The organism is Streptomyces sp. NPDC020597 (genome assembly GCF_044335095.1).
Classification (GTDB): domain Bacteria; phylum Actinomycetota; class Actinomycetes; order Streptomycetales; family Streptomycetaceae; genus Streptomyces.
The window spans coordinates 56,043-110,429 of record NZ_JBIRUL010000014.1; the positions used below are offsets into that span (position 1 = coordinate 56,043).

General features: G+C 71.5%; 56 protein-coding genes and 1 pseudogene (1 of these 57 cut by a window edge). 27 read left to right on the forward strand and 30 right to left on the reverse strand.

Annotated elements, in window-relative coordinates:
• Positions 1-88: 88 nt before the first annotated feature.
• Positions 89-535 (reverse strand): spore-associated protein, encoded by a 447-nt coding sequence (locus tag ACH4ZA_RS23855; protein ID WP_398431490.1) that lies wholly within the window; start codon positions 533-535, stop codon positions 89-91.
• A gap of 256 nt (positions 536-791) precedes the next feature.
• Here ACH4ZA_RS23855 and ACH4ZA_RS23860 point away from each other — a divergent pair, with 256 nt between their 5' ends.
• Complete coding sequence (locus tag ACH4ZA_RS23860; protein ID WP_398431491.1) at positions 792-1,418, forward strand: class I SAM-dependent methyltransferase; 627 nt, start codon at positions 792-794, stop codon at positions 1,416-1,418.
• 48 nt (positions 1,419-1,466) lie between these two features.
• Complete coding sequence (locus ACH4ZA_RS23865) at positions 1,467-1,673, forward strand: hypothetical protein (protein ID WP_398431492.1); 207 nt, start codon at positions 1,467-1,469, stop codon at positions 1,671-1,673.
• A gap of 82 nt (positions 1,674-1,755) precedes the next feature.
• On the opposite strand, the gene ACH4ZA_RS23870 is transcribed toward ACH4ZA_RS23865, so the two are convergent.
• The 3 genes from ACH4ZA_RS23870 to ACH4ZA_RS23880 all read right to left on the reverse strand — a co-directional run bounded on the left by ACH4ZA_RS23870 (position 1,756) and on the right by ACH4ZA_RS23880 (position 3,895).
• Positions 1,756-2,196 (reverse strand): hypothetical protein, encoded by a 441-nt coding sequence (locus tag ACH4ZA_RS23870; protein WP_398431493.1) that lies wholly within the window; start codon positions 2,194-2,196, stop codon positions 1,756-1,758.
• A gap of 81 nt (positions 2,197-2,277) precedes the next feature.
• Positions 2,278-2,745, reverse strand: coding sequence for a hypothetical protein (locus ACH4ZA_RS23875; RefSeq protein ID WP_398431494.1), 468 nt, complete (start codon positions 2,743-2,745; stop codon positions 2,278-2,280).
• Between the two features lie 112 nt (positions 2,746-2,857).
• Positions 2,858-3,895: an Ig-like domain-containing protein gene (locus ACH4ZA_RS23880; RefSeq protein ID WP_398431495.1), complete on the reverse strand. Its 1,038-nt coding sequence runs from the start codon at positions 3,893-3,895 to the stop codon at positions 2,858-2,860.
• Positions 3,896-4,232: 337 nt separating this feature from the next.
• On the opposite strand from ACH4ZA_RS23880, the gene ACH4ZA_RS23885 reads away from it, so the two are divergent.
• From ACH4ZA_RS23885 to ACH4ZA_RS23895, 3 genes are all read left to right on the forward strand, one after another.
• Positions 4,233-5,024: a GNAT family N-acetyltransferase gene (locus ACH4ZA_RS23885; protein WP_398431496.1), complete on the forward strand. Its 792-nt coding sequence runs from the start codon at positions 4,233-4,235 to the stop codon at positions 5,022-5,024.
• A complete protein-coding gene (gene infA, locus ACH4ZA_RS23890) occupies positions 5,021-5,245 on the forward strand; it encodes a translation initiation factor IF-1 (RefSeq protein WP_398431497.1) in 225 nt (74 codons plus the stop codon). Before ACH4ZA_RS23885 ends, infA begins: the two co-directional genes overlap by 4 nt.
• Before the next feature lie 269 nt (positions 5,246-5,514).
• A complete protein-coding gene (locus ACH4ZA_RS23895) occupies positions 5,515-6,426 on the forward strand; it encodes an SGNH/GDSL hydrolase family protein (protein WP_398431498.1) in 912 nt (303 codons plus the stop codon).
• A gap of 206 nt (positions 6,427-6,632) precedes the next feature.
• Here the strand turns inward: ACH4ZA_RS23895 and ACH4ZA_RS23900 are convergent, their stop codons facing one another.
• On the reverse strand, positions 6,633-6,950 hold the full coding sequence (locus tag ACH4ZA_RS23900; protein ID WP_398431499.1) for a hypothetical protein: 318 nt from the start codon (positions 6,948-6,950) through the stop codon (positions 6,633-6,635).
• 450 nt (positions 6,951-7,400) lie between these two features.
• Between ACH4ZA_RS23900 and solA the strand changes: the two genes are divergently transcribed.
• Positions 7,401-8,555, forward strand: coding sequence for an N-methyl-L-tryptophan oxidase (solA, locus tag ACH4ZA_RS23905; RefSeq protein ID WP_398431500.1), 1,155 nt, complete (start codon positions 7,401-7,403; stop codon positions 8,553-8,555).
• Between the two features lie 41 nt (positions 8,556-8,596).
• On the opposite strand, the gene ACH4ZA_RS23910 is transcribed toward solA, so the two are convergent.
• Positions 8,597-9,001: a hypothetical protein gene (locus ACH4ZA_RS23910; protein WP_398431501.1), complete on the reverse strand. Its 405-nt coding sequence runs from the start codon at positions 8,999-9,001 to the stop codon at positions 8,597-8,599.
• A 118-nt stretch (positions 9,002-9,119) separates the two neighbouring features.
• A complete protein-coding gene (locus ACH4ZA_RS23915) occupies positions 9,120-10,424 on the reverse strand; it encodes an NlpC/P60 family protein (protein ID WP_398431502.1) in 1,305 nt (434 codons plus the stop codon).
• Between the two features lie 657 nt (positions 10,425-11,081).
• Here ACH4ZA_RS23915 and ACH4ZA_RS23920 point away from each other — a divergent pair.
• Positions 11,082-11,636 (forward strand): GtrA family protein, encoded by a 555-nt coding sequence (locus tag ACH4ZA_RS23920; protein WP_398431504.1) that lies wholly within the window; start codon positions 11,082-11,084, stop codon positions 11,634-11,636.
• Positions 11,637-11,640: 4 nt separating this feature from the next.
• On the opposite strand, the gene ACH4ZA_RS23925 is transcribed toward ACH4ZA_RS23920, so the two are convergent.
• A complete protein-coding gene (locus tag ACH4ZA_RS23925; RefSeq protein ID WP_398431505.1) occupies positions 11,641-12,597 on the reverse strand; it encodes a LysR family transcriptional regulator in 957 nt (318 codons plus the stop codon).
• Positions 12,598-12,692: 95 nt separating this feature from the next.
• Between ACH4ZA_RS23925 and ACH4ZA_RS23930 the strand changes: the two genes are divergently transcribed.
• Both ACH4ZA_RS23930 and ACH4ZA_RS23935 read left to right on the forward strand, forming a co-directional pair.
• On the forward strand, positions 12,693-13,850 hold the full coding sequence (locus ACH4ZA_RS23930; RefSeq protein WP_398431506.1) for a nuclear transport factor 2 family protein: 1,158 nt from the start codon (positions 12,693-12,695) through the stop codon (positions 13,848-13,850).
• 53 nt (positions 13,851-13,903) lie between these two features.
• Entirely contained in the window at positions 13,904-14,194 is a 291-nt protein-coding gene (locus ACH4ZA_RS23935) for a hypothetical protein (RefSeq protein WP_398431507.1), read from the forward strand.
• 143 nt (positions 14,195-14,337) lie between these two features.
• Here ACH4ZA_RS23935 and ACH4ZA_RS23940 read toward each other — a convergent pair whose 3' ends face one another.
• The 6 genes from ACH4ZA_RS23940 to ACH4ZA_RS23965 all read right to left on the reverse strand — a co-directional run bounded on the left by ACH4ZA_RS23940 (position 14,338) and on the right by ACH4ZA_RS23965 (position 19,218).
• Positions 14,338-14,574: a hypothetical protein gene (locus ACH4ZA_RS23940; protein ID WP_398431508.1), complete on the reverse strand. Its 237-nt coding sequence runs from the start codon at positions 14,572-14,574 to the stop codon at positions 14,338-14,340.
• A 56-nt stretch (positions 14,575-14,630) separates the two neighbouring features.
• Positions 14,631-15,116: an RICIN domain-containing protein gene (locus ACH4ZA_RS23945; RefSeq protein WP_398431509.1), complete on the reverse strand. Its 486-nt coding sequence runs from the start codon at positions 15,114-15,116 to the stop codon at positions 14,631-14,633.
• 237 nt (positions 15,117-15,353) lie between these two features.
• Positions 15,354-17,615 carry an ATP-binding protein gene (locus ACH4ZA_RS23950; protein WP_398431510.1) on the reverse strand — a complete coding sequence of 754 codons (2,262 nt, stop codon included), beginning with the start codon at positions 17,613-17,615 and terminating at the stop codon, positions 15,354-15,356.
• Between the two features lie 277 nt (positions 17,616-17,892).
• Positions 17,893-18,342 carry a spore-associated protein gene (locus ACH4ZA_RS23955; RefSeq protein WP_398431511.1) on the reverse strand — a complete coding sequence of 150 codons (450 nt, stop codon included), beginning with the start codon at positions 18,340-18,342 and terminating at the stop codon, positions 17,893-17,895.
• Positions 18,343-18,511: 169 nt separating this feature from the next.
• The gene (locus ACH4ZA_RS23960) at positions 18,512-18,733 is read right to left on the reverse strand and encodes a helix-turn-helix domain-containing protein (protein WP_398431512.1); all 222 of its coding nucleotides are present in this window, start codon (positions 18,731-18,733) and stop codon (positions 18,512-18,514) included.
• The gene (locus tag ACH4ZA_RS23965; protein WP_398431513.1) at positions 18,733-19,218 is read right to left on the reverse strand and encodes a DUF2975 domain-containing protein; all 486 of its coding nucleotides are present in this window, start codon (positions 19,216-19,218) and stop codon (positions 18,733-18,735) included. Before ACH4ZA_RS23965 ends, ACH4ZA_RS23960 begins: the two co-directional genes overlap by 1 nt.
• Before the next feature lie 320 nt (positions 19,219-19,538).
• Here ACH4ZA_RS23965 and ACH4ZA_RS23970 point away from each other — a divergent pair, with 320 nt between their 5' ends.
• On the forward strand, positions 19,539-20,528 hold the full coding sequence (locus ACH4ZA_RS23970) for an aldo/keto reductase (protein WP_398431514.1): 990 nt from the start codon (positions 19,539-19,541) through the stop codon (positions 20,526-20,528).
• A gap of 64 nt (positions 20,529-20,592) precedes the next feature.
• Here the strand turns inward: ACH4ZA_RS23970 and ACH4ZA_RS23975 are convergent, their stop codons facing one another.
• Positions 20,593-22,548 carry an amino acid transporter gene (locus tag ACH4ZA_RS23975; RefSeq protein ID WP_398431515.1) on the reverse strand — a complete coding sequence of 652 codons (1,956 nt, stop codon included), beginning with the start codon at positions 22,546-22,548 and terminating at the stop codon, positions 20,593-20,595.
• Positions 22,549-23,067: 519 nt separating this feature from the next.
• On the opposite strand from ACH4ZA_RS23975, the gene ACH4ZA_RS23980 reads away from it, so the two are divergent.
• The 4 genes from ACH4ZA_RS23980 to ACH4ZA_RS23995 all read left to right on the forward strand — a co-directional run bounded on the left by ACH4ZA_RS23980 (position 23,068) and on the right by ACH4ZA_RS23995 (position 26,473).
• Positions 23,068-23,586, forward strand: coding sequence for a hypothetical protein (locus ACH4ZA_RS23980; RefSeq protein ID WP_398431516.1), 519 nt, complete (start codon positions 23,068-23,070; stop codon positions 23,584-23,586).
• A gap of 140 nt (positions 23,587-23,726) precedes the next feature.
• Positions 23,727-24,569, forward strand: a complete 843-nt coding sequence (locus ACH4ZA_RS23985; protein ID WP_398431517.1) for a DUF4097 family beta strand repeat-containing protein — start codon at positions 23,727-23,729, stop codon at positions 24,567-24,569.
• A gap of 102 nt (positions 24,570-24,671) precedes the next feature.
• Complete coding sequence (locus ACH4ZA_RS23990) at positions 24,672-25,658, forward strand: ATP-binding cassette domain-containing protein (protein ID WP_398431637.1); 987 nt, start codon at positions 24,672-24,674, stop codon at positions 25,656-25,658.
• Positions 25,655-26,473 carry an ABC transporter permease gene (locus ACH4ZA_RS23995; RefSeq protein ID WP_398431518.1) on the forward strand — a complete coding sequence of 273 codons (819 nt, stop codon included), beginning with the start codon at positions 25,655-25,657 and terminating at the stop codon, positions 26,471-26,473. Before ACH4ZA_RS23990 ends, ACH4ZA_RS23995 begins: the two co-directional genes overlap by 4 nt.
• Positions 26,474-26,638: 165 nt before the next feature.
• Here the strand turns inward: ACH4ZA_RS23995 and ACH4ZA_RS24000 are convergent, their stop codons facing one another.
• Positions 26,639-27,076, reverse strand: a complete 438-nt coding sequence (locus tag ACH4ZA_RS24000) for a RidA family protein (protein WP_398431519.1) — start codon at positions 27,074-27,076, stop codon at positions 26,639-26,641.
• A 62-nt stretch (positions 27,077-27,138) separates the two neighbouring features.
• Between ACH4ZA_RS24000 and ACH4ZA_RS24005 the strand changes: the two genes are divergently transcribed.
• On the forward strand, positions 27,139-28,110 hold the full coding sequence (locus tag ACH4ZA_RS24005) for a helix-turn-helix transcriptional regulator (RefSeq protein ID WP_398431520.1): 972 nt from the start codon (positions 27,139-27,141) through the stop codon (positions 28,108-28,110).
• A gap of 225 nt (positions 28,111-28,335) precedes the next feature.
• Here ACH4ZA_RS24005 and ACH4ZA_RS24010 read toward each other — a convergent pair whose 3' ends face one another.
• Together ACH4ZA_RS24010 and ACH4ZA_RS24015 are read right to left on the reverse strand one after the other, a co-directional pair.
• Positions 28,336-28,506 (reverse strand): hydrophobic protein, encoded by a 171-nt coding sequence (locus ACH4ZA_RS24010; protein ID WP_307022079.1) that lies wholly within the window; start codon positions 28,504-28,506, stop codon positions 28,336-28,338.
• A gap of 137 nt (positions 28,507-28,643) precedes the next feature.
• Positions 28,644-29,555, reverse strand: a complete 912-nt coding sequence (locus tag ACH4ZA_RS24015; protein WP_398431521.1) for a DUF4436 family protein — start codon at positions 29,553-29,555, stop codon at positions 28,644-28,646.
• 246 nt (positions 29,556-29,801) lie between these two features.
• Between ACH4ZA_RS24015 and ACH4ZA_RS24020 the strand changes: the two genes are divergently transcribed.
• Positions 29,802-30,221 carry a hypothetical protein gene (locus ACH4ZA_RS24020; RefSeq protein WP_398431522.1) on the forward strand — a complete coding sequence of 140 codons (420 nt, stop codon included), beginning with the start codon at positions 29,802-29,804 and terminating at the stop codon, positions 30,219-30,221.
• Between the two features lie 228 nt (positions 30,222-30,449).
• Here ACH4ZA_RS24020 and ACH4ZA_RS24025 read toward each other — a convergent pair whose 3' ends face one another.
• Entirely contained in the window at positions 30,450-31,298 is an 849-nt protein-coding gene (locus tag ACH4ZA_RS24025; protein WP_398431523.1) for a helix-turn-helix transcriptional regulator, read from the reverse strand.
• Positions 31,299-31,434: 136 nt separating this feature from the next.
• Between ACH4ZA_RS24025 and ACH4ZA_RS24030 the strand changes: the two genes are divergently transcribed.
• A complete protein-coding gene (locus ACH4ZA_RS24030; RefSeq protein WP_398431524.1) occupies positions 31,435-32,289 on the forward strand; it encodes an NAD-dependent epimerase/dehydratase family protein in 855 nt (284 codons plus the stop codon).
• A gap of 142 nt (positions 32,290-32,431) precedes the next feature.
• Here ACH4ZA_RS24030 and ACH4ZA_RS24035 read toward each other — a convergent pair whose 3' ends face one another.
• The 5 genes from ACH4ZA_RS24035 to ACH4ZA_RS24055 all read right to left on the reverse strand — a co-directional run bounded on the left by ACH4ZA_RS24035 (position 32,432) and on the right by ACH4ZA_RS24055 (position 35,841).
• Entirely contained in the window at positions 32,432-32,914 is a 483-nt protein-coding gene (locus ACH4ZA_RS24035) for a VOC family protein (RefSeq protein WP_398431525.1), read from the reverse strand.
• Positions 32,915-33,029: 115 nt separating this feature from the next.
• Entirely contained in the window at positions 33,030-33,776 is a 747-nt protein-coding gene (locus tag ACH4ZA_RS24040) for a hypothetical protein (RefSeq protein ID WP_398431526.1), read from the reverse strand.
• 99 nt (positions 33,777-33,875) lie between these two features.
• On the reverse strand, positions 33,876-34,763 hold the full coding sequence (locus tag ACH4ZA_RS24045) for a hypothetical protein (RefSeq protein ID WP_398431527.1): 888 nt from the start codon (positions 34,761-34,763) through the stop codon (positions 33,876-33,878).
• Positions 34,756-35,376, reverse strand: a complete 621-nt coding sequence (locus ACH4ZA_RS24050) for an RNA polymerase sigma factor (RefSeq protein ID WP_398431528.1) — start codon at positions 35,374-35,376, stop codon at positions 34,756-34,758. Before ACH4ZA_RS24050 ends, ACH4ZA_RS24045 begins: the two co-directional genes overlap by 8 nt.
• A gap of 150 nt (positions 35,377-35,526) precedes the next feature.
• Complete coding sequence (locus tag ACH4ZA_RS24055; protein ID WP_398431529.1) at positions 35,527-35,841, reverse strand: hypothetical protein; 315 nt, start codon at positions 35,839-35,841, stop codon at positions 35,527-35,529.
• A gap of 358 nt (positions 35,842-36,199) precedes the next feature.
• Between ACH4ZA_RS24055 and gdhA the strand changes: the two genes are divergently transcribed.
• On the forward strand, positions 36,200-37,546 hold the full coding sequence (gdhA, locus tag ACH4ZA_RS24060; protein ID WP_398431530.1) for an NADP-specific glutamate dehydrogenase: 1,347 nt from the start codon (positions 36,200-36,202) through the stop codon (positions 37,544-37,546).
• A gap of 226 nt (positions 37,547-37,772) precedes the next feature.
• Here gdhA and ACH4ZA_RS24065 read toward each other — a convergent pair whose 3' ends face one another.
• A complete protein-coding gene (locus tag ACH4ZA_RS24065) occupies positions 37,773-38,453 on the reverse strand; it encodes a ScbR family autoregulator-binding transcription factor (RefSeq protein ID WP_398431531.1) in 681 nt (226 codons plus the stop codon).
• A gap of 124 nt (positions 38,454-38,577) precedes the next feature.
• On the opposite strand from ACH4ZA_RS24065, the gene ACH4ZA_RS24070 reads away from it, so the two are divergent.
• The 4 genes from ACH4ZA_RS24070 (at position 38,578) to ACH4ZA_RS24085 (ending at position 43,145) form a co-directional block, all read left to right on the forward strand.
• Positions 38,578-39,573, forward strand: coding sequence for a ScbA/BarX family gamma-butyrolactone biosynthesis protein (locus ACH4ZA_RS24070; RefSeq protein ID WP_398431532.1), 996 nt, complete (start codon positions 38,578-38,580; stop codon positions 39,571-39,573).
• Positions 39,567-40,682 carry an acyl-CoA dehydrogenase family protein gene (locus tag ACH4ZA_RS24075; protein WP_398431533.1) on the forward strand — a complete coding sequence of 372 codons (1,116 nt, stop codon included), beginning with the start codon at positions 39,567-39,569 and terminating at the stop codon, positions 40,680-40,682. The genes ACH4ZA_RS24070 and ACH4ZA_RS24075 overlap by 7 nt, the downstream gene beginning before the upstream one ends.
• A 324-nt stretch (positions 40,683-41,006) precedes the next feature.
• Positions 41,007-42,002 (forward strand): LuxR C-terminal-related transcriptional regulator, encoded by a 996-nt coding sequence (locus ACH4ZA_RS24080; protein WP_398431534.1) that lies wholly within the window; start codon positions 41,007-41,009, stop codon positions 42,000-42,002.
• Between the two features lie 117 nt (positions 42,003-42,119).
• Positions 42,120-43,145: an enolase C-terminal domain-like protein gene (locus ACH4ZA_RS24085; protein ID WP_398431535.1), complete on the forward strand. Its 1,026-nt coding sequence runs from the start codon at positions 42,120-42,122 to the stop codon at positions 43,143-43,145.
• Between the two features lie 71 nt (positions 43,146-43,216).
• Here the strand turns inward: ACH4ZA_RS24085 and ACH4ZA_RS24090 are convergent.
• Positions 43,217-43,840: pseudogene (locus ACH4ZA_RS24090) on the reverse strand (AAA family ATPase); the annotation flags it as partial.
• 642 nt (positions 43,841-44,482) lie between these two features.
• Here ACH4ZA_RS24090 and ACH4ZA_RS24095 point away from each other — a divergent pair.
• Both ACH4ZA_RS24095 and ACH4ZA_RS24100 read left to right on the forward strand, forming a co-directional pair.
• Positions 44,483-45,664: a LeuA family protein gene (locus ACH4ZA_RS24095; protein WP_398431638.1), complete on the forward strand. Its 1,182-nt coding sequence runs from the start codon at positions 44,483-44,485 to the stop codon at positions 45,662-45,664.
• 207 nt (positions 45,665-45,871) lie between these two features.
• Entirely contained in the window at positions 45,872-46,603 is a 732-nt protein-coding gene (locus ACH4ZA_RS24100; RefSeq protein ID WP_398431536.1) for a LuxR C-terminal-related transcriptional regulator, read from the forward strand.
• 32 nt (positions 46,604-46,635) lie between these two features.
• Here the strand turns inward: ACH4ZA_RS24100 and ACH4ZA_RS24105 are convergent, their stop codons facing one another.
• Positions 46,636-47,643, reverse strand: a complete 1,008-nt coding sequence (locus ACH4ZA_RS24105) for a TauD/TfdA family dioxygenase (RefSeq protein WP_398431537.1) — start codon at positions 47,641-47,643, stop codon at positions 46,636-46,638.
• Positions 47,644-47,772: 129 nt separating this feature from the next.
• Complete coding sequence (locus tag ACH4ZA_RS24110; protein WP_398431538.1) at positions 47,773-48,612, reverse strand: ArsR/SmtB family transcription factor; 840 nt, start codon at positions 48,610-48,612, stop codon at positions 47,773-47,775.
• Positions 48,613-48,676: 64 nt separating this feature from the next.
• Here ACH4ZA_RS24110 and ACH4ZA_RS24115 point away from each other — a divergent pair, with 64 nt between their 5' ends.
• Positions 48,677-50,155, forward strand: a complete 1,479-nt coding sequence (locus ACH4ZA_RS24115; RefSeq protein WP_398431540.1) for a DHA2 family efflux MFS transporter permease subunit — start codon at positions 48,677-48,679, stop codon at positions 50,153-50,155.
• A 22-nt stretch (positions 50,156-50,177) separates the two neighbouring features.
• On the opposite strand, the gene ACH4ZA_RS24120 is transcribed toward ACH4ZA_RS24115, so the two are convergent.
• Together ACH4ZA_RS24120 and ACH4ZA_RS24125 are read right to left on the reverse strand one after the other, a co-directional pair.
• The gene (locus tag ACH4ZA_RS24120; RefSeq protein WP_398431542.1) at positions 50,178-51,359 is read right to left on the reverse strand and encodes a pyridoxal phosphate-dependent aminotransferase; all 1,182 of its coding nucleotides are present in this window, start codon (positions 51,357-51,359) and stop codon (positions 50,178-50,180) included.
• Complete coding sequence (locus tag ACH4ZA_RS24125) at positions 51,356-52,027, reverse strand: cysteine hydrolase family protein (protein WP_398431543.1); 672 nt, start codon at positions 52,025-52,027, stop codon at positions 51,356-51,358. Before ACH4ZA_RS24125 ends, ACH4ZA_RS24120 begins: the two co-directional genes overlap by 4 nt.
• Before the next feature lie 140 nt (positions 52,028-52,167).
• Between ACH4ZA_RS24125 and ACH4ZA_RS24130 the strand changes: the two genes are divergently transcribed.
• The gene (locus ACH4ZA_RS24130; RefSeq protein ID WP_398431544.1) at positions 52,168-54,051 is read left to right on the forward strand and encodes an FAD/NAD(P)-binding protein; all 1,884 of its coding nucleotides are present in this window, start codon (positions 52,168-52,170) and stop codon (positions 54,049-54,051) included.
• A 63-nt stretch (positions 54,052-54,114) separates the two neighbouring features.
• On the forward strand, positions 54,115-54,387 hold the 5' portion of the coding sequence (locus ACH4ZA_RS24135) for a cupin domain-containing protein (protein ID WP_398431546.1). It continues 138 nt past the right edge of the window; only the first 273 of its 411 coding nucleotides appear in the window; its start codon is at positions 54,115-54,117; its stop codon lies beyond the right edge, outside the window.

Genomic DNA, 54,387 nt, shown 5'->3' on the forward strand with positions numbered 1-54,387 from the left:
CGTCGTCCCGTCGGCCGTCGACGGGCGGCGCCCGCAGGACGGGGCGGACGGCACACCGGATGTCGCGGCCGGGCAGGAGGAGCGGGTGTCAGCGGGTGGAGGTGACCCGGTGCTCCCGCAGCGAGCCGCAGTTGGAGTCGCCCACCGTGACGTACACGTTCTTGATGTTGCCGCCCCAGTCGACGCAGTGGCCCTTGCCGTAGGCGTACGTCGGACCCGCGTAGGACGTGTACTGCCCGTAGTCGTTGGAGTCCTGCTCGGTGGCGGGGATGTAGAGCCACGCGGACATCTCCACGGCGGAGCCCGGGTTGCTGCGGATGGTCGTGACGCAGTTCTTGCCGTTGGCGGCGTTGTACGTCAGGTAGATGGTGCCCAGTGAGCCGACGGCCGCGGAGTTCACGGTCTTGTAGCCGCTGCCGCAGACCTTCTGCGGCGTGGTGTTGGGTGCGGCGGAGGCGGGTGCCGCCAGAGCGGTCGTCGCCCCCAGCGACAGCGCCACGGCCGCGACGCCCAGCATGGTGTGAGTGAAGCGCATATTTCCCCCTTGTGATCTTACGAGTTGGTTACTCCTGCCTTATGTGACCAGCAGGCCATCTGGATGGTTGTGCCGGGTTGGCCGGAGTTTTCAGCCATAACTACCCGCGCAATAGGCTGAATTGGGACGCAACCGGAGGCGCTTGCGGAAGTGCGGGGCGGCCCGTCGCGCGTCGGGCGCCGAGCGTGGCGGCGAGGAGGAAAGAATGCGCGGCAGCACACCGTTCTCCCCGACTCCATCGGAAGGTACGCAGAACATGAGCAGCCAGGACGACCGTTGGGCGAAGCTGACAGGCGGGCAGGCCGGAGAGGAGTACGCCCGGCGGTTCGCGCGGCTGGCCGCATCGGGTCAGGACGTCCACGGCGAGGCCGCCTTCTGCGACGCGTTGCTGAACCCCGCGGCCCGCGTCCTCGACGCCGGCTGCGGCACCGGGCGGATCGCCGTCCGGCTGACCGAGCTGGGTCACCACTGCACCGGCGTGGACGTCGACCGTTCGATGCTCGCCGTGGCCCGCCGCGACGCCCCCGGCCAGGAATGGCTCCACGGCGACCTGGCGCACCTGGACGGCCTCGGTCTGGAACCGGGCTTCGACCTGGCGCTCGCGGCCGGCAACGTCATCCCCCTGCTGGCCCCCGGCACCGAACCGGCTGTCGTACGGCAGCTCGCCACGGTTCTGCGTCCGGGCGGACTCCTGGTCACCGGAATGGGGCTGGACGCGCAGCACCTGCCGCTGCCGGAACCGACGGTGACACTGGAGGAGTTCGACGACTGGTGCACACAGGCCGGACTGACGCTGCGGCAGCGCTACGCCACTTGGTCCGGCGACCCCTACCGGCCGGGCGGCGGATACGCCGTCAGCGTGCACGCCCGCCCCCTCGCCTGAACCCGCCTCCCCTGCGGGATCGACGTCCCGGCGCGGCTAACCTGCCGGGTGTGGATCGAATCCTTCACCCTCGGCGGCGAGACCGAGGACGAGGAGGAGTGGTTCCGCCACTACCGCGTGGACGCGCGCTCGGGCCAGGTTCGATCCGAGTTCGACGCGCGCACGGACGACCCCTACGACATCCGGCCCCTCGGAGACGGATCCTGGCTCACCACCGACGCCTCCGGCCACCCGATCCGCTGGACCGACGCGTAGCGGCTTCCGCGGCCGATCCGGACCGACGCCGTTCTCCTGAACCGTTCGATGGGTCGGCCGTCGGCGATTCCGGCGTGCCTCCTCACCAGTACCGGCCGCCGATCTGCCGCCAGAATGGCGCCCGGCCGTCCCTGGGGGGCACGATCTCGCCGTCCTCGCCCCCCATGTCGCCCCAGTAGAGGAGGCGTCCGCGGAATTCATGGGCTGTGCCCATACACGCAGACAGGCCCTTGAGCCGCTCGTCGACCTCGTGCCCCTCGATCCCCTGATCGTTCACACGGAGGAACCTGATGGCCTGCGGGCGGTCCTGGCCGTCGTCCGTGCCCGCGTCGGCGTCCGCGTCGGGAACGAGCACCCAGCGGGCGCGGCGGGCCAGTTCGGTGAGTCCCGACCCGTCCAGCCCGGGCGGCGCGATCCGGAACCCTCCCGGGAAAGTGCTCTGGTCGAGCAGTTCCCGCAGCCGTGCGAGCGGGACGGGCGGGCACAGCTCGACGGTTCCCTCGACGATCCAGGGGTAGCTCATGGTCGCTCCTTCGTCGGCGTGGCCGGGTGGCGCGGTCCAGCGATGCGGCAGTGCGGCCGGAGCAGTGCAGCGCGGAGCGGTTCAGGGGTGCGGTCGGGGAGTCGCCGCCTGCTCTGCCGGCTGGTCGTTTCGCCGGTTTCGGCCGATGAAGGAGCGCAGTTGTGCGCGCGGATCGGTGGTGGGGCTTTTGGACCTGCCGAGGCGTTCTGCCGAGGGGATGCCGGAGAGGAGCATGTCGCGCATCTGTGAGACGGCCTCGCTCCTCGCCGCGCGGACGCGGTCGCGCCCCTCTTCGGAGCCGTCCGCGGACTCGAGGGCCTCGGCCAGCTGCCGCTGCCAGGCGCCGAGGCGTGCGAAGGCGTGCATCTCGCCCTGCGCGGATCCGGTGTTCTGCAGGCCGACCAGTTCCCACTGCTGGTCCTGCGACAAGGGAGCGCCGGCGGAGACCCGGCTCGTGACCAACTCCGCGGCTTGCCGGGCCAGTTCCTCGCAGGTCTCCCCGGCTGTCGCGGCGGCTGCCGCCGTGGGGCGTGAAGACGTGTCGCTCATGGCTCCGAAGTTATCGTCACGGGGACGATAAAGCAAGGAGTCCTGAGTCCGGGGCCGGAAGCCAGCGGTCTCCCGCGCGAGCAGCTCGGCGGGAGACCCGGACGTTCGGTGTTCAGGCGCCGGTGGCGCTCGATTCGGAGGACGAAGCGGGGGCGGGTGCGGCGGCGCGCGCCACCGTCGTCCCCTCACCGGAGGCGCTGCCGGCGAGCCACTGGTCCCATCCCAGGTTGAAGTCGGCGTACCCGTTGTCGGCCGAGGCCTTGGCACGCGGAGATCCGGTGATGGTGACCGGGTCACCCTGCTTGACCTGGTCGTAGAACCACTTGGCGTCCGACAGGGACAGGTGGACGCAGCCGTGCGAGCCGCGGGCACTGCCGCTGCCCGGATTCGGGTCGCCGGTCGAGTAGTGCACGTAGGTGCCGGACTGGGTCAGGTGGACGTCCCAGGGGAGCGTCAGATCGTAGTAGTTGGGGCTTCCCTTGTCGCAGCTGATGCCGACGCTGCAGGAGGTCATGTGGACCTTCTCCTGCTTGTCGATGACGGCCATCGTGCCGTTCCACGTCGGATACTGGGCGCTGCCCGCGTTGATCGACAGGTTGCGCAGTGTGCTGCCGTTCCGGGTCACCTTCATGGTGTGGCCGGTCACCGAGACGTCCGCGCGCACGTCGTCGCCGATCTTGAAGCTGTGCGTGTAACTGCGCACGCCGAAGCGGCCGTTGCCGTTGCTGACGCCCTTCATGTCGGCGTCGATCTGTACGGTCGTACCGGAGGGCCAGTACGCCTTCGGACGCCAGTCGGCACGCTTGTCGCCGAACCAGTGCCAGGCGCCGACCACCGGTTGCGAGGTGCTCACCTTCATGTGCTTCTCGACCGCGGCCCTGGCCTTGGCCGCCACCGGATTGGTGAAGACGACCGAGATCGGCATGGCGACGCCGACCGTGGCCCCCGTCTGCGGGGTGATCGTCTCCAGCAGCATCGGCGGCCCGGCGGGCTTCGTCGGTGAGGGGGAGGCGCTCACGCTCGGCCCGCCCGAGGCCTTGGAGTCGTCTCCGCCCGCCTTGTCGCTGCCGCCCCCGCCGCAGGCACTCGCGCCCACCAGCACCACACCCGTGACCAGTGCGATCCCTATGCCGCCCTTGCGCCGTCCCACGACTTGCCCCGCTCTCTCGGTCCTCGGCCCTGACAGGCCCGACGCATGGTGAGACATACGCGGTGCGGTCCCCAGTTGCACGTGCCGCGTAAAACGTGTCCCAAGACTCGGCGGGCAGCGGGGCCGGAAGAAGGGGTCGCGATCGGCCGGGAAAAGGCTTTGAGAGAGGCGGAGACCCTCTGCTACTTTCGCGGTGGACCGTGAAATCGTCGTATGGAGGTGAGACCCGTGAACACAGTTACCCATGGGTGCTCCCTCAACCCGTCACGGTCCGGCGGCTGACGTTCGGTGTCGCCAGGAGCGCCTGAGATCGAGGCATTCCTGGAGGGAGACTCCGATGAACACAAAGCCTTTCACTCCTGCCCCGGGCGAGAGCGCGGTGACGATCACGCGTGTCGCGGAACGGCAGTGGCATGCGCTGGACGACGACCTGGTGGTCGGCCGCGGACACGCGGGGCACCGGCCCGACGGTCGCTTGTTCGTCAGCATCGACGCCTGGCACGACAGTGTCTTCGACCGGCTCGCCGAGGCGATGCTGGCGGAACTGCCGGCGCCTTTGTACACGGTGGTCGACGAGGCCGACGTCGAGCTGACGGCCGGCTGGCGGCGGGCCGGGTTCGCGATCCGCCGCCGCGAATGGGAGTACGCCGTGCCGACGGATCCGCGGGTCACAGGGCTCGAGGCGGTCCTCCCGCCGGCGGGCGTGACGATCGTGCCCGCCGGGCAGGCGGACGAGCGTCTGCTGCGGGCGGTGGACCGGGCGATCCGCGACGAGGTCGAGGCGGCCGTGGGCTGGCAGTCGATGCCCGCGGAGGTCGTCCCCCAACCCGGAGGCGACACCGTCGGCGATCCGGCGAAGTACGCCGTGGCCGCGGCGTCGGACCGCTATCTCGGTCTGATCCGGGTGGTGACGGCGATCCGGCCGCGCATCGGGCTGGTCGCGGTGCGGGCCGGCGAGCAGCGCCGCGGCATCGCGCGGGCGCTTGTGGCCCACGCGCTGGCGACGCAGCACCGCCTTGGCTTCGAAGCCGCCTGGACCGAGGTCCATGAGTCCAACCAGGCGGCCTCAGCGCTGTTCGAGGGCATCGGCGGCCGACCGGTGAGCAGCAACCTGGAGCTGGTCCGATGACGAAGAACAAGAACGTCATCGAAGTCGAGGGCAGGATCGTCGAGTGCCTTCGCAGCGCCATGTTCACCGTGGAGCTGGACAACGGCCACCAGGTGCTCGCGCACATCAGCGGGAAGATCCGCAAGAACTACATCAAGATCCTCCTGGAGGACCGGGTGCTGGTGGAGCTCCCGCCGTACGACCTGACTCGCGGCCGGATCGTGTTCCGGTACCGGAGCTGACGGCGGTCGGCGCCCTCCGGGGCGGTTGACATCGAGGCCCCGGTCGCGGCGTTCCCGTGACCGGGGCCCGACGACGGGACGCACGGTCAGGAGCGTGACGCCGTCGCCGGTGCCGGGGGTGACAGTGCCTCCTCGACGTCCGGCGGCGAAAGGTTCGTTCACGGTTCTGGCACCCACGGCCTACCCGGCGGTATACAAGCCTGGTCGAACGGAACGTCGGCCGTCCGCAACGGCGGCGCCGGTCGGCTCGGTGACGAGGGGGAGACGCGATGCAGCACGGCGTGCGGACGCGGAGAACGGCCGGTCGGGGCAGAAAGAGCGTCACCTTGCTGGCCGCGCTGGGCAGTTGCGCCCTGGTGGCCGCTTCCGCGGCTCCCGTCGCGGCGCACGGCGGAGGAGGGACGACGAGATACGTCGCGCTCGGCGACTCCTACACCTCCGGCCCTCTCATTCCCCGGCAGGTGGACGCCTTTTGCGCCCGCTCCGATCACAACTACCCTTCCCTCGTGACCGGCCGGCTGCGGGCGGCCGTCCTGAACGACGTCAGCTGTGGTGGGGCCACGACCGAGAACATGTGGAAACCGCAGGGAGCCAAAGCCCCTCAGCTCGACGCGGTGGGCCGCAACAGCGACATCGTCTCCGTCCAGATCGGCGGCAACGACATCGGCTTCGGCACCATCATCGGCACCTGCGCCCAGCTGGCCCCGCAGGACCCCACCGGCAATCCGTGCCAGCGTCACTACAACGCCTCGGGCGTCGACGAGCTCACGGTGGCGATCGCCAGAACCGCTCCGAAGGTCGCCCGGGTGCTGCGGGCCGTGCACGACAGGGCGCCGCATGCCCGGGTCCTCGTCGTCGGCTACCCGGACCTGCTGCCCGACGACGGCAGCGGCTGCGCACCCTCGGTGCCGTTCGCGACGCGCGACTTCCCCTACCTGCGGGACACCGGCAAGCGACTCAACCTGATGCTGCGTCTGGTCGCGCGCTGGAGCGGAGCCCAGTACGTCGACACCTACGGTCCGACCGTCGGCCACGACATGTGCAAGCCCGCGGCACAGCGGTGGATCGAGCCGCTGCAGCCCGCCTCGCCGGCGGCGCCCGCCCACCCCAACGCCAAGGGTGAGGAGGCCATGGCGGGAGCGGTGCTCGAGCGTCTGTCACACCGGCACGGCGGCCACTGAGCGGCCGGGCGGGTCCGGGAGTCCCGGCGGTTCCGGGAGTCCCGGCGGCCGGCAAGACCGGATGGTGGGCCGTCACCACCGTCACCACCGGCCTCACGGACCGCCCCGGGCCCCACGGTCCGGGCTGCGCCGGCTTTGGCGACGCCCCGGGACCCCCCTGCCGAAAGCGCCTCACCGGTCCGGCGGACGGGACTCTCGGGACACGCCTAGATCTCGGAGTCGATGCCCGTGACGACCGCCGGCCCCAGCGGCGCGCTGGTCCCGTCGAGGCCCACGTCGTGCAGGGCCGAGTCCGCGAGCCGGCGGGCGTCCTGCTCGGCGTGCGTGGCGCTGTCCGCCTCGACGGCGAGCCGGATGGTGAACGTGTCGTCCTCGTTCACGGTGAGCGGGTCGAGATCCTGCGCGTCTCCCATCCGCGTGCGATGCGGATCGGCGGGGCGCAGGGCGCGGCCCAGCCGCGCCCGGGCGTCCTGCCCGACGGCGGTGGTGAAGGTGCCGGGCACGGTGATCACGTACGTCGTCATGGTGTTCCCTTCCTCGCTTCACCTTCGCCTACCCCGTGGCGGCGCGGACACGATCTCCGGTGGTCTTCGCCGACGTCCCACCGGCGGACACCCCCCGGGTCACCGGCGGATTCTCCGCGATCTACGATCATCGCCCGCCAGTCGAACCGGGCGAGCCACGCCGGGTCGGGTTCGTGGCCTCCGCCCGCCGAGAAGGAAGCCGCACAGCTCGACCTGCGCATCTGGCGACCGGCCTCCTCCCGCACCGTCTGACGCCCTCGAGGCCGACGCTCCTGGAGACCGACCGCCTTTCAGGCCGACCGTCCTCCGGGCCGACCGGTGAGGAATCGCCCTCGGGCCGGTTCCGGCCCCCGCTTCGCTCCGCGCGCCGCGCGGGATACATTCGAGGGGTTCGGGGCGCTGTGACCGCCTCGGACCACTGCGTGCAGGTTTGAGCGCCGGGAGGGCGACGTGCTCCGTTCCCACGACGTCATCGTGCTGGGCCTGGGAGGCATGGGCAGCTCTGCCGCGTACCACCTCGCCCGGCGCGGTGAGCGGGTCCTCGGCCTGGAGCGTTTCGGGCCCGCCCACGCTCTCGGCGCCAGCCATGGCGGCTCGCGCATCTACCGGCAGGCCTACGCCGAAGGCGCGGCCTACGTGCCACTGCTGTTGCGCGCCCGTGAGCTGTGGGACGAGCTGGCCGCGGAGTCGGGGCGCGACGTGTTCACGTCTACCGGGGCTCTCGTCCTCGGGCCGCACGACAGCCGCATGGTGGCCGGCAGCGTCCACAGCGCCCAGGCGTGGGGGCTGGAGCACGAGGTGCTCGGCAGCGAGGAGGTCCGTAGGCGCTTTCCCACCTTTTCCCCCGCCGCCGACGAGGTCGCGTTCCACGAGCGCGGGGCGGGCGTGGTCAGGCCCGAGCTCACGGTCCGCGCCCACCTCGACCTGGCCGCGGCCGCCGGTGCGGAGCTGCGTTTCGAGGAGCCGGCCCTCCGGTGGGAGATCGACGCCCATGGCGCAGCCCGGGTGGTCACGGCCCGCGGGACGTACCTCGCGGACCGGCTGGTCATCGCCCCCGGCGCGTGGGCGCCCCGGCTGCTGGCCGACATCGGAGTCCCGGTGCGCGTGGAACGCCGCGTCATGTTCTGGTTCGCCCCACGCGGCGGGACCGCCCCCTTCACTGCGGACCGGCACCCCGTGTACGTCTGGGAGGACCGCACCGGCACCGACATCTACGGCTTTCCCGCCCTGGACGGCCCGGACGGCGGCGTCAAGGTCGCGTTCCACGACAAGGGCGCCGCCGCCGACCCCGACCGGCTGGACCGGGAGATCCACCCGCACGAGGTGGAGGCGATGCGCGCGTATCTACGCCCGCGCATCCCCGCTCTGGCCGGCCCCTTCGTCAAGGGAGCCGCCTGCACCTACTCTCTGACCCCGGACGAGCACTTCGTCCTGTCGACCCACCCCGCCCATCCCCAGGTCACCGTGGCCTGCGGTTTCTCGGGCCACGGCTTCAAATTCGTCCCGGTGGTCGGGGAGATCGTCGCCGATCTCTCCATGACCGGGACCACGGCCCACCCCGTCGCACTCTTCGACGCCCGGCGCATGCGTGCCGCATCCTACTGAGACGTCGCCCGTTCGGCGGCGAGGGCCGACGGAGGGGGCCGTCAGCAGCGCCGCAGGCCGTACCTGCTCGGGTCGGCGTCGAACCAACTGGGAGTGAACACCCAGTCGGCCGGCACGTACCCCTCCCTGCCCTCGCTGATCCAGTCGGGCACCGTGCGGTACCAGGTCGTGTTCCCGCCGCCGTGCAGTCCGCCCGTCGACCAGCAGGTGAAGTAGCTGAACGTCGACTTCAGCAGGCCGTTGAAGGGGCTCTCGTGGAACGGCTGGAGCCGGGTCGGCGCGTCGCCGCGGTTCCCGCACCACAGCCGGCCGTCATGGGCCCGGACGCCGCACTCGGCGGCCGCTGCCGAGGACGCCGCCTGCGCGGAGGGGGCAGCGACGGTTCCGGCCAGCACGGTGGCCAGCGCGGTGGAGATCATGGCTGCCTTGACGTGTTTCCCGAACATGTTTCTCCTTCGTTCTCGATGCAGGGGAGGCGTGAACGACAGCAGTCGGGCACGCCGTCGAAACCGGTTACGCGCTGTCGCCCGTGCCGTGGACGGCCGTCGTCGCGCGGTGACGGAGTCAGAACCAAGCCGTGCAGACGATCGAGCCGCCCTTGCCGTTGGTGCCGCAGGCACGCATCACGAGGCCGTTGTCGTTCCACTGTGTGGTGTACGCGTCGCCGCCCGAGGTGACGGTCGTGTAGCCGAGCATCGGCTCCCAGGTGTCCCCGCCGTTGTTGCTGCGATCGACCCAGATCTCGTCACCGACCGTGCCGCCGACGATTCGGCCCCAGGCGCAGGCGGTCGTGCTGTTGTAGCGCAGCTCGACGGTGCGGCCGAACACGGTGGCGGACTTGGCCGTCCACGCGCCGGCGGAGTCCGGTGGGGTGCCGTCACCGCAGGAGGTGTTGGAGGAAGCGCCCTCCAGTGTGCCGCCGATTCTCGAGTACTCCCCGCACGACGGCACACCAGGTGTGATCGCCGGGCCCTGGATGAAGAGGTTGCTGATCCAGCTGCGGTAGTCCGGCAGATAGGTCCAGACGTTGTTGACCATGCCGTCCACGGTGGCCCGTTCTCCCACGCGCTGGCACAGTGCCCGCACGGCGACGGAAATGCCGTTGTTGATGGTCCAGTTGATGCCGCCGCTGCTGCCGGTGGTGGAGTCGTTGCGCAGGTTCGGCTGGCCCCAGGTCTTCACCTGCTTGCCGAGACCGTCGTACTCCCACACCGGGAAGACGCCCGGGACTTCGGGCCGCAGCGCACCCTGGTAGGAGGCCCAGGGGATGTCCGAGACTCTGACGACCTCGGTCGATTCGGGTGCTTCGAGTCGCTTGCCGTTGCCGAGGTAGAGGGCGACGTGGCTGAGCCCCTGGCCGAAGTACATGATGTCGCCGGGCAGCAGCGGAGCCTCGCCCTGCTCCTTGGCGAGCCTGGTGTGCGCGTAGCCGGGGTTCTGCCAGGTGGACTGCGTGGTGCGCTCGCTGATGATGTCCTGGCGGGTCGCCTTGTACCAGGCCCAGCGCACGAGGCCGATGCAGTCGAAGCTCCAGTAGTTCGGATCGTTGATGGACTTCAGGTCGTCCTTGTCCAGCATGCCCTGGCTGGGGCCGGGCAGACCGCCGGCGTGGCCGCCGCCCCAGGCGTACATCCAACCGACGTAGCGGCAGGCGACCTTGACGGCGTCCTGGGCGGCGATGCTCGCTCCCGCCTTCAGCGGCGCGCAGGTGTCGGCGGCCGGTGCGGCCGGTGCGGCGCTCGCCGGAGCCGCTGTCGGCAGGGCCAGGCAGGCGACGGCCACCGCGGCGGCGACCAGCATCCGCAGCGGTCGGAAGCGGCGGTACGGTGTTCCGTCGCGGTCGCGGTCGCGCTGTTTCTGTCTTCTCATGTCGTTCCCCGTTTCTCCGGCCGTGTTCGGTCGTCGCACGGCCGGCCTTGTGCCGTCGGCGTGGGCGAGGCGGCCACGGCGGTGGGTCGGCGCCGTGGGGAGGTGCCCCACAGCAGCCTGCTCTCGGCGCGACCGTCTCGTCCACGCACAGGAGTTGCCCGCCCGGGCGGGCAACGGGAAACCCTCGGGAAACCCCGGTGACCAGCGCGTTGACCGGAGCTGGTCGGCAGCTGGGTCGGGCACGCGGCGCGGGCCGGACGCTCGCGGCCGGGTGCCCGTGGGCCCCGGCCGGCCGGCGGCTGTCGTCCTGCCGCACCTTCGCCGACTGCCGCGCGCGAGCGGGCCTTTGGTGAAACACGAGTGGGTTCGGCTTGGGTGGGACCGGCGAGGGATCCACCTGCTCTCGCCGGACTCCTCGGCGTAGCGTTCATTTTCGCCCATTGCAACGAACGGAAGGAGGGGGGTTGCGTTAGTGCGGCGTCATTGCAACATTTTCATCACGTTCACCTGGGAGTACTCCTTTCTCTTGCAGTAAATCAGTTGCCGTAACTATGAATGCAACGTAGCGTTTCCGGTATGAGGAAAGAGGGGGCAGGGGCTGTGAGGGCCGGGAAGCGCGCGTTACGCAACGGTGATCGGACAACGGGTGGGGACGTCGTGGAGACAGTGCAGGGCGGGCCGCGGGAGGTGTCCGGCGCCTTCGCCGCTTTCACCCGCTTCGTGCTCTGCGGCGGGGGAGTCGGGGTCGCCTCGAGCTTCGCGGTGGCCGCGCTCGCCTCCTGGACGCCCTGGGCTCTGGCCAACGCCGTGACCACCGCGGTTTCCACGCTCCTCGCCACCGAGCTGCACGCCCGGTTCACCTTCGGCGCCGGCGGTCACGCCACGGGACGGCAGCATGCGCAGTCGGCCGGATCCGCGGCGGCCGCGTACGCGGTGACCTGCGTGGCGATGTTCGTGCTGCGGCAGCTGGTGGCGACGCCCGGTGCGCTGCTCGAACAGGTCGTGTACCTGTCCGCCACCGGACTCGCCGGTGTCGCGCGGTTCGCGGTGCTCCGCCTCGTGGTCTTCGCACGCCACCGTTCGGCGACCCCGGGCCCCACGAGCAGCGGCGCGCGGGGCGCCGACGCGGCAGGCGCGGCGCGTCCCGTGCACCCGGCGGCCGCGCGCGGCGCCTCCCCGACCGACCCCGCGGCGCTCTGCCGAGCAGCCTGACCGATCAGCCGGGGAGTGTGCGTCCCCCGCCGGCGTCCGCTCCGGTCGGGCGGCGCCCGCCCCGGGACGGCGCACGGACCGAGGCGAAGACCGCGGCGAGCTCGTCGGCCAACGACGCCGAGGCGGGGTGGGGGTCTCGGCGCGGTGTGATCGTGTAGACGCCCCGGGCCGGGGGGTCGACGAGCGTCACCGTCGTGACATCGGCCCGCAGCGCGCCGGTCAGCACCCCGGGTATGAGCGCGATGGCGTGGCCCGTGGCGACCAGGGCCAGCTTGCCGGGCAGATCGGCTGCCATGACGTCGAAGCGGACGGCGACCCCGGCGCGGGCGGCATGCAGGTGCAGGAGAGCAGCCGAACCGTCGTTGTCCTCGGCCCAGGTCTCGTCGGCCAGCGTCCGCAAGTGCACCGGACCGCGTCCGGCCTGCGGATGGCCGACGGGCACCACGACCACCATGTCGTCCAGCCCGAGGTACCGGCGTTCCAGCCGTGGGTCCTCGGGAAGTCCCGGCGGTGCGTCGGTGACGACGGCGATGTCGAGATCGCCGGCGATCACGCGGTCGTGCAGCGCCGCGCTCAGGCCCGGCCGCAGGCTCCACCGCAGTGACCCGGCGTGCCTCAGCAGTTCCCGGACGGCCTCGGGAACCACTCCTGCGGCCAGGGAAGGCGTCGCGCCGACGGCCAGCGGCCGGTCGAACACCCCGCCACCGGCGTCCCGTACGGCACGCACGGCGCGGTCGGCCTCGTCGAGCGTGGCCAGGGCGTGGCGCCGGAACACCTCGCCCGCAGCCGTGGGGCGCACGCCGCGCGCATGACGCTCCACCAGCGGCACCCCGAGCTCCCTCTCCAGACCGGCGATCTGCCGGGAGACGGCCGACTGCGTGTGATGGAGCGCGGCAGCCGCCGCCGACAGCGAACCGAGCCGGCACACCGTCACAAAGGTCCGCCACACCGTCAGTTCCATGGCACCAGTATGACCTGCGGGTATGCGTGTCACGCAGGGCAGATCCGCGAGATCTGCGCTTGTCGCAGCCCTTGCCGTGCACCAGCCTGACGCCCATGACCTCACCGCACACGATCGCCGTCCTCGGGCTGGGACGCATGGGCGACGCGATCGCGACACGACTGGCCGCCGAGGACTGGGACGTCGTCGGCTGGACACGCTCCGGGCGCACATCGGGCGCCGTCCCGACGACCGCCGATCCGCACGAGGCCGTGGCGAAGGCCGGACTCGTCATCCTGGCGCTGTTCGACGGTCCGGCCTGCCGTCAGGTACTCGACGACGTGCGCAGCTCGCTGCGAACGGACGCGATCGTGGTGAACACCGGCACCATCGCCCCCGCCGAAGCAGCCGAGCTGGCACGGGAGTTCGGCGATTCCTATGTGCACGCGCCCGTCCTCGGCTCCGTGCCCGCGGCCTCGGCGGGCACCCTGCAGATCCTCACCGCCGCCCGCGAGGACACCCTCGATCGAGTCCGACCCGTGCTGGCGGCGCTCGGCACCGTGCGCCGCGTCGACGACGCCTGCACCGCGGCATCGCTCAAGCTGATCGCCAACAGCTGCCTCGCCGGGGCCGTCCTCGCACTGCGCGACTCACTGCGGCACTCCGACGCCCTCGGCCTGTCCCGCGCCCAGACGCTGGACATCCTCGAACTGGGCCGGCTCGGCGGGCTCGTGGCCCGCAAACGGCCCTTCCTGGTCGGCGGGCCGAGCGCCGGCGCCGCCGAGTTCACCATCGGTGCGCTGGCCAAGGACCTGGCGCTGCTGGCCGCCGCGTCGAACACCCCCCTGCACGGCGCAGCCCGTCTGGCCCAGGCCGCCGCCGACCCCGAGGCCGACATCGCCGTCGCCGCGACGGTCCCCGGCGTGCAGGACGCCGTGCTCGAACCGCTCCACGCCTACATCCGCGGACACGCAACCGGCGACCCCACCCACTTCCGCCACGCCTTCCTGCCCACCGCCCACATCGAAGGGATCCGGGACGGCTCGTTCGTCTCATGGCCCCTGGACGAGTACTGCGCCCTCTTCCCCGGCCGGCCCGCCCCGGACGAGCCGACGCGGTCCCGTCGTGTCGACACCGTCGACGTCCACGGCAGCGTCGCGACCGCGACCATGACGCTCGCGCACGGCGCGGACACCTTCACCGACATCTTCTTGCTGGCCCGTGTGGACGACGGCTGGCGCATCGCCAACAAGGTCTATCACCGCCGTAGTTGAAAGACCGGCTGCGGAGTTCAGGGAAGGCCGGCGTACCGATTATGATCTTGGTCATGTCTGTGCAGAACTCCGACAAGACCCTTTCCCGCAAGCAGAGGCTGCAGGAGAAGCAGCGTCGCCAGCTCGCGGTGGTGGACACCGTGGACAAGGCCGAGGCCAAGGTCCGCAAGGCCGAGCTCGAACTGGCCGTGGCCGTCACCGAGGCGGTGCAGGTGTTCGGCGACGAGCACGCGGCGTCCGAAGGACTGGACATGCCGGTCGCGGCGATTCGGCGCTTCCTCGGGATGGCGCAGGACGAAGCCGCCGGCGCAGGCGACGCACCCGAGGCCGTCGAAGGGGCCTGAGGCGCAGTCCGCGTCACAGCCCGCGTCCGACGACACACGGACGGACTGCTCCGACCCGGAACGACAGGACCGCCGCCTCCCGCGAGGCGGCGGTCCTGCCGTATGCCGAGCCCGATCGGGCGATGTCCGTCCGGCGACGGACCCTAGTCACATACGACCGTCGTCACTCGCGTGATGACGGTCTCCCTGATGACCTTGGTGACCCAGTGCCCGTTCTCGAAGACCTGCACGGTTTTGAGAACAGTCACCGGGACGTAGCGGATCTCGGTGTGACAGCCGGCCGCGGGGGCGGCGTGAGCCGCGCCGGAGCCGGCGAGCACACCTCCGCCTGCCAGCATCATCGCGGCGGCCGTCGCTGCGACAGCTCTGCGGATACGCATGGTGCATCACCTCGGATGTCGTCTGATGGCTGTGGCGTGGCCCCTGGAGAAGGCGGTCACCGCCAGTTCTGGTGCGGGTTGCCTGCCTGGCAGCCGATGGTGCGCAGACCGAACTGGCTGTCGTCCAGGCATTCGCCGGTCGCCTGGTTCTCCAGGGAGATCGCGCCGCCGCCGCGCTGCCACACCCACCAGCTCTGCTGCTTGGAGGAGTTGCAGGACCTGGTGTCGAGGGTGACTCCGTCGTCGTACAGGCAGCGACCGGTGGCGATGTTGCGGAACTGACGGGTGCCGTCGTTCCACACATGGACGCGCCAGTTCTGGAAGTCCTGGCTGTTGCAGCCGAAGCCGCGCAGACCGTAGGCGAAGCTGTCGTCGAGGCAGGAGCCGGTGGCGGCATTGCCGTAGTGCTCGACGGCGTCGGCCGCCTCGGCCGGTACGGCGAACGCGCCCAGCAGGGAAAGGGCGGCGGCTGCGGTGGCGATGCCGGCCTGGCGTCGCGCTGTGCGGCGCGGACGAGGGCGGGTGTTCGCGGAGTGGGGCATGTCGGGTCCATTCAGCAGGTGGGACGCCTGGAACTCAGTGCTCGACAGGGACGTGCTGTGCACCGCACGCCGTGCTGTCACGGGAACCATCCTGCTGACCTGCCGGATGGACTGACAGGTCACCGACCGTTCATCTGTGACCGGTCGACGGTGTCGGCTGCTCGCCCGGTCGCCGCATGCCGTGGGGGAGAGTGAGCTGACGGTCGATGCGAGGCCGGGCGTGTCCGGTGGGCGGGGTCAGCGCGTGCCGTGCGGGTCGCGCCCGTGGCCCAGCCGGTCGAGCTGTATGTCCACCTGATCCGCTTCCCGATCGCGTCCCTGCTGCCGGTACAGATGCCGTGCCTGCCGCCAGACGTCGAGGGCCCGGTCGTCGTGGCCCAGTGCGGCGTGGGTGTGACCGAGCCGTTCGAGTGTGTCGGCGGTCTCGTAGCTGTTGTCGAGGTCGCGGTAGAGGCTCATGGCCTGGAGATAGTGCCGGACGGCGTCGTGGTGCCGGCCGCTGTGGTGGTCGATGTAACCGAGGCTGTCCAGGGTCTGCGCCTGGCCGTTCACGTCCTGATGGTGCTGGTAGAGGGCGAGGGCCGACTGGCAGTGCTCGCGTGCGGTGTCGTGCTCTCCGAGACGCGCGGCGTACCAGCCCACGGCGTTGAGCGCGTTGGCCTCGCCGATCGGCTGGTCGAGGCCCCGGTACAGGGCGAGTGAGCGCCTGGCGTGCTCGAGAGCGCGCCGGCCGTCGGGCCAGATCGACGCGAGTGTGTAGTGCGCCTGGGCCTGCAGGGCGCGGTCGTTCCGCTGCTCGCTCAGGACGAGGGCCTGGTTCAACGCGGCGATCGCCTCCTGATGGTGCCCGAGCACGACGTGGGCACGGCCCAGCAGCCGATAGGCGAGTATCAGGGCGCCGGAGTCGGGCAGCCGGCCGGCGGAGTCCACGGCGATCCGCCACACGCCGAGCTGATCGTGGCGGTGACCTCGTCGGTAGTGGAAGTCGTACAGCGCCCACGCCAGCTGCCAGGCCGTGTGGTGGCAGGCATGTGCGACGGCGGTGCGCTGGGCGGCGAGCAGGTTCCTGTGCTCGGTGTCGAACCAGTCCATCGCGGCCGGGATGTCGGGCAGCGGCTCCGGGTCGCAGCCGGCCGGCGGCGGGGTGAGCTCGATGGGGTCGCGGTGGGAGTCGAGGAGACGGTCGGCGGCGTAGGCGGTGTGGGTGTAGAAGTCGAGCACCCGCCGCAACGCCGTTTCGCGTGTGCTGTCGGGCAGGCGGCGGGTGGTGGCGGCGTAGCGGCGGATGAGGTCGTGCATGCGGTAGCGGCCGCCGGCGTCCTGGTCGACCAGGGACGCCTGCTCCAGCCTGCGCAGCACGGCCCTGGTCCGGATCCGGCCGAGTCCGGTGAGGCTGGTGGCGGCAGGCAGACCGATGTCGGGCCCGGGTGCGGCCGCGAGCAGAGCGAACACCTCGGCCTCCTCGTCGGTCAACGCCCGGTGGGACAACGAGAGCACCGCGGGCAGGCTCGCGGCGGGATCGGCGTCATCCAGCAGGTCGAGTGCGCCGTCGCGCAGCTCGTCGGCCAGGCCGGCCAGGGACAGGTGGGGATGGGTGTGGGCGCGGCCGGCGACGATGCTCAGGGCCAGCGGGAACCCGCCGCACAGACCGATGAGGTCCTCGACCGCGGAGGGCTCGGCGGCGACGCGGTCGGCGCCGAGCCGGGCGACGAGAAGTCCGCGGGCCTCGGTGTCGGTGAGCGTGCCGACGGACAGGTGACGGGCGCCGTGGCCGGTGATCAGGCCCGACAGCCGGTTGCGGCTGGTGACCGCCACGGTGCAGGTGTCCCCGCCCGGCAGCAGTGACGTGACCTGGGCGGTGTCCGCGGCGTTGTCGAGCACCAGCAGCATCCGCTTGCCGGACACCAGGCTGCGGAACAGGGCCGCCTGAGCATGCGGGGCGACGGGGATGCGGTCGGGGTCGACGCCGAGTGCGTCGAGGAAGCCGCGGACCGCCACGGCCGGGTCCATGGGCTCGCTGTCGGGGCTGAAGCCCCGCAGGTCGACGAAGAGCTGCCCGTCGGGGAATCGGTAGGCGTTGCGGTGGGCCCAGTGCAGGGCCAGCCATGACTTGCCGACGCCGCCGGCCCCGGCGATCGCGGAGATGACCACAGGGGCCGCCCCGTCCGCAGCGGAGCGCAGCGCGGTGTCCAGCCGGTCCAGTTCATGGTGGCGGCCCACGAACGGCATCGGTGGGGCGGGCAGTTGGCGCGGGACCGGGAGGGCCGGGTGTTCTGCCGCGCCGGCCGCCGCGGCCAGCAGTTCTTCCAGTTCGGCCGGCCGTAGGTCGAGCGCGGAGGCCAGTTGACGCACCGACGCCAGCTGTGGGTTGCGCCGCTTGCCGGTCTCCATGCCGCGGATCGTGCTGACCGAGACGCCGGAACGCTCGGACAGCGCCTCCTGGGTGAGACCCGCGCGCAACCGGAGCCGACGGACCGTCGTCGCGAAGTCACCGTCCATGTGAACCTTCCTGGCAGACGGATCGATCACGGGCCGCCTGTCGTCTTCCCCCTGCACGACGACGGCTGAGATCGCCGCGTGATCGCCCCGCCGGAGCGGGATCCGGCCCTGAGGTGCGGGCCGGACCGTCGTGGACTGCCGTGCCGTGCGCCACCGCGCCCTGCGGCCGGCTCCCGCCTGATCAGGCTCCCGCCTCGTCCGGCCTTGCGGTCGGTGGTCGTGAGGCGGGGCTGAGGGCCGGTGGCCGGCGTTCTGTCAGGTGCGGTGGGCGGACGGATCAGCGGGTGTGGGTGGTCCGGTGCTCGCTGAGAGAGGCGCAGTTGGAGCCGGTCACCTGTACGTAGGTGGTGGCGATGCTGCCGCCCCAGTCGACGCAGTGTCCCTTGCCGATGACGTAGGAGGGGCCCGCGTACGAGGTGTAGCTACCGTCGTCGTTGTCGCCCTCGTCGGTGTCGGGGACATAGATCCAGGCGGACATGGGCACCGCGGTGCCGGGGTTGTTGCGGATGGTGACGACGCAGTTGTTGCCGTTGGCGGCGTTGTACGTCAGGTAGATGGTGCCCAGTGAGCCGACGGCCGCGGAGTTCACGGTCTTGTAGCCGCTTCCGCAGACTTTCTGCGGTGTGGTGTTGGGTGCGGCGGAGGCGGGTGCTGCGAGAGCGGTCGTGGCCCCCAGCGACACAGCCGCCACGGCCGCGGCGCCCAACATGGAGTGAGTGAAGCGCATATTTCCCCCTTGTGTGCTTAGGAGTTCATTACTCCTGCCTTAAGTGACGGGCGTGGCCTGCGGATGGTTGTGCCGGAGTTACCGCCATTTTCGGTCGTAACTGGCGCTGCAAATGGCTGAGTTGAAGCACAACCGGAGGGCATTTTCATGGCCCGCCTCGGGGGAGCGGTCATCCGCCTGCGGCGTCCTCGGCCTCCCAGCGCAGCAGGTCGCCCGGCTGGCACTCAAGCACCTCGCAGAGCGCGGCGAGCGTCGCGAAGCGCACTGCCCGTGCGCGGCCGTTCTTGAGCACCGCGAGGTTGGCGGGCGTGATCCCTATGCGGTCCGCCAGTTCGCCCACGGACATTTTGCGCCTGGCCAGCATCACGTCGATGTCGACGGCGATCGGCATCAGATCACCCCGTCCAGCTCGGCCTGCATCCGAACGGCTTCGACGTCGCGCGCGACGGCCTGGGCGAGCAGCATCCGCAGCACGAGCACGATGAGCGCGATCCCGAGGATGGCCACCCCGATCCCGCCCATGATGACGGTGACACCCGGGTCGTCACGCTGGCCGGGCGCGTTGACGGCCGTCACCGCGAACCACAGAAGGGCGGCCGCGACGATCGCGCCGATCACTCCGTCCACGTACCGGAAGGCGGAGTGGGAGAACACCGTTCCGCGGCGCACCATCGACACCAGCCGCCAGACGCAGACCAGCGCGACCTGGACCGTGACCATGCCCAGCATCGTGATCACTCGCAGCGGCGTCAGGGGGAGGGACCCGTCTTCGGGGTCGGTGGCCAGCGCCCACACCATCGATGCCTGTACGAACAGGGTGCCGGTGAGCACCACCACGAGCACGGCGCGCAGCGCGCCCACTGTCAGTCTTCCCACGTCCCGTCCTTCCATCGAATCACGATGGAAACCTATCGATATTCGATAGTCTGGGCAAGAGGTGCGGGCGAGTGGACGGCGATCGCTCGGCGTGGTGCGAGGCGACGGAGCCCGCCCGGGGTACCTGGACGGCGCTTGCGCTGGAGTGCGCTCCAGGGCGTAGCGTCACGGACACCGCGGCACACGAGACCCGCACGACCCGGACCGCTCACGGGATGCCGGGAGGTGGAATCCATCGCTAGATGGATGAGGGCGCGGGCCTCGTGGCGGTCCGAACGACGAACGATGAACGAACAAGCAGGGAAAGGCTGGGATACGACATGCAGAAGCGCAGTCTGCGGGACCTCCAGGTATCGGCCGTAGGCCTGGGATGCATGGGCATGTCCGCCTTCTACGGATCCACCGATCGGGAGGAGAGCATCGCGACCGTCCGGCGCGGCCTCGAGCTCGGGGTGAACTTCCTCGACACCGCGCAGATGTACGGTCCGCTCACCAACGAGTCACTCGTCGGCGAAGCGATCCGAGGGCATCGCGAGGAGTATGTGATCGCGACGAAATTCAACTACCGGATGGACGACGCGGTACCCGGCGACATCAGCACGGTCGGCCCGCAGGACGGCTCGGCCGAGCATGTCCGCAGCTCGGTCCACGGTTCCCTGGAGCGGCTGGGCACCGACCACATCGACCTCTACTACCAGCACCGGGTCGACCCGAACGTCCCCATCGAGGAGACGGTCGGCGCGCTGGCCGAGCTGGTCGCCGAGGGAAAGGTGCGGTACATCGGTCTGAGCGAGGCGAGCGCGGAGACCATCCGGCGTGCCCACGCCGTGCACCCGGTCACGGCCGTGCAGAGCGAGTACTCGCTGTGGTCGCGGGACGTGGAGGCCGAGGTGCTGCCCGCCTGCCGTGAGCTGGGCATCGGTTTCGTCCCGTACTCACCGCTCGGCCGCGGCTTCCTCGCCGGGCGGTTCGCCTCGCTGGACGAGCTGGACGCGAACGACTGGCGCCGCGAGAACCCGCGCTTCCAGGACGCCAACCTGAAGGCGAACCTGCGGCTGGCGGAGAAGGTGAAGGAGATCGCCGCCGAGAAGGAGGTGACTCCGGCCCAGCTGGCCATCGCCTGGGTGCTGGCGCAGGGCGAGGATTTGGTGCCGATCCCGGGCACCAAGCGCCGGACCTACCTGGAGCAGAACGCCGCCGCGACCGCCATCGTGCTGACCGGGGACGACCTGGCCCGCATCGACGCGGAGCTGCCCGAGGCGGCAGGGCAGCGATACGACGAGGCGGGGATGCGCAGCGTCAATCGCTAGCACTGCGATCGGCGGGTTCACCACGGGGCCGTGACCGGTCCCGTGGTGCCGGTTGCCCGCAGGCTCAGCCGGTGTGGACGCGGGGGCGGCGGGCGCGGTCCGGCTCGGCCTCGCGCAGGACCTCGCGGGTGACCGGGGCGACCTCGCCCTGGCCGAAGAGGAAGAAGCGCAGGAAGTTGGCGAACGGGCCGCCCTCGGTCCACTCGAAGTAGATGTGCGGGACGCAGCCGGTCGAGTCGCGGACGTGCAGGAGCAGGGCGGCCAGGGCGTTGGAGACGGAGGAGGACTCCAGGGTCAGCACGCGGTAGCGGTTGTGCAGGACCTCACCGCGTACCGTCAGGCCGGACTCGAACTCGGAGGGGTCGGTCACCGTCACCTCGACGAAGACGAAGTCCTCCTGCTCCGGCATGTCGTTGTCGGCTCGGATCTGCTCGACCTTGTCGCGGTACTCGGCCTTGTCCCGCTGGTCCGGCTCGTTGGCGATGAACCGTATCTTCCGGCTGGCCATGTCCCGGATGAATCGTTCCGCCATGTCGTCCAGCGTCACGCTCGTCACGCGCAGCTCGAAGGCTCGGGCCAGCCTGGAGAGCAGCGAGACGATGATGATGCCGGCGATGAAGCAGGCGCCGATCTTGACGCCGTCGGGGCGCTCGATGACGTTCGCGACGGTGACGTACAGGAACACCGCGGAGATGAGGGCGAAGCCGATCGTCCAGCCCCGCTGGCCGGCCTTGCGGGCGGCGATGGTCACCGCGATGGCGGCGGAGCTGATGAGGACCAGCACGCCGGTGGCGTACGCGCCGCCCTGGGCGTCGACGTCGGCGTCGAAGATCCACGTGACGAGGAAGCCGATGAGGGTGAAGACGATGACCATCGGGCGCACGGCCCGCGCCCAGTGCGGGGCCATGCCGTAGCGGGGCAGATAGCGTGGCATGAGGTTGAGCAGGCCGGCCATGGCGGAGGCGCCCGCGAACCACAGGATGGCGATGGTCGAGATGTCGTAGACCGTGCCGAACGTGTTGCCCAGGTATTCGTGGGCGAGGTAGGCGAGGGCGCGCCCGTTGGCCGGGCCTCCGGACTCGAAGTCCTTCTCCGGGATGAGGAGGGTGGTGATGAAGCTGGTGGCGATCAGGAAGACGCTCATGATGAGCGCGGCGGTCGTCAGCAGTTTCTTGGTGTCGCGGATCCGTCCTCGGGGGTTTTCCTCCGTGTCGCCGTCGTCGCCCTTCACATGGGGCATGACCGCGACGCCGGTCTCGAAGCCGGACAGGCCCAGCGCCAGCTTGGGGAAGACGAGCAGCGCCACGCCGACCATGACGAAGGCGTTGCCGTGCTCGGCGGTGAGCGCGTCGGCCCAGTCGGTGATCACATGACCCGCTGTGGCGACGTGCCACATGCCGACGACGACTACCACGACGTTCAGTGCGAGGTAGACGCCCACCAGGGCGACCGCGACGCCGATCGCTTCCAGGAAGCCCTTGAGGAACACCGCCCCGAGCAGGGCGACCAGGATCAGGGTGATCAGCAACTGCTTGTCGTGCAGCGAGCTGGTCAGATGCGGGTTCTCGACGAGATGAGTCGAGGCGTCGGCCGCCGAAAGAGTGATGGTGATCAGGAAGTCGGTGGCGGCGAAGCCCAGCAGGGTCAGGACGAAGAGCTTGCCCTTCCAGAAGGACAGCAGCCGCTCGAGCATCGAGATCGAGCCCTCGCCGTGCGGACTCTCCTCCGCCACCCGACGGTAGACCGGGAGGGCGCCGACCAGGGTGACGAGGACGAGGACGATCGTCGCGATCGGAGAGAGCAGACCGGCGGCGAGGGCGGCGATGCCTGGCTGGTAGCCGAGGGTGGAGAAGTAGTCGACGCCGGTCAGGCACATCACCCGGTACCAGGGCTGGCCCTTGTGCGGGGCCTCGGGCGCGGAGTGTGGGCCGGTGTGGCCGCCGGACCTGCCCATGTCGGACAGGCCCTCGAGCATCCACGTCCGCAGACGGCTCGGCGGCGGGTGTTCGGTGGTGGCCATCGGCGTGCTCCCGGGGTGCGGTTCGGCGTGTGGTTTCGGCCATCACGCGGACGGCGGTATCAGCGTATGCAGGGAGTGACCTGCCGGCCGAGGGATGGATCACACGGCGGCGTCAGGGATGCGTTAAGACCGGCCGTGGCACGTCGGCGGCCCGTCATGCGGCGGCCGTATCGTGCGCACGCCGTGCGGTGCGAGGAACGCATCCGAGGTCAGGGCGGCGGCAAGGTCGTCGGCTCCGGGGCCGTCGTCCGGTACGCCGCCGTCGACGAGAACCTCATCGCCTGGGTCACCGACGCCAAGGGTGCCGTCCGTCGTGAGGCTTGGTGGCATCTGGCGCCACCGTGTGCCATCCGGAGCCATCAGGTGCCACCGAAGGGTCGGCAGGGTGTGTGGCGCCATGATGGCTCACGAGGGATGTCAGAAGGTTTCCGCAGGTCAGAGTGGTCACGCGCGATACCGGTTCGCTCGGTGACGCCATGCGCCTTGCGTGTGGCGTCACAGTGGTGCCATGATGGCGTTATGGACCTCACCCCGTACGTCGACTCCCTCCGCCGTGAGCTCGCGGTGGCCGCCCAGGCCGGCGGCGAAGAAGCCCGCGAGCTGGCCGAGAGGCTCACCGCGCCCCTGGAGTCCGCCACCCGGCTGACGATGCTCAACGTGCTCTCCGCCGCGATGGACGAGATCACCCGCGACCTCGCCCCGGGTTCGGTCGACGTACGGCTGCGCGGGCTCGACCCCGACTTCGTGGTCACCCCGCCGCCCACCTACGGCGGCACCGTCGCGGAGCCGGCCACGCCTGCCGAGCCGCTGGGCGCCCCGGCGTCGGTCGACCTCGACGAAGGCGGCACGGCTCGCGTCAACCTGCGTCTGCCGGCCCACCTCAAGGGCCGCGCCGAAGAGGCCGCCGCCCGCGACGGCCTGTCGGTCAACGCGTGGCTGGTGCGCACCGTGTCGGCGGCGCTCGACGGCGGAGCCCGGTCACGTAGCCCGGAGAAGACCCAGACCGTCGGACAGAGCTTCACGGGCTGGGTGCGCTGATCGCGTCCCCGCCCCTCCTGCCCACCCCTGCCACGTCAGCCCCACCGTTCGAACCGCTCCAACCGCTGCATGCGCACCACTTCACCCATGCCCCGTTCACCAGCGGGGACAGCCCAAGGACCCAAGAGGACGGGACAGCCATGCCTTCTTTCGACACTCCCGAACCGATTTCGGTTACCGCCTACGTGTACGCCGGTTCGATCCAGTTCACCGCCGGCGACCGCCTCGACACCGTCGTCGAGGTGCTACCCCGCGACCCGAAGAAGGACCTGGACGTACGCACGGCCGAGCAGACCGAGGTCGGCTGCACGGGCGGCGTCCTGACCGTCACCACGCCCAAGGCCAATCTGCTCGGACGTGGCGGCACCGTCGACGTGACGGTGGAGCTGCCCACCGGGTCCGGCGTCGACGTGACGGGCGCCGGGGTCAGGGTGCTCAGCGAGGGCCGGCTCGGCGAGGTGCGCGTGAAGACCTCGGCCGGCGACGTCCGCCTCGACACCACCGGCCCGCTGCAACTGAAGGCGTCGCACGGTTCGACCATCGTCGACCGGGTCGAGGGCAGGGCCGACATCACCAGCAGCACCGGCGACGTGCGCGTCGGCCTCGTCGACGGCCCCGCCGTCCTGAAGAACTCGCACGGTGCCATGACCGTGGGCGCCGTGACCGGCGAGCTGCGGGTGAACGGTGCCAATGGTGCCATCGACATTCGGCGTGCCGAGGCGTCGGTCACCGGCACCACCACGAACGGACTCCTCCGCGTCGCCGAAGTCAGCCGCGGCGAAGTCCGGTTGGAGACCTCCAACGGCTCGATCGAGGTCGGCATCCGCGAGGGAGCTGCCGCCTGGCTCGACGTCAGCTCGAACCGAGGGCAGGTGCGCAACGCGCTCGCCGCGTCCGAGCCCCCGGAGTCGGCCGCGGACGTCGTCAAGCTTCACGCGCGGACCAACTGGGGCAACATCGACGTCCTGCGTGCCAAGGTCTGAGGACCTTCACCCGCTGCCGGGTCCCCCTGTCGAATTCCCGACTCTTCGCATCACTCCATCACTTCAGTCTTCGCCCAGGAGGGCCACATGCCTTTCTCTGTCATGCCCACATCCAATTCAGGTGGCGATCGCGCGCCGTCGGCCGCCATCTCCGCCGCCGGGTTGCGAAAGTCCTACGGCGACAAGATCGTCCTCGACGGAATCGACCTGCACATCCCGGCCGGGTCGGTGTTCGCGCTGCTCGGACCGAACGGCGCAGGCAAGACCACCGCCGTCAAGATCCTCTCCACCCTCATCACCGCCGACGGCGGGCAGGCCCAGGTGGCCGGACACGACGTCACCACGTCACCGGACGGGGTCCGCGCGGCGATCGGCGTCACCGGGCAGTTCTCCGCCGTCGACGGCCTCATCACCGGCGAGGAGAACATGCTTCTCATGGCCGACCTGCACCACCTGCCCAGGCGCGAGGGGCGGCGGGTCGCCACCGAACTGCTCGAGCGCTTCGACCTCGCCGAGGCGGCGGGGAAGCCCGCCTCCACCTACTCGGGTGGCATGAAGCGCCGGCTCGACATCGCCATGACGCTGGTCGGGGACCCCAGGATCATCTTCCTCGACGAACCGACCACCGGCCTCGACCCGCGCTCCCGCCACACCATGTGGCAGATCATCCGTGAACTCGTCGCCGACGGAGTCACCGTCTTCCTCACCACCCAGTACCTGCAGGAGGCCGACGAACTCGCCGACCGCATCGCGGTGCTGAACGACGGCAGGATCGCCGCCGAGGGCACCGCCGACGAGTTGAAGCGCATGATCCCCGGCGGCCACGTCCGGCTCCGCTTCACCGAACCGGCCGCCTACCGGTCCGCCGCATCCGCGCTGTCCGACGCCACGCGGGACGACGAGGCGCTGGCGCTGCGGATCCCCGGCGACGGCAGCCAGCGCGAACTGCGTTCCCTCCTCGACCGGCTGGACTCGGCCGGCGTCGAGGCGGACGAACTGACCGTGCACACCCCAGACCTCGACGACGTGTTCTTCGCCCTCACCGCCCCCGCCGACATCGCCGACCAGCCCAAGGAGACCGCCCGATGAGCACCTCCCTGACTCCCGCCCGCCCGGCCCGGATCTCCCTCGCCGTCCGCGACTCGACCACGATGCTGCGCCGTAATCTGCTGCACGCGTGGCGCTACCCGTCCGCGACCCTGAACCTGCTGCTCACACCGATCATGATGTTGCTGCTCTTCGTCTACATCTTCGGCGACGTGATGAGCGCGGGCATCGGCGGCGGCGGTGCGGACCGCTCCGAGTACATCGCCTACATCGTCCCGGGCATTCTGATGATGACCATCGGCAGCACCGTGATCGGGGCCGCCGTGTACATCTCCATGGACATGAACGAGGGCCTCATCGCCCGCTTCCGCACCATGGCGGTCTACCGTGGCTCCGTGATCGTCGGACACGTCGTCGGCAGTGTGGTGCAGTGCCTCGCCAGCGTGGTCCTCGTCGGAGCCGTCGGCGTGGCCATCGGCTTCCGGTCCACGGACGCCACCCTCCTGGAGTGGCTCGCGGCGTTCGGGCTGCTGGCGCTGTTCGCCCTGGCGCTCACCTGGATCGCGATCGGGCTGGGCATGGCCAGCCCGAACCCCGAGGCGGCCAGCAACAGTGCGATGCCGCTGATCCTCCTGCCGCTCGTGTCCAGCGCCTTCATCCCGGCCGACACGATGCCCGGCTGGTTCCGGCCGATCGCCGAGTACCAGCCGTTCACTCCGGCCATCGAGACCCTGCGCGGCCTGCTGCTCGGAACCGAGATCGGCAACAACGGGTGGATCGCGATCGCCTGGTGCGCCGGCCTGATCGTGCTCGGCTACCGCTGGTCCACGGCGCAGTTCAACCGCGATCCCGAGTAAGTCCCCTGACGGCGCGCGCCGTACCGCGCGGGGACGCAGGTGTCAGGCGGCCCCGCCGCACTCAACCCCACGAAGACAGAAGGGCCTTGCCGCCCGGCCGACTCCAGGCCGGGCGGCTCGCCTCTGTGCGGCGGGCCGGGTCGACCCGGCGCGGCCGCCCTCGGGTCAGGCGCGGACGGCGACTGCCTCCACTTCGAACAGGACGTCGGGAGCGGCCAGGCTCGCGACACCGATGAGGGTCTGTACGGGCGGTTCGGTGCCCCAGGCCGCCCGCACGGCCGCGGCGATCGGTCCCAGCCTGCTCACGTCGTGGTTCACCACATACGTCCTGAGCTGGACGACGTGGCCGAGGTCGAGCCCATGGGCGGCGAGGGCCACGCCGATGTTGTGAAACGTACGCTGGACCTGCTCGGTGAAGTCGGCGGAGACGACAGCGCCGTCCGGGCCCGACCCGTACTGACCCGACACCAGCACCAGTTCGGTCCTTGCCGGGACGGCGACGGTGTGGCTGTACCCGAACGGAACCGGGTCGTGCAGACCTTCCGGATTGAGCAGGGCGGGGGCTGTGCGGATCGCCTCTTGGGGGCGCTGGGTCTGTGTCATGCCGGTAAGCCTCGCAACGCATACACGACATCGTGTGTCACGTATTCCTGTAGCGTTTTCGGATGCGCGCCGACCGGTTGGTATCGCTGGTACTGCTTCTGCGGCAGCACGGTCGACTGTCCGCGGCCACGCTGGCACGAGAACTGGAGGTGTCCACCCGCACCGTCCTGCGCGACATCGAGGCGCTGTCGGCGGCCGGTGTCCCGGTCTACGCCGAGCGCGGTCGGCACGGCGGTTTCACGCTGTTGCCCGGCTTTCACACCGAGCTCACCGGGCTGAACCATGATGAGGCGCTCGCCCTGCTGGTTGCCGGGTCTCGCCCCGGCGCGCAGGCGTTCGGCCTCGGTTCGGCGCTCGCGTCGGCCATGCGCAAGGTGGTGGACGCGTTGCCCGAAAGTCATCGGGCCATCGCGGCCGGCGCGGCGCAGCGCGTGCTCATCGACCCGGAGACCGACCTCCTCGCGCGCTGGCTGGCCGCCGCCGAGGAGGTGCCCGACACCGTGGTCACCGAGGTCCGGCGCGCGGTGTTCGGCGGACACAAGCTGCGCATCCACTATGCGGCCGTCGACCAGAGCCCGAAGTGGCGCACGGTCGACCCGATCGGCCTGGTCACCGCTCGCGACCAGGGCTACCTGCTGGCCACCCGATCGGGCACGGAGCGCACCTACCGGCTGTCCCGGATCCTGGCCGCGGAGGAACTCGCCGAACCGGCCGTGCGGTCCGACCGCGTTGACCTGGACCGCGTCTGGCAGGAACGCAGCACACGGTTTCGCTCCGGTGGCGACCAGGTCACCGTGCTGGTTCGGGTGAGCCCGACGCGGCGGAAGGATCTGGAGGGCACCGCGTTGGCGGTCGTCGCCGAAGTGCCGGACACCGACGGATGGTTGCGGGTGGAGGCCACCTTCCAGGACGCGCGGCACGCCGAATGGGCCCTGTGGCAGCTCGCGACAGACGCCGAGGCACTGGCCCCGCACTGGCTGCGCGACTCCCTGCGGGAGCGTGCCGCCACGATCGCGAGCCGTTACGAAGTGTGATCCCGATGGGGTCGGTGAGTCGGTGAGTCGGTGAGCGATGAGTCGGTGGGTCGCTGCGGCGCTGACGCGCTGACGCGCTGACGCGCTGACGCGAGCTCCTGCGCAGGCGGCCGCCCTGGACGCCCTCGACGACCGGGCCCTCCCGGCGTCAAAGGCGCTCGGTTTCTCGGGACACGACTGTGGGCCCCGGGTTCTCCCCGGGGCCCACGGAGCCGTTGTCGAGGGCTACCAGCGGTACCAGCGGCCCCTGCGGCCGCCGGTGTCGGCGCTGCGCATGACGAAACCGAGCAGCCAGACCGCCAGCACGATGACGGCGATCCACCACAGTGCCTTGAGCGCGAATCCCGCGCCGAAGAGGACCAGAGCCAGCAGAAGAACGAGAAGCAGGGGAACCATAGTTATCAACCTCCGTTGGTCCGCTTGCCCGGCGAATCGAAGAACACGCAGCGGATTCCCCTCGTTTCTGCATCATTCTGGCGGGTACCGTTCCGTGTTGCCCCACGGCCGCCGCCGCGGTCGGTGAGGGACGGCCCCTACGTGGCGGGGGAGTCCTTCGAGCGGAGGGCGGCTCGGAGCGCGGAGCGCACGCCGGTGGTGACCACGGTGATCAGGCACAGAGCGATGACGGTCTCGGCCCACAAGAAGGCGAACCAGTCCAGCACGCAGCCGATCGGGGGTGAGCCGGGGGCGGTGTTGCGGAACGCGGCGAGAGCGAACAGCGTGGCTGCCATCCAGGCCAGGGCAGGCCAGACCAGGCCCTCGCCGCGGGTCGCCAGGAACCAGGATCCGAGCAGCACGGACCCCGCCAGCGCCCACATCACGACCATCATGAACACCGCGAAGACGAGCAGACTGCCCGATCGGGACAGCTTCAGCCCCACGGCGGCCTCCTGCCCGGACGCCGTGGGTGTCGTGGAGACGGAGAAGAGAGTGGCGGCGTTGGAGAAGAGCATCCGCGCCGGCACGGGGTCGCCGTCCATCAGCGCCCAGAACTCGATGTCGGTCTCGTAGGTGTCGAAGGGGTAGTCGCTGATCGATCCACCGGTGAGCGCGACCTGCACGTCCTTGGGCGCGAGCCGCTCATGTGCCCGGTACGTCAGGTCGCTGAGGGTCGCCACCGAGGTCTGGAGACTCAGATCGGAAACCGGCGCGGTCCCGGAATCCTCACCGAGAGCGCCGCGCGGTGTGACCCGGATGCGCAGCACGAGCTCCCTGGCCGCGGCGTCGACGCTCTGGACGGTGGCCTCCACGTCCACCCGGTCGGCGGCCCGGGATCCGACCGTGTGCACCGTGTCGATCGCCTCCCGTTCGGTGTACTGCAGCCACGATCCCACGGACACCGCCGCCAGGATCAGGCCCGCGAGGAGAAGCATGATCGGCAGGATCGACACCCGGTAGAAGCTGGGCGGTCGAGACGGTCGCGGCGAGCGGGTGGGCGGGGCCATGGTGACTCCGACGAGGGGAGAAGGACAGGGGCTGGTTCCGCCCGGTGCGGGGAGCGGACCCTTCGTCCGCGGTGTGCGAGGGGGAGGGGCGTGTCGGTTCCCCGACCGGCATGGCGGTGCATGAAGTGACACTCCGTCAGCAGCCACCCACTGTAGGTGTCGAGTCGCCTTTCGCGGCGGAGGCCGAGGCCGGGGCACGGGAAAAAATCGAGCACGCAATCCGCCGGGGGTGACATCCTGGGGCTCGTGCCGGCCCGTAACCGCAGACTGCCGCGCGACATGTCGTGGCCGCTCACCGCATCCGACATCCGCGCCGCCCTCGGCGAACAGGTTGCCGACGCTGCCGACGTGGGCTTCGGCGACCGGCCGCCCAGCGACGGAACGCTCCTGTGCGTCGAATGGACTCCGCCGATCTCGTCCAACTACGGCAGCGGCATTCACCCCACTCTGTGGAACAGCTTCCGCATCCGGGTCATGCCGCTTCCGTCCATCGAACGGGCCGCGGCCCGCCGCGTCCTGCAGGAGCACGCCCTGCCCGAGCTCGCCGCATGGATCAGCGCCGCGCGGCGGGCTCCCGAGGGCTGGACCCTGACGCGACGCAGCCGATCCTGGCGAACGGCCGGAGACGCCGTCGTCTCCAGGGACGACGGGGAACCCTACCGTTGACGAATTGTCGCCGGGTCAACGCTCGCCGAGGCAGGACGACCTCGACCTCACCGTGATCGCTGCTCCTGCCCGCGGTCCGCAGCACGCCGGGGGAGGAGTTCAGCCGTCGAGCTCGGTGAAGAGGGTCAGTGGCAGACGTGGTGCCGCTGTCGGCCGCAGATGGCGCGGGAGTTCGGGATCGTGGGCATGTGCGGTAGGCAGGGAGCGAACTCGAAGGCGTGCACGCGGTCAGGAGCCCGTCGGCGTCAGGTCCTGCAAGCCCACCACCCGCAGCAACTGCAAGCGCTCGTACGACTGCGTGCCCGGGCGGGCCGTGTGGATGACGAGCTGCTGGTTGTGGTCGGAGTTGACGAGGACCTCGCAGTCGAGTTCGAGGATGCCGATCGTAGGGTGCCGGAAGCGTTTCGTGGAGGCGCGGCGTACGGCGACGTGGTGTTCGTCCCAGAGGCGGGCGAACTCCTCGCTCGCGGCGCGCAGTTCGGCGACGAGGGCGTCAGGTTCGGGGTCCGTGGGGCGGGCCGAGGCCACCGCTCGCAGGCCGGCGACCTGCTCGCGGGCGCGCTCCGGGCGGTCCTCGGGCGGGAACAGCTCCTGGGCCGCCGGGTCCAGGAAGAAGCGGCGGATCATGTTGCGTCCTCGGGGCGGACGGGCGAGGACGTCTCCGCTCAGCGCCCGCGACAGCGCGTTCTGGGCCAGGACCTCGCCGCAGTCGGTCGCCACCATCGCCGGGGTGTCGTCCAGCCGGTCCAGCACCAGGAGCAGGCCCGGGCGCACGTGCGTGCTGGTCGCCTCCCGGCGCGGCGGCTGTTCACCGGTGAGGTGGAAGAGGTGGTCGCGTTCGTCCTCCGTCAGGCGCAGGGCGCGGGCCAGCGCGGTGAGCATCTGGCGGGACGGACGCGGGCCCCGGGACTGTTCCAGCCGGGTGTAGTAGTCCACGGACATGCCGGCCAGCTGGGCCACCTCCTCGCGGCGCAGCCCTGGCGTACGGCGGCGGGCTCCGGCCGTGAGGCCCACGTCGGAGGGGTCCAGGCGGGCGCGAGCGCGGCGCAGGAAGTCGGCGAGTTCGGCTCGGTTCACCTCTCCAGGGTGCGGGAGGCCGGCCGGCTTATCCAGGGACTGGCGATCCCCTGATGAAGAGGTCTCTCGCCGTCGTCCCCGCGTCGGCCGAGGCTGGTCGTCAACGACAGGCGACACAGTGAGTGAGGAGCACATCATGCTGACTTTGGTGACCGGTACGACGGGACAGGTCGGACGCCGCTTCGTGCCGAGGCTGCTGGTCCAGCGGCAGCCGGGCGAGCAGGTGCGGGTCCTGGTGCGGGACGCGGCCCGCGGCGAGCGCTTCGCGGAGCTGGGCGCCCAGGTCGCCGTGGGAGACATGCGCGACGAGGAGACGCTCGGCAAGGCGCTCGTCGGCGTGGGCGCCGTCGTGAACGTCGCCGCCTCCTTCCGCGGGGTGTCGGACGAGGAGGCGTGGGCCGTCAACCGGGACGCCGCGGTGGCCCTGGGCCGCGCCGCGCAGGCCTCCGGTGTGGAGCGGTTCGTGCAGGTCAGCACGAACAACGTGTACGGCGTCGGACGGGGCCGCCCGCTGACCGAGGAGGACGAGAGCCGGCCGGGCGGCGCGATGTGGGGCGCCTACCCCGAGTCCAAGGCCGAGGCCGAGCGCGAACTGCTCGCGCTCAAGGGCCTGGACGTCCGCATCGGACGGCTCCCCTTCGTCTACGGCGAGGGCGACCCGCACCTCGCCAACTCCTTGCATTGGGCAGCTCGTTGGGCTCCGCACCAGCGCCTGCAGATGGCCCACCACGCTGACGTCGCTCAGGGCCTGCTGCGTCTGCTGTACGCGCCGGGCATCGCCGGCCGGATCTACAACATCGCCGATGACGCCCCCGTCACGACGGTCGAGCTCTACCAGCTCAACGGCGTCGGGGTGCCCGCCGGGCTCCACGAGCTCACGGACCCCGACCCGTGGTTCGGGATCGTGTCCAACCAGCGGATCCGCCGGGAGCTCGGCTTCCGGCCGATCTACCCGAGCGTCTGGACGGCCCGGGACGCCGGAGCCCTGTGACGGTCACTGCGCCCGGCCGGTCCACCCCTCTGACCCGCCCCACCGGCACCGCCCCCACCGCCGCACTCACGGCCACCACCAGTAGCACTCGGTAGCCGCCCGGGTACGTCACGATCCGGCCCGCGCCGCCCGCCGGGGCCGGTCACCCGGCGGCGGCCAGGCGATGCTCGAGCTCCTCCTGCGAGACGTCCTCCAGGTGGGTCAGGAACACCCACATGTGCCCCGAAGGATCCTTGACGACGGCGGTGCGGTCACCGTGGAACATGTCCGTCGGGGGTTGGAGGATCTCGGCGCCGGCCGCCTCGGCGCGCTCCGCCAGACCGTCGACGTCCGGTACGAAGACGTGCAGCATGACGGAGGTGCCTCCGCCGAGCGAGGCGGGTGCGGCGAACGGGGAGGCGCCCGTCTCCGGGCCGGCGTCGCCCAGCATCAGGACCGACCGTCCGACGGTGATCTCGGCGTGCAGGATTCCGCCGCCCGGAGCGTCGATCCGGAAGTCCTCACGGGCCCCGAACGCCCGCTGGTAGAAGTCGATCGCCGCGGCGGCGTCGTCGACCATGATGTGCGGGATCACGGCATAGCGGTAGCGGTCGGGGATCTCGACAAGGGCGGTTCGCTCGGTCACGGCGAACCTCTCCGCATGGTGCCGCCGGTCGGATTCCCGCGGCTCTGGAAGGAACCTAGAAGCTCAAGTCCGGTTGAGGTCAAGACCGGGTCGGCCGACCCCCTCGGCGCTCCGGTCAGGAATCCAGCAACTCCCGGCGGGGCTCCCGCGGCGGCGCCTGCTCGTGCGGGGCCGACGCACGGCGTCGGCGCAGCGCGGCGCCTTCCGAGCCGAGGAACAGTCCCAGGGCCAGGGCGGGAATCGCCCAGCCCGCCCGGTCCAGGAGATCCGGTGTGTCCGTCGTGGCGCGAGCCCTGGTGGTCGTCCCGACGGCGCCGGCCCCGGATTCCGGCGGTGCGGCGGTCGGGGTCGCTGCGTCCCGCGGTGCTCCGGGGGGCGTGCGCAACAGCCCGAGGCCGCGGAGCAGCGCCCGCAGCTCCTCCGACTGCTTCGCCCTGTGCCAGCCCCCGACGCCCGAAGAGAGGGCGTCCTGAGCGACGTTCAGCGTCGTGTGGATCCAGACGTCCTTGGTGTCGGGCGTGGACGCGTACAGCCGGTCCGTCCGCCACGGCCGGGCGTCCGGGAGCATCCACGACACGGTGACCATGTCGCCGATCTGGTTCATCCAGGTGGCCTCCGCCCCCCAGTCCGGAGCCTCCTCCCGGCTCACGCCGCGCTCGGATCCGGTCTGTGCGACCAGCTTCTCCATGAGGGCGTACTTCTCGTCCGTGCCGTACAACGACGCTGTCCGCCGGCTGGTCGGCGAGACCAGCAGTGCGCTGGCCGGCCCGCCCGCAGCGGCGGGCGGTGCCATCACCAGAAGCAGGAGCAGCGCGGCCGTCAACGCGCCCGTCGCTGCCGCCCATTGTCGCAGTCCACGCATCCGACACCCCGATCCGTCGCCGTGCGGGCCGTCCGCACTCGCCGAGCCACTTCGGGTACACCGACCGATCCGCCGGGGTTCCCGTCCCGGCGATGCCGGTCAGCGCAGTGACTCGGCGATCTCCCGCGCCCGCTCCTTCGACGTCACGCCCTCCAGCCGCAGGGTGAACGCGTCGTCGTGGACCCACAGCAAGGTGGGTCCCGCCGTGCGCTCGGAGAGGGTGAGGCGGGAGCCGTCCGCCGTGGTCATCGGCAGGCGCAGAAGGTGTGGCTGCGGGAACCACAGGGCGCTGCCCGGCACCCCGGTCAACCGGACCCACTCGACCGCCTGCTCACTCGCCACGGTCTTGCCGTACTCGGGCGCCGGCCGGGCCGCGTACTCGTCGAGCCGGACGGTGCGGCCCCGTTCGTCCCAGCAGAGGGTGATCACGAAGCGGTCCTTCGGCGTACGCGTCACGGACACCGCGTCCGGGGCGCCCAGCACGCCCGGCACGAGCGGGGCGAACCCTGCCCGCCGCCCGGCCTCGGCGAGGGTGACCGGACGAGGGCAGCCCGGCACTCTCGCTCCCGGTGACGGCGACGCCGACGGGTCGTACCGCACCTCGACCCCGCCGAAGTCGAACCAGTCCGCGACCGCCGCTCGCACCGCAGGGGTCAGGACGAGGACGGCGAGCAGCCCGCACAGCGCGGCCGCGAGCATGCGCAGACGCAGCCCGGCCCGCCGGCGCAGTTCCCGCAGCCGCTCACCGGCGCCCCGTGGCACGACCACCGGGGTCGGTACCCGTTCGTCGGCCAGCCGCTGCAGGACCCGCTCGGCCATGGTCTCGCCTTCGTCGCTCTGCGACGGCCGGTCCAGCATCCGCCCCAGGGCCCGCAGTTCCCCGGGCAGTCGGACGTCACCACGGGCGCCCTCCGTGACCCGGCCACCCCCGCGCCGCTCGTGCTCCTCGTGTCCGTCGGGCCCTTGCGGCCTGCCCGGCTCACTCATCCCCCTCACCTCCCCCCTCCTCGCCGAGGGACCGGCCCGGTTCCCACTCCGGCAGCAGACGGCACAGTTTGCGCAGCGCCCGGCTCAGGCGGGACTTCACGGTGCCCCGGGGCCAGCCGAGGGCCGCCGCCGTCTCGGGCTCGTCCATTTCCAGCAGGTAGCGGTAGGTGACGACCAGTCGGTGATCCTCGCTCAGCTTCTCCAGGGCGCCCAGGAGCGCGACGCGGCGCTCGCTCGCCAGCGCGGCGACGGCGGGGTCGGCCGAGGAGCACTTCGGCGGCTCGGCCTCGATGAAGGCCGCCTCACGGTCGGCCAGAGACCGTTGGCGCCCGGCAGTCCGCACCGTGTTCCTCGTCTCGTTGGCCACGATCGACAGCAGCCACGGCCGGAACGCGGAGCCGTCCCGGAAGCGGCCCAGTGCGCAGTACGCCTTGAAGAACGCCTGCTGTACGACGTCCTCCGCGTCCGCCCCGGCGCCGAGTGCCCGGGCCGCCCGCAGGGCGATGCCCGTGTGGGCGCGCACCAGCTCCGCGTACGCCTCCGGCGTGCCGGCGCGTACGCGTGCGATCACCGCGGCCTCGTCGACGGTGCGGCCCCCCTCCCGCGTTCTCACACCCTGCGTACACCGCCCGCGGCGGATCGGTTCCCGTCCTGGCCCGTCCGCTTCAGGGCGGCGTCGGCTCCGGGACGGCCGCTCTCTGCGGGGGTGGAGGACGGCCTGGAGGGCAGGAGCCGTCGTGGCGGCGCGATCCGGGTGCGGCCCTCACCGCGTCGCTCTGCCGTCGCCCGGGTGGTACGGCGGTGACGGCGCGTTCCAGACGGCGTCGTGCCGGCTGAGTTCGCGGCCCTGCCGGGGTGGGAGGGCCTGCGTCACGACGTCCAGGAGAGCGCGGGCCTCGAAGGGGTCGCCGCAGCAGTCCCCGTGCGTGTCGTCCCACTCGTAGTCGTGCCACAGCCGGCGCTCGGGGCGGTGGACGTAGTCCTTCCACATGCGCAGGGCCGCGCCGACGTCTCCTTCACCCATGTAGTTGCGGCTGCGTTCGAGGGCGTGGATCTGGGACAGTGCGCGCGAGGACAAGCCGTCGACGACCGTCGCCTTTCCTCGTGTCCGACGCCGGGGCGCGCCGGCCCGGACGTGTGCCGGCCGCCTACGCGGCATGGACCTTTCGGTTCTTCGCCATGCCGTACATCGTGACCTCGACCGGCCACGGTGTCGAACGCGTTGATGCGCCAGGGGACCGCCGACGGGATCGCCGGACGTACACCTGGGGCGATCTGACGACTTGTCGACACGGGTCGAGGCCGCACCGTCTCCGGATATCGGTGCCCTCCTTCGCTGACACAGCGACTCCTGGCGTCCGTATTCGTTGTCAGGACAGCGGCCAGGCACGCTGGACAAGGTGAGTGCCTGGCGGAACACAGGAGAGCAGGCGCGCATGAACCCCAGTGCTCACATCGAGGCCGTCTACGCACAGGTCTGCCGGCGCAACGCCGGCGAGAGCGAGTTTCACCAGGCGGTGGGAGAGGTGCTGCACACGCTGGCGCCGGCGTTGGAGGCGCATCCGGAGTACGTCGACGCGGTGATCGCCGAGCGGCTGTGCGAGCCCGAACGGCAGCTGATCTTCCGGGTGCCGTGGGTGGACGACGCGGGGCGGGTGCAGGTGAACCGCGGCTTCCGGGTGGAGTTCAGCAGCGCCCTCGGTCCCTACAAGGGCGGTCTGCGCTTCCACCCGAGCGTGAACCTCGGCATCGTGAAGTTCCTGGGCTTCGAGCAGATCTTCAAGAACGCGCTGACCGGACTGGCCATCGGCGGCGGCAAGGGCGGTTCGGACTTCGACCCCAAGGGCCGCAGCGACCACGAGGTCATGCGCTTCTGCCAGGCGTTCATGACCGAGCTGTACCGGCACCTGGGCGAGCACACCGACGTCCCCGCCGGCGACATCGGGGTGGGCGGGCGCGAGATCGGCTACCTCTTCGGCCAGTACAAGCGGATCACCAACCGCTTCGAAGCGGGAGTCCTGACCGGCAAGGGGATCTCCTGGGGCGGCTCGCAGGCCCGGACCGAGGCCACCGGCTACGGCGCGGTGTATTTCGCGCAGGAGATGCTGGCCACGCGCGGACAGGGCTTCGACGGCCGGAAGGCCGTCGTCTCCGGCTCGGGAAACGTGGCGGTCTACGCCATCGAGAAGGTGCACGCCCTGGGCGGGTCCGTGGTGGCCTGCTCGGATTCGTCCGGGTACCTGGTCGACGCCGACGGCATCGACCTGGAGCTGCTGAAGTCGGTCAAGGAGGTGCGGCGGGCACGTCTTTCGGCCTATGCGCAGGCCAAGCCGGGGGCGCGGTTCTCGGAGCGGGGCTCGGTCTTCGAGGTGCCCTGCGACATCGCGCTGCCGTGCGCCACGCAGAACGAACTGGGCGGACAAGAAGCCGGGGCGCTGGTGAAGAACGGCGTCCTGGCCGTCGCCGAAGGCGCCAACATGCCGTGCACCCCGGAGGCCATCGAGATCTTCCGTGAGGCGGGCGTCCTCTTCGGTCCCGGCAAGGCGGCCAACGCGGGCGGTGTGGCCACCTCCGCGCTGGAGATGCAGCAGAACGCCTCCCGCGACGTGTGGACGTTCGAGCAGACCGAGACCCGTCTGGCCGCTGTCATGCGGGGCGTCCACGCCCAGTGCCGGGCCACCGCCGAGACCTATGGAGGCACCCCCGACGACTATGTCCTGGGCGCCAACATCGCGGGCTTCCTGCGGGTGGCGGAGGCGATGACGGCTCAGGGCGTCGTCTAGGCACGCGTTTCGGAAGTCCCGCCTGTCCCCGTCCGCCCGGGGTCTGGGGCCCTGGCGGCGCCGGTTCGCGGGCACATCGCCGCATCGGCGGTGTGCCGCGCCGGCGCCGTCATGGGGACGCCGGCCGGAGTGATGCAGCCCCTGCTCGCGCCCTGTCCGGGAAAGGCAGGGGCCTCGCCCGGGGAAAGCAGGGGCCTCGCCCCGGGAATTGCGGGGGCCGCGCCTCCTACGCCCGCAGGGCCGTGAAGATCAGGTCCCGGGAGTCGGACCAGCGCTGCACGAGATCAGCGCGACGGGTCAGCCGTGCGGAGATGTGCTGGGTGCCGAAGAACGCGGAGACCAGCGTGTGGGCCGCGGCGGCGGGCGAGACCCCCTCGCGCAGTTCCCCTGCCTCCGCAGCCTCCTGCAGCAGCTCCGTCAGCAGGCTGATCCAGCCGACGTAGGGCTGCGGCAACAGGCCCTCCGGCAGGGGCTGTTCCATCTGCAGTCGCGCCCCGCCCTGTACGACCACGTCGTCCTGGAAGGCCTGGGCGGTGCGGTCGAGCAGTTCGCCCACGGTGTCCAGCGGGCCGAGGCCCTTGGCCTGGGCGGCTTCCAGGAGCACGGGCCAGCGCTGGTAGTGCGCCTCGACCACGGCGATCGTCAGCGCTTCCTTGGTGGGGTAGTGGAAATAGACCGCACCCTTGGTCATCCCCACGTGGTCGGCGACGTCCTTGACGGACGTCTTGCCGTACCCGCGCTCGTCGAAGAGCTGCGCGGCGGCGTCCAGGATCTGCCTGCGGGTGTGCGCGGCCCGTTCCTGCTGCAACTCCGGGCTGCGGCCGTGCAGGGCGATGCTGCCCGGGCTGCGCTCGGGTACCGGGAAGGTGGCCCGGTGCTTCTTCAGTTCCACGATGTCTCCGCTCACGGTCGCGTCCAACCCCCGTTGCAATATACCTTCCCGCAGGTATATTTTTCACCGAACAGTCGGTGACCGCCGACCACGCAAGGTCACGGCTGTGCGGTACAGCCGCTTCCGGAGGGGGAAAATCATGTATGACACCGACATGGCGCCCGGCGACACGACCGCTGAGCACTGTGCCGATGTGCATGTTCCGCGTGCTCTAGTCCACAAGAGCGCGGACCGTGAGGTCCTGTTATCGACCGTGCGTCCGCTGGGCGAGGACCGCTTCGCGGTCCGTCCGCGCTGGCCGCACGACCATCTGCTGCACCACCGCGCCGCCGACGGGACCCGGGACTCCCTGGTCGTCGTCGAGACGATGCGGCAGGCGGGGATCTGCCTCTCGCACCGCTTCCACGACGTCCCGGCGGACCACGCGTTCGTCCTGCACGGCTTCGACTTCCACCTCGACGCGCCGCTGCGCGACACCGGAGACGGCGCCGACGTCCTCTTCGACGTCGTCCTGCGGCGCGTGCCGGGCAGCCCGCGCCGCTTCCGTCTGTCGGCCGACGCGGACCTCGTCGTCGGCGGCCGCACGGTGGGCCGCGCGAGCATGCGCTGGGACGCCCTTCCACCCGCGCAGTACGCCCTCGTGCGCAGCCGCAGCGCCGCCGCCGCGTCCCCCTTCGACGTCGTCGACCTCGCCGCAGAGGCCCGGGCGCTGCAGCCGGCCGCCGTCGGCCGCGACCGCCACGACGCCGTGCTGCTCGCGAGCCTGGGTGACGCGTCGGCCGGATGGCAGCTCAGGGAGGACACGGGGCACCCCGCCCTCTTCGACCACGGCAGCGACCACGTGCCGGGGATGGTGATCGTCGAAGGGTTCCGGCAGGCCGTCGTCGTCCGTGCCGCCGAGGACCGCCCGGGTGGCGCAGGCGCCGGGGCCGACGGCTCGCTGCGGACGTCGTTCCTCGCGTTCGGCGAGCTCGGACAGCCCGTCACCATCACCGCTGCGCCCGCAAGGACCGGCGCCTACCTGCTCGCGGCCCGCCAGGGCACGCGCACCCTCGCCACCGCTCTGGCCACCGTCGGCGCGGCCGGCGCCCCGTTCGGCGGCCTCCTCGCCGGGGCCGGTGCTGTCGCGTGCTGAGCGACCTGGGCAAGACGCTGGACGTCGCCCGCGAGGACCGCCTCCAGCTCGACGGGACATGCCGGCTCACCGACCGGCTCGCCGACTCCCTGGCCGACAGCGGATTCGCCCGGCACTTCGTGCCCGAGCGCTGGAACGGCGGCGCAGGCACGTTCACCGCGCTCCTGGACGCGGTCTCCGAGCTGGCCGAAACCTGTGCGTCCACCGCCTGGTGCGCCGCGCTGTACGCGGCGCACGGCAGGCTCGCCGGCTACCTGCCCGAGGCCGGGCAGCGCGAGATCTGGGGCGACGGTCCCGACGTGCGGGTGGCCGCGTCCGTCGTCCCGCCGCAGGGCAGCGCCGTGCGCGTGGACGGCGGCTGGCGGCTGACCGGCAGATGGGCCACGGCGAGCGGGGTCGACCAGGCCGAGTGGCTGCTGCTCGCATCCTGGGCGACCCAGGACCGCGACCCGTCCGGCGAGACGCGGGAACACCGGATCTTCGCCGTGCGCCGCCACACGATGAAGGTGCTGCACACGTGGCGCCCCGTGGGCCTGCGCGGCACCGGTAGCAACACGGTGGAGGGCGACGTCCTGGTCCCGGACCACCTCACCTTCACGCTGGAGGACCTGGGGCGCGTCCAGCCGCACGCCGCCCGCTGTCACGCCGTGCCGTTCTCCCTGGTGGCCTCGCTCGTCTTCGCCGCGCCGGTGCTCGGCGCCGCCGAGGGGGCGTTGCGCACCTGGTGGGACACGCAGAGCGGGCGAGTGCGCCCCGGCGGCGGATCCGTCGTGCAGCCCCTGGTGCTGGCCAGGGCGTCGGCGCACATCCAGGCCGCGCGACTGCTCCTCGAGCGGGTCGCGCAGCGCGCCGACCACGCGCCCGTGACCCCCGTTCTCATAGCCGAGAACCGGCGTGACGTCACGGTGGCGGTGGAACTCTGCGGCACGGCCGTCGACGAGCTCTTCCACGCCGCGGGGCTGCGCGCGCTGGAGGAGGGCGACGCGCTCCAGCGCCACTGGCGCGACATCACCGCGGCGCGCACCCACGGCACACTCGACTTCGGTGCGGCGGCGTCGAGTTACGCCGACGCCCTGCTCGCCGCGCGTGCGGTGGAGGAGGCCCGGTGACCCGCCGTGTCCCCGCCCTCGGAGCGGACGGGGCCCTGCATCGCGCCTGTTCGCCCTCGCCGCCGGCCCGGGCCGTGAGAACGACCTGCCGTCGCCGTGCACGGTGGACCGTCCGGCGGTGGAGCGGAGCGCCCTGCCGAGAGTGAGCCGGCTCGTCCCTTCCCGGCTCGCCCCTTCCCGGCCGGCCCAGGACCGGCCGGGATCGGCCGGGGGAAGGAAACATACCTTCGGGAGGGTTTTTTGTTGACCTGTGGCAGACACGGCGACCCGCCGTCGCCATCCCCGACCCCCAGCACGTTCCTTGCAGGAAGGCAGCAGACGGACATGAGCGCACCGAGCATCGGGCCGCAGGCTCTGAGACTCTTCCAGTACGCCTCGGCCCGCAGTGACTGGACCGTCCGCAGCGCCTGCGAGCAACTCGACACCACCGTCGACGAGATCGAGCACGCCCGCGGCCAACTGATCGACCTGGGCCTGCTCGTCGAGTCGCCCGGCGGTGAACCGGCCGCCAGGGCCACCGCCCCCGAGGCCGCGCTGCTGCGGCTGCTCACCGCCGAGGAGGAGGCCACCGTCCGGCTGGCCGACCGGATGCGTCGCACCCGCGAGCGGATCGACGCGATGCGCGAGGTCTTCCTGCCGCTGCACGTCGCCCGCAGCGGCACGCTCGACAACGAAGTGATCACCGGCGCCGACCGGATCGCACGCGTGCTCGCGGACACCGCCGACATCGCGACCTCGGAGATCCTCAGCATGCACCCCGGGCCCGTCCGGCCGTCGGAGGTGCTGGCCGAGGGACTGCGTCGCGACGTGCAGGTCCTGGAGCGCGGCGTGCTCATGCGGGTCATCCACCTGCGGCCGATGACCCGCATCGTCCACTCGATGAACCATCTGCAGGAGCTGCGCGCCGCCGGCGCCCAGGTCCGCATCGCCGACATCCTGCCGTTCCGTTTCATCCTGGTCGACCGGGTGCAGGCCTTGGTGCCCGCGCTCCACACCAACGCGGCCAACGCCATGATGGTGCTGCGCGGCGAGGCCGTCACCGCCCTGCTGGTCAAGGTCTTCGAGATGTGCTGGGCCTCCTCGGTGCCCCTGGACGACACCGGCGCCGGTGACGAATCCGGGCTCACCTCGCAGCAGTTGTGCGTGCTGCGGCTGATGTCCACCGGACGCAAGGACGAATCCATCGCTCGTGAGATCGGCGTATCCGTGAGGACGCTGCGTCGGGTGATGGCCGACCTGATGGCTCAGCTCGGCGTGGAGAGCCGCTTTCAGGCAGGAGTCAGGGCCGCGCGGACGGGACTACTCGACCAGGGCCCGTGACACGGGCCCTGTCCGCTAGCGGCCACGCCGCAGGGTGCCGCGCCCGCGCTCTGGCGGTCCGTCCGCACGGCTCACACGATGGGGTCCCGGCTGAACGTCCGCGAGTCAGGAGCCCTCGTGTTCGACCCCGCACTCCTCAGGTCCCTCACGGGCACCCCGATGCAGGTCCGGTGTGCCGTCGTGCCCGCCACGCTGTCCGCCGCGGGCGCGGATCCGGGCGCGAGCGGATGGGCCGTACTGCGGGTGACCCTGCGCAACGCGGGCAGCGTCGGACAGGGCGAGGCGGCCCTGCGGCCTTCCGTGGACATGCACGGACGGAACGTCCTGCGCGACCAGTTCGCCTCCGCCGGGCACGGCCTGGAACGGATGATCAGCCCCCTCCAACTGCCAGGGCTGCTCGCGCCGGGCCCGCTGCGCAGCGCCCTCGACTCCGCCCTGTGGGACCTGCTGGCCAAGCGAAGCGGACAGCGCGCGTGGGAGCTGCTGGGCATGCCGCCGCCACGACCGGTGCCCGCCCTGCGCACGGTCCCACCGGTGGCGACCGAACTGCTGGAGCGGGAGCTCAGGGACAGTGCGGACTTCGCCTCCCTCAAGCTCGAGCTCGGCGGGGGCGGTCTCGCCGACGACCTCGCCCGGCTCACGGCCGTACGCCGACTGCGGCCCGACGCCTGGCTGATGGTCGACGCCCGCGGGGCCTGGGATGCCGACCGGCTCCATGTGATGCTGCCGATCCTCCACGCCCACCGCGTGCGCATGCTCCAACAGCCGTTGCCGCAGGCCCGGTCGGCGGCTCTCGCCGCCCTGCCCCGCCCCTTTCCCATCATTGCCTCCCTGACCCACGAGCAGAGCACCGACCTGGGGCGCCTCGGGGAGTGCTACGACGGCGTCAACCTCTCCCTCGACGCCGTGGGCGGCCTCACGGCGGCGCTGGGCGTCATGGAGCAGGCCGGTCAGCGAGGCCTCGCCGTGCTGCTCGACTCGCCCCCGGCGACCTCGCTGTCCTGCGCGCCCGTGCTGCACGCGGCGCCGGGCGCCGACCACGTCGCCTTCCCGCGGTGGCTGGACGCATCCGGAGCCGGCGCCCCGGCACGGCAAGGGGAGGGCGGGATGCTGCTCCCGCCCTCCCCTTCGCTGTGGGGGTGAAGGCCGTGGCGGATCCAACCACGGTAGTCGGCCAGCGGTTCCCCTGCCGGCCCGATCTCTTGCGGTTCGTCGGCGTTGTCCAGCACCAGCAGCCACCGCCGGGTCCGGTCCAGCTGCCGCCACACCACATCGGGCAGACTCGCCCGCCCGGCCCGCGCGGACTCCAACTCCGCCTCGGGCAGCCCACAAGCCAGTGCCGTCTGCACCATCTGCTGCGCCAGCTCGGCGGAATCGCGCCAGCGCACCCAAAACACGCGCCAGCCGGCCGCGTCGGCCTGCGAGGCGAACTGCGCGGCTACCGTTGTCTTGCCCATTCCGCCAGCCGCGCACAACACCGCGAACCGTCCTCGGGGCCGCCGCAGCATGCCGGCCAGCTCGGCCAGCGCGGTTTCGCGTCCGCGTACGCGCTCCACATGCGGGGGGCGCAGGGAATCATGCAGGCCCCTGACCGACCGGCCCACCGGCCCCAGCCGCGCCGGCGGTCCTGCCGCAACATCCAGCCGTCGGGTCCACAACACCAGCCCGATGCCGGCCACCGACAGCACGGCGAACAGCGGCCAGATCACCCACGGGCGAGCCGCCCATCCCGGCACGGCGGCACTGGCGTAGTTGGTCACCAGCCCCAGCCCCGCCGCCGTGACTGCAGCGGCTCCCGTCACGGTCGACCCAACCCACGCACCCTGCCTACGCCGCATCGTCGCCACCCCCGGTCCACCGTCACCAGCATGCCCAAACCGAGACCACCTGCGCAGGAGGTTGAAGGACTGGTGGTCAAGCTGGTGAGGCGCCCCTCTCCCACGACCAGCACACCCGTTGCGAAAGAGCCGGCAGCCAGGCAGCGCCGGTGCAGGCGGTATCGAACTTGCCGGGTACGTGGCCGCGTACCGGGCTGGGTACTTTCACGCGAACGCGACACGGTGAGCAGGTAGGTCCGAAATCATTTCCGGGACAGCCCTTGCCCGCGGGCCGCTCCTCAACCCCAGATCAGGTCGTCGTCGAGGCCGCAGTGCACAAGGGCAGTCGGATCGGTCGGGGAAACACGCACGGGGATGACCTTTCCTTCGGGAAGTCCGGACGCCTCACAGCGCCTTCGCCGAAACTCTCGCACTCCACCTCCACCCCACGGCAGGCAGCGGAGCTGACCCAGAAGTGACGTGGCCCTAACCGGCCATCGGCGAGCGTCCCCGAAATTCCGCGGGGGCTGTCCGACGCATACGGGTCATGGCCCCCAGGGGCCAGTGCCGTCGACTCATCGGCGACGCCGACTCCGCCTAGCCTCAACGGTGTTGAGCTGCGTGAGCAGCGTCGGGCCGAAAAAGAGTGAGGAAGAGGACACGATGTCAGTGGAAAAGGAATCACGCCGGGTCTCTATTTTCGACACCACCCTCCGGGACGGCGAGCAGGCACCCGGAAACGCGATGACCCCACGTCAGAAACTCGATATAGCACAGCGCATAGAGGCACTCGGCGCGGATTACATCGAATCGGGGTTTCCGGCCTCCTCGCCCAGCGAGTTCCAGGCCACTCGCCTCATTTCCCGGCACCTGACCTCCGCGCGCTTCACCACGTTCTGCAGGGCCGTACGGTCCGACGTGGACACGGCCGTCGAGGCGGGCGGCGTCGAACGCCACCAGGTGCAGGTCATGGCCACCGGCAGTGACCTGCACCTCGCCCACAAACGGGGCATCAGCCGTGACCAAGCCGTCCACGAGGTCGCCGACACCGTCGCCCACGCCTACGCCCTCGGCGTCGAGGAGGTCTCCGTCGGCATCGAGGACGCCAGCCGCGGCGAACTCGACCTGCTGCGCGCCATCACCCTGGGCGCCGTCGAGGCGGGGGCCGTGTGCTTCGCCGTCGCCGACACCTCCGGGTGCCACCTCCCCCAGGAGTACGCGGCGCTGATCACCGAATTCCGCTCCTGGCTCCCGCACGGCGTCCGTGTCGCCACCCACTGCCACGACGACTTCGGGCTCTCCCTCGCCAACGCGGTCGCGGGCCTGGCGGCCGGCGCCGACGAGGTGCAGGTCACGCTCGGCGGCGTCGGCGAACGCGCGGGCAACACCCCGCTCGAGGAGGTCGCCGCGTTGCTCACCTACAAGGGTGCGCTGCTCGGTCTGCACACCGACATCGACGTGGTGAGGATGTACGAGGCCTACACCGCCCTGCGTGCGGCGATCGGACTGGAGGAACCCCGGAACAAGGCGATCTTCGGCACCTACGCCTTCGGCACGGCGGCCGGCATCCACCAGCAGGGCATGCTGCGCAACCCCGCGACGTACGAGTACGTGGAGCCGGCCCGCTTCGGCCGCGAGCGCTCCCTGCTGGTCGGACGGCATTCCGGCCGGGCCGTGCTGCGGCACATCCTCGACGAGCTGGGGATCGCCGTGAGCGAGGAGGACCTGGCGGGGCTCTACCGGACGCACATCGCCGAGCGCATCGGCGGTGACTGCGAGGACATCTCCGTGGTCAAGGCACGCCTGGCCCGCGAACTGACGACACGGCAGCCCGCCGCCGCCTGAACCACGCCCGGATCGACGTACGGAATCGACGTACGGAATCGACGTACGGAATCGACGTACGGAATCGACGTCCGGACCGGGGCCTGCCGTACGCCGGCCCCGGTCCGGACGTCCGCCGTGCATGCGGGCGATCGCGGCGCACCCGGCCGCACCTCGCGCATCCGACGAAACCTGGCGCACGCGGCGCAGCGAGAAGGGAGACAGCGCGTGGAGACGACTGCGCGAAGCACCGAGAGCGGCAGGGTCCTGCTGTACGAGCCGGAAGCCTCCGACGTCGGCGTCCTGCTCGTCGACGCCGATCCGGTGTCCCGGCACGTCCTGGCGGGGGCCTTGCACGACGCCGACGGGATCACGGTGCTGGACACCGTCGACAGCGGCCGGCCGCTGCACAGCCGGCCCCTGCACGGCGTCGACGTCGTCGTGCTCGCCGACGCCTTCCGGCCCCGGCCGGCCTCGCTCGTCCCCGGCCTGGTGCACAACGGGGTGCGCGTCGTGCTCCTCGACACGCGGTGGACGACGCGGACCGTCGGGGACGCGCTGGCCGCGGGCTGCGCGGGCGTGCTGGTCAAGGACCCGGAGATCGGCCGGCTCGCGGCCGCCGTAAGGGCGGCGGCCGCCGGATACGTGGTGGTGTCGCCGGAGCTGGTGGGCCTGGTGCCGCCGGCGGGTCGCGCGGCCGCGCAGCCTCCCGCGCGCCCGCGCGGCGACCGCTCGGTCGGTGTGCGTCTGCGCTCGCTGACCGAACGTGAACGCGAGGTGCTCACCGTGCTCGCGGACGGCCTGTCCACACGCGAGGCGGCCGGGCGGCTCGACGTCACCCCGGCGACCGTCAAGAGCCATGTGTCGCACGCGCTGACCAAACTCTGCGTCCGCAACCGCCTGGAGGCGGTCCTGCTGATGCGCCGAGCGCTGGACGAGGACCGCCCGCCCTGGTCGTGACGGTGTGCGACGGGGACTCGCGCGCGGTGACGTCAGTCGCCCACGCGGCCGCGCACCCCGTCCAGCCAGCGGTCCGCGTGCCGCTCGGCGGCCGCCTCGTCGCGGAAGGCGTACGTCTTCAGCAGCCAGCGCTGCCGCGCCCGCGCCGCATCGTTGATCTCCATCTTGTCGCGGCTGTGCAGACCGTCCTGGTTGGCGAACACGAACAGGTCACCGGTCCGCATGCGATGACGGGTCTTGTCCGCGCGTACCAACGCGTCCTTCAGCGCCAGCAGCGCGTCCTTCGCGGACTCGGGAGCGTCCGGGGCGGCCGTCGTGCAGGTGTCGAGGTAGCGGAAGCTGTGGTGGTTCTCCAGGATCGGGTGGACCTCGGAGACCGTCAGCTCCTTGTTGTTGTCCCGCGAGAACACGTCGAACGGTGTGACGAACTGCGCGGTCCTGAGCTGCCGCTGCTCCTCGTCCGTCAGATGGGCGAGCAGGTCCCGCCCGTCGACGAACCCGGTGTAGATGAACTCGCCCTCGGGGCAGTGCATGCCGAGCAGCGAGATGAAGTCCGCCCGCACGGGATGCGCCGTGCGGTCGTTGTGGTAAACCAGCTCGCTGTCGCTGAAGCCCGTCTGCATCCCGCTGTACCGGTTGATGGCGACGACGTCCGTGAAGAAGTCCCCGTCGAAACGGGTCGCGTAGGACAGCAGGGGCGTCCTCACCAGTTGGGCGAAGAGTTCCAGGAACGCCTCGCCGACGAACGTCGTCTTCCGCGCGTGCTTGTCGGCGACCGGGTCGTCCAGGTCGAGCAGCGGAAGGTCCTCGTCGAGCGGGCAGTTGCGCAGCACGTGCGCGTCGGAGGCGCCCGTCGAGCGGTCGGCGCGGACGCGCGCACAGACGTCGGCGAAGAAGGCGGGCACCTCGCCCCGCGCGATCAGGTCGCCGACGGCACGCGAGAAGTCCTCGTAGCCCTCATAGGGGTTCTTGGCCACGGAGCGCAGCACTGCGGTCAGTTGCTCGCGTTCCGGCCCGGACAGTTCGTGGATGGGTTCCATGTCCCGAGCATCGCCGCCGCCCCGCCGTCGCACATCGGCCGTCGGAGGAGGCGCCGTCCACCGCCTCCGCCGTGTCGTACCCGCACCTCCACTTCGGTGGAGCTGCGGCTACGACATCGGCGGACGCGGTCATGTGAGCACGAGGCCCAGGGTCCGCTCCAGGCCGACGGCGCCGTCGTCGGTCAGGTGCACCACCCGCGGCGCGGCGCCCCAGCGCACCCAGCCGAGCTCGAACAGACGCGTCTTGAGCGTGGCGCCGAGCCCGCCCGCGAGATGGTGCTGGTGCTCGCTCCAGTCGACGCAGTAGCGGATCGCCGGACGGCGCGGCGGCAACCGGTCCGTGTCGACGCCCAGTTCGGCGAGGAACGACGGTCCTTCGTCGGAGAGCTCGTAGACGATGTCGCGGCCGTACGACGACGGCCTGTCCCGTACCGCCTCGGCGGGCCGGTGGATGCCGTCGTGGCCGGTGAGCACCCCGTGGTCCAGCAGTGACTGCATCAGGGCGACGCCGAGCCGCCCGGCCAGATGGTCGTAGCAGGTCCGCGAGCGGTGCAGCGCGTTGGTGCGGCTGCTCTGTTTGAGCGAGGTGATGGCCAGCGGCGGGGCTATCAGGGCGAGCGCCTCCAGTGCGGCGCTCACGTCAGGCCCGAACAGGCGGTAGTAGCGGTACCGGCCCCGCGCCTCGACGGTGACGAACTCGCCCTCGACGAGCTTGGCGAGGTGCGCGCTGGCCGTGGCTGCGCCGACCCCCGCCTCGCCGGCCAGCGCGCTCGCCGGCAGGGCGCGGCCGTCGGCCAGGCACTTCAGGATGCGGGCGCGCGACGGATCGGCGATGAGGGCCGCGGCGCGGGCGATGTCGGTCTGGTGCTTGAGCGGCGCACCCGGTTCCTCGCCGGATGCACGGCCGGGGCGCCGCGGCGCGCCCGCGTGGCGGGCGGACGCCCCCGAGGTGCTGCTGCTGTTCGGCATGACTCCACCGTACGACAACGACACTTCGCTTCGTGACGAAGTGTCCGGCGTCGATGCTCGTGCCATGACCACCACCGATCTCACCCCCGAAGGCGGCCGGACCGCCGCACCGCCCCGGGCCGCCGCCCCGTCGCCCGCTCCGGCCCGCCGGCCCGCACTCACCCTGCCGCCGCTGATCGCCCTCAGCCTCGGCTACTTCCTGGTGATGCTGGACGTCACCGTCGTCAACGTCGCCGTGCCCGAGATCCGCACCGGCCTCGACACGGGTGCCTCCGCGCTCCAGTGGATCGTCGACGGCTACAGCACCGTCTTCGCCGGGCTGCTGCTCCTGGGCGGAGGGCTCGCCGACCGGCTCGGCCACCGGCGCATGTTCCTCACCGGGCTCGGCCTGTTCACCGCCGCCTCCCTCGTCTGCGGCCTCGCCGGCGCCTCCGCCACCCTGATCGCCGGACGGCTCGCCCAGGGTGCGGGCGCGGCGCTGCTCGTGCCCGCCTCGCTCGCGCTGCTCCAGGCCACGTACCCCGACCGCGCGATGCGGGCCCGGGCGATCGCCGTGTGGGGCGCCGTCGCCTCGATCGCCTTCGGCGCCGGACCGGCGGTGGGCGGCCTCCTCGTCTCCGGGCTCGAGTGGCGCGCGGTGTTCTGGCTGAACCTGCCGGTCGCCGCGCTCGCCGTCGCCCTGACCCTCCGGCACATCCCGGCCACCGCCCGTAAAACCCCCGCCCGCCGCATGGACCCGGCCGGCCAGGTGCTCGGCATCGCCGGCCTCGTCGCCCTGGCAGGCGGCCTCAACGAGGCAGGTTCACACGGCTGGACCTCCCCACTCGTCCTGGCGGCGTTCGGCGCCGGCGTGGCCTGCCTGACCGCCTTCGCGCTGGTCGAGCGCACCCTGGAAGCACGCGAACGGGCCGGACACGGCCGGCGTGCGCCGCTGCTGCCGCCGTCCCTGTTCCGCTCGGGCGCGTTCACCGCGACCGCCGCGATCGGCCTGCTGATCAGCCTCGGCTACTACGGCATGCTCTTCCTGACCGCCCTCTACTTCCAGCAGGAGCGCGGCTTCACCGTCCTGGACACCGGGCTCGCGCTGCTGCCGTCGGTGTGCATGGGACTCGTCGCGGCCCCGCTCTTCAGCCGCGTCGCCGCCCGCACCGGCCCCTACGTCCCGATGGCCGCCGGCCTCGCGCTGGGCGCGGTGGGCTTCCTCGGCTGGCTGACGGCCCGGCCCGGCACCCCGTACCCCTTCCTGCTGTTCGCCCTGGTCGCCACCGGGCTGGGCCAGACCATGACCGCCCTCGCCGCCACCGCCGCCGTCATCGAGTCGGCGCCCGCCTCCGGCGCGGGCATCGCCTCCGCCGTCTTCAACGTCGCCCGGCAGGTCGGCAGCGCCGTGGGGGTCGCCCTGTTCGGCACGCTGGCGGCCGCGGCGGGCGACTTCACCTCGGGGCTGCGGTTGTCGGCGGGCATCGCGGCGGCCGCCTTCGCGGTGGGCGCCGTGCTGGCCGTGGGCGTCCGGCGCCGTGCTGCTGCCGGACGCACCACGTGACCCGCGGGCCGCGCGCCGAGGGTCAGCCCCGGGCGGCCAGCGCCCGCGCCATGCGGTCCAGCGCCGTCTGCAGCGCCTCGGGCGAGGTTGCGAACGACAGCCGGACGAAGCCCTCACCGCCCGGACCGAACGCAGAACCCGGCATCACGGCCACCGCCGCCTCCCGCAGCAGCCACCGTGCGAACGCCGCCGAGTCGGCGAACCTGGTGCCGCGGACGTCGGCGAAGGCGTAGAACGCCCCGTCGGGCGGCGAACAGGACACCCCCGGCAGCGAGTTCAGCCCCCGCACGACGAGATCCCGGCGGGCCGCGTACTGCGCCGTCATCCGGGCGACCGGCTCCTGCGAGCCGTGCAGCGCGGCGAGCCCGCCCCGCTGCACGAACGACGCCGTGCAGCCCACCGTGTGCTGCTGCACCTTCACCAACTGCGCCATCAGATCGGTGGGCCCGGCCGCGTAGCCCAGACGCCAGCCGGTCATCGCGTAACCCTTGGAGAAGCCGTTCACCGTGATGGTGCGTTCGGCGCAACCCGGCTGCGCGGCCAGACTGACGTGGCGGCGTCCGTCGTAGAGGATCTTCTCGTAGATCTCGTCCGAGATCAGCAGGATGTCGTGGTCCTGCGCGAACCGGGCGATCAGGGCCGCCTCCTCGGCGGTCAGCGACCGGCCCGTGGGATTGTTCGGCGAGTTCACCAGCAGCGCCTTCGTCCGGGCGGAGACGTGCCGCTCCAGCAGGTCCGCCGTGATCCGGAAGCCGTCCGCGCCGTCGAGGGCGACCTGCACGGGCCGTGCGCCGATCAGCCGCGCCATCTCCGTGTAGCTGACCCAGCTCGGCGTCGGCACGAGCAGCTCGTCGCCGGGGTCGAGCACCGTCACCAGCGCGGCGAACAGGGCGTGCTTCGCCGAGGGCGTGACGACGACGTCGGTGGCCGCGTCCACGACGACGCCGTTGTCCTCGGCGAGCTTCACGGCGACCGCCCGCAGCAGCGCGGGCAGCCCGCGGCTCGGCGTGTAGTGCGTGAACCCGTCGCGCAGGGCGTCCACCGCCTCGTCCACGACATGGCCGGGGGTGTCGAAGTCCGGCTCGCCGCCGCCCAGGTCCACCACCTCCAGGCCCTGCGCGCGCATCCGCGCCACCATGTCGAACACCGCGTACGTCGCCGACTCCTCGACGGCGGTGAAACGGGTTGCTGCTCGCGCCCTCATGACCGCACGCCCTGCCGCTCGGCGGCGGGGACCGACGGGGCGGGGACCGGCGGGGCGGCCGGCAACGCCTCGGCGACCGTGGTGACCGTCGAGATCCGGGACAGGATCTTCAGCGCGGCCTCGTGGATCCCGGCGTCGCCCGCCAGCGTCGCGTCCTCGAGAACCCGCACACGGTAGTCCCGGTCGTGCGCGGCCTGAGCGGCGGCGAGCACCACCAGCTCCGTGGAGACGCCGGCCAGCAGCAGCGTGTCGATGCCCGCGGTACGCAACAGCACCTCCAGGTTCGTGCCGTGGAACGGGCTGACGCGGTGCTTGACGACGACGGGTTCCCCGGGCCGCGGGGCGAGCGCGTCGTGCACCTGCGTCGCCCAGGACCCGAGGACGAGCCGGCCGTCGTCCTTCGCCTTCTCGAACACCCGGGACCCGGCCGGCCACTCCGGATACCCGGGGGAGAAGCCGACGACGACGTAGATCACGGGTATGTCGGCGGCGCGGGCCCGCCGGATCGCGTCGGCGGCCGCGGCGAGGACGCCCCGCTCACGCGCCTGCGCGCCGTAGCCGTCGGCCGCGTACCTGCCGTCCGGGTGGACGATCTCGTTGATGAGGTCCAGCACGAGCAGCGCGGGTCGCCCACCGGGGACCCGCTCCGCCGCCGCGGTCCAGTCCATGTCCTTCTCTTTTCTTCCGCTCGTGAATTGCATGAGAAAGACTCATGCAATGAATCAATGAATCAGCGTTGAACCGGGAAGTCGGAACTCCTACCTTCGGAATGCGAGAGGACGGAAATCCGATTCCCGAAGGGGTACATATGAAAGTGGCGATCGTAGGCAGTGGTCCGCGCGGGATGTCCGTCCTCGAACGCATGGCGGCGCGCCTCGCCGAAGGGACCGTGCGGGAGGCCGTCGAGATCTACCTCATCGACTCCCACCAGGTCGGCACCGGCCGCATCTGGCGCACCGACCAGCCGCCGTGGTTCCTGATGAACACCGTCGCCGACGAGGTCTCCGCGTTCTCCGGGCCGCCCGACGGCGGCCCCGCCAGACCCGGTGCGGGCCCCTCGCTCGCGCAGTGGTGGAGTTCCGTCGACCCGGAATACCCGGGGCCCAACAGTTATGCGCCGCGCGCCCTCCACGGACGCTATATGCGGTTTCTTCTCGACGCGATCGAGAATAATCTCCCCGAAAACGTCCGGCTGACCCCCGTGCACGACTGCGTGGAAGCGCTCGAGCGCACCGGCGACGCATACCGGCTGACCCTCCGGGGCGACGCCGGCCTCACCGCCGACCGCGTCGTGCTGACCACCGGACACACCCGCCCCGAACTCACCGGCGAGCAGCGGCTCCTCGCCGCGCACGCCGCCGCCCGCCCCGGCCTGCGCCACATCGCGGGCGACAGCGCCGCGGACATGCCCCTGGACGGGATACCCGCCGGTTCGGCGGTGGGCGTCCTCGGGCTCGGCCTGTCCTTCTACGACGTGATGGCCGCGCTCACCGAGGGGCGCGGCGGACACTACGACGAGGACGGGGACCGGCTCGTCTACCGGCCCGGCGGCAGCGAACCCGTCATCGTGGCCGGCTCCCGCAGCGGGATGCCGCTGCCCGCCCGCGGCCGCAACCAGAAGCACCACGACCACCGCCACCGCCACGTGCTGTTCACCTCCGAGCGGGTGCTGGCCCGCGGCCGCCACGGCGCGCTCTCCTTCGCGGACGACGCCCTGCCCTGGCTGCTCGCCGAGGTCGAACTCGTCTACTACGCGACGACGTTGACCGCCCGCGGCGAGCCGGGGAAGGCGGCCGCGTTCCAGGCGGAGGTCATCGCCGCCGCCGAGAGCGGCGTCCCCGACGTACCCGCCCTCGCCGCCGGACACGGGCTCGGCGACGTGCCCCGCATCGACCTGGACGTCCAGGCCCGCCCCTTCGCCGGCCGGCACTTCGCCGACCCCGAGGAGTTCACCCGCGCGCTGACCGACGCGCTGGCCGACGATCTGGCGCACGCCGACGCCGGCAACGTCGACGATCCGCTCAAGGCAGCCCTGGACGTCATCCGCGACTCCCGCGCCGTGATCCGCTCCGTCGTCGACTTCGCGGGCCTGACGCCCGCCTCGCACCGCGAGGAGTTCCTCGGCTGGTACGTCCCCCGCAGCTCCTTCCTCGCCGCCGGGCCCCCACGCACGCGGCTGCGGCAGGTCGACGCCCTGCTGCGCCGCGGGGTGCTGCGCGTCGTGGGCCCCCACACCCGCATCCGCCCGCACCCCTCGGGACGCTTCGGCGTCCGCTCGCCCTACGTGGGCGGCTCCGAGATCCTCGTGGACACCGTCATCGACGCCCGCGTCCCCACCCCCGACGTGCGTCTCGACCCCCACCCCCTCACCCGCAGCCTGTGCGAACAGGGCATCTGGACGTCGTACGTCAACCACGGCGCGGACGGCGACCGCTTCGACACCGGCGGCGTCGCCGTCACCGGAGAGCCCTTCCATCCCGTGGACCGCAGCGGCCGGCCCGACCGCGGCCTGTACGTCCTCGGCATTCCCACCGAGCACACCCGCTGGTTCATGCAGGGCGGCAGCAGCAGGCCCGGCTTCTGGACGGACTTCGTCCAGAACGCGGACGCCGTCGCCGCGGACGTCCTCGCCTCGCACGTCGCCGTCCCGGCGCCGGCTCCCGCGCCGCCGCTCCCGGCCCCGACCGGCTGACGCGCACGGCACGAACGCCCCCGTCCCACGTCCCGCCCCCACCCCCGAGGAGAGAGCACCCCGATGTCCGTCGTCACCCGTTCCGCCGTCCCCGCCGCCTCGCCCCAGAAACGAGAAGTGACCGTCCTGCGTGACGTCTTCGACCCCGTCGGACTGGACGCCCTGCCCTGGGAGCACTGGGACGAACCCGGTCGCGCCGGCGTCGACGTGCACCGCCTCTATCTGACCGACGGCGCCGAACCGGGCGCCGCGATGATCACCCGTATGTCCCCCGGCGCCCATGGCGACCTGCACGAACACCTCGGCCACGAGATGATCCTCGTCCTGGAAGGTGAG

Excerpts from the sequence above, each read along its gene's own strand:
- ACH4ZA_RS23855 (WP_398431490.1), bottom strand. The coding sequence starts at position 535 with ATGCGCTTCACTCACACCATGCTGGGCGTCGCGGCCGTGGCGCTGTCG.
- ACH4ZA_RS23860 (WP_398431491.1), top strand. The coding sequence starts at position 792 with ATGAGCAGCCAGGACGACCGTTGGGCGAAGCTGACAGGCGGGCAGGCC.
- ACH4ZA_RS23870 (WP_398431493.1), bottom strand. The coding sequence starts at position 2,196 with ATGAGCTACCCCTGGATCGTCGAGGGAACCGTCGAGCTGTGCCCGCCC.
- ACH4ZA_RS23875 (WP_398431494.1), bottom strand. The coding sequence starts at position 2,745 with ATGAGCGACACGTCTTCACGCCCCACGGCGGCAGCCGCCGCGACAGCC.
- ACH4ZA_RS23885 (WP_398431496.1), top strand. The coding sequence starts at position 4,233 with ATGAACACAAAGCCTTTCACTCCTGCCCCGGGCGAGAGCGCGGTGACG.
- infA (WP_398431497.1), top strand. The coding sequence starts at position 5,021 with ATGACGAAGAACAAGAACGTCATCGAAGTCGAGGGCAGGATCGTCGAG.
- ACH4ZA_RS23895 (WP_398431498.1), top strand. The coding sequence starts at position 5,515 with ATGCAGCACGGCGTGCGGACGCGGAGAACGGCCGGTCGGGGCAGAAAG.
- ACH4ZA_RS23900 (WP_398431499.1), bottom strand. The coding sequence starts at position 6,950 with ATGACGACGTACGTGATCACCGTGCCCGGCACCTTCACCACCGCCGTC.
- ACH4ZA_RS23910 (WP_398431501.1), bottom strand. The coding sequence starts at position 9,001 with ATGTTCGGGAAACACGTCAAGGCAGCCATGATCTCCACCGCGCTGGCC.
- ACH4ZA_RS23915 (WP_398431502.1), bottom strand. The coding sequence starts at position 10,424 with ATGAGAAGACAGAAACAGCGCGACCGCGACCGCGACGGAACACCGTAC.
- ACH4ZA_RS23925 (WP_398431505.1), bottom strand. The coding sequence starts at position 12,597 with ATGGAACTGACGGTGTGGCGGACCTTTGTGACGGTGTGCCGGCTCGGT.
- ACH4ZA_RS23930 (WP_398431506.1), top strand. The coding sequence starts at position 12,693 with ATGACCTCACCGCACACGATCGCCGTCCTCGGGCTGGGACGCATGGGC.
- ACH4ZA_RS23935 (WP_398431507.1), top strand. The coding sequence starts at position 13,904 with ATGTCTGTGCAGAACTCCGACAAGACCCTTTCCCGCAAGCAGAGGCTG.
- ACH4ZA_RS23940 (WP_398431508.1), bottom strand. The coding sequence starts at position 14,574 with ATGCGTATCCGCAGAGCTGTCGCAGCGACGGCCGCCGCGATGATGCTG.
- ACH4ZA_RS23945 (WP_398431509.1), bottom strand. The coding sequence starts at position 15,116 with ATGCCCCACTCCGCGAACACCCGCCCTCGTCCGCGCCGCACAGCGCGA.
- ACH4ZA_RS23950 (WP_398431510.1), bottom strand. The coding sequence starts at position 17,615 with ATGGACGGTGACTTCGCGACGACGGTCCGTCGGCTCCGGTTGCGCGCG.
- ACH4ZA_RS23955 (WP_398431511.1), bottom strand. The coding sequence starts at position 18,342 with ATGCGCTTCACTCACTCCATGTTGGGCGCCGCGGCCGTGGCGGCTGTG.
- ACH4ZA_RS23960 (WP_398431512.1), bottom strand. The coding sequence starts at position 18,733 with ATGCCGATCGCCGTCGACATCGACGTGATGCTGGCCAGGCGCAAAATG.
- ACH4ZA_RS23970 (WP_398431514.1), top strand. The coding sequence starts at position 19,539 with ATGCAGAAGCGCAGTCTGCGGGACCTCCAGGTATCGGCCGTAGGCCTG.
- ACH4ZA_RS23975 (WP_398431515.1), bottom strand. The coding sequence starts at position 22,548 with ATGGCCACCACCGAACACCCGCCGCCGAGCCGTCTGCGGACGTGGATG.
- ACH4ZA_RS23980 (WP_398431516.1), top strand. The coding sequence starts at position 23,068 with ATGGACCTCACCCCGTACGTCGACTCCCTCCGCCGTGAGCTCGCGGTG.
- ACH4ZA_RS23985 (WP_398431517.1), top strand. The coding sequence starts at position 23,727 with ATGCCTTCTTTCGACACTCCCGAACCGATTTCGGTTACCGCCTACGTG.
- ACH4ZA_RS23990 (WP_398431637.1), top strand. The coding sequence starts at position 24,672 with ATGCCCACATCCAATTCAGGTGGCGATCGCGCGCCGTCGGCCGCCATC.
- ACH4ZA_RS23995 (WP_398431518.1), top strand. The coding sequence starts at position 25,655 with ATGAGCACCTCCCTGACTCCCGCCCGCCCGGCCCGGATCTCCCTCGCC.
- ACH4ZA_RS24000 (WP_398431519.1), bottom strand. The coding sequence starts at position 27,076 with ATGACACAGACCCAGCGCCCCCAAGAGGCGATCCGCACAGCCCCCGCC.
- ACH4ZA_RS24005 (WP_398431520.1), top strand. The coding sequence starts at position 27,139 with ATGCGCGCCGACCGGTTGGTATCGCTGGTACTGCTTCTGCGGCAGCAC.
- ACH4ZA_RS24010 (WP_307022079.1), bottom strand. The coding sequence starts at position 28,506 with ATGGTTCCCCTGCTTCTCGTTCTTCTGCTGGCTCTGGTCCTCTTCGGC.
- ACH4ZA_RS24015 (WP_398431521.1), bottom strand. The coding sequence starts at position 29,555 with ATGGCCCCGCCCACCCGCTCGCCGCGACCGTCTCGACCGCCCAGCTTC.
- ACH4ZA_RS24030 (WP_398431524.1), top strand. The coding sequence starts at position 31,435 with ATGCTGACTTTGGTGACCGGTACGACGGGACAGGTCGGACGCCGCTTC.
- ACH4ZA_RS24040 (WP_398431526.1), bottom strand. The coding sequence starts at position 33,776 with ATGCGTGGACTGCGACAATGGGCGGCAGCGACGGGCGCGTTGACGGCC.
- ACH4ZA_RS24045 (WP_398431527.1), bottom strand. The coding sequence starts at position 34,763 with ATGAGTGAGCCGGGCAGGCCGCAAGGGCCCGACGGACACGAGGAGCAC.
- gdhA (WP_398431530.1), top strand. The coding sequence starts at position 36,200 with ATGAACCCCAGTGCTCACATCGAGGCCGTCTACGCACAGGTCTGCCGG.
- ACH4ZA_RS24070 (WP_398431532.1), top strand. The coding sequence starts at position 38,578 with ATGTATGACACCGACATGGCGCCCGGCGACACGACCGCTGAGCACTGT.
- ACH4ZA_RS24080 (WP_398431534.1), top strand. The coding sequence starts at position 41,007 with ATGAGCGCACCGAGCATCGGGCCGCAGGCTCTGAGACTCTTCCAGTAC.
- ACH4ZA_RS24095 (WP_398431638.1), top strand. The coding sequence starts at position 44,483 with ATGTCAGTGGAAAAGGAATCACGCCGGGTCTCTATTTTCGACACCACC.
- ACH4ZA_RS24105 (WP_398431537.1), bottom strand. The coding sequence starts at position 47,643 with ATGGAACCCATCCACGAACTGTCCGGGCCGGAACGCGAGCAACTGACC.
- ACH4ZA_RS24110 (WP_398431538.1), bottom strand. The coding sequence starts at position 48,612 with ATGCCGAACAGCAGCAGCACCTCGGGGGCGTCCGCCCGCCACGCGGGC.
- ACH4ZA_RS24115 (WP_398431540.1), top strand. The coding sequence starts at position 48,677 with ATGACCACCACCGATCTCACCCCCGAAGGCGGCCGGACCGCCGCACCG.
- ACH4ZA_RS24120 (WP_398431542.1), bottom strand. The coding sequence starts at position 51,359 with ATGAGGGCGCGAGCAGCAACCCGTTTCACCGCCGTCGAGGAGTCGGCG.
- ACH4ZA_RS24125 (WP_398431543.1), bottom strand. The coding sequence starts at position 52,027 with ATGGACTGGACCGCGGCGGCGGAGCGGGTCCCCGGTGGGCGACCCGCG.
- ACH4ZA_RS24130 (WP_398431544.1), top strand. The coding sequence starts at position 52,168 with ATGAAAGTGGCGATCGTAGGCAGTGGTCCGCGCGGGATGTCCGTCCTC.